This is a genomic window from Sphingobium sp. CFD-2 (genome assembly GCF_024611135.1).
Classification (GTDB): Bacteria; Pseudomonadota; Alphaproteobacteria; order Sphingomonadales; family Sphingomonadaceae; genus Sphingobium; species Sphingobium fuliginis.
The window spans coordinates 3,994,567-4,050,956 of the sequence record NZ_CP084405.1 but is presented as its reverse complement, the minus strand read 5'-3'; the positions used below and the strand labels follow the sequence as shown (position 1 = coordinate 4,050,956).

Sequence of the window (56,390 nt, the reverse complement as noted above, 5' to 3'; positions counted from 1 at the left end):
TGAACGTGTGGAACGGGCAGATCACCTATCGGGCCGTGGCGGAGGCGCTGGGACTGCCCTACATCCCGGCGGAACAGGCGATCGGATAGGGGCTGAGGCGGCGCTCTGTTCGACAGTGGCTGCATTAAGCACAAAGCGCTCCTGCGAAGGCACTCATGAGAGCCCGGTTCAGGCGATGCGGCGTTCCACTGACGGCAGGACTCGGCTCCTGCCCTGGCGGCAGCATGTCGTGGTCAAAGGAAAGGGAGGGAGGCGACCACCCCCCCCCTGCCCTGTCAGTAAATCCCGCCCTGGTCCTGCAGGAAGTCGCTGTCGGTGCGCTGGCGGCGCTGGACAGTCGCTTCGATGCGGGCGGCGGCCTTGTCCTGGGCGGCGACCTCTTCCTTGCGGATCGAGCGGCGGGGTTCGGATTCGGGCTTGAACGCTTCCCAGATCACGGCGGGCTTGGGTTCGTCGGTCGGCCAGACGCCATAGACGCGCTTGCCCGAGCGGCGGTCGATCGTGACCATGCGGATGCCGGCCGGCGCGATGAAGGGCGTTTTGGGCATGGTTTCGAGGACCGGCGTCATCGCCGCCTTCCAGATCGGGGCGGCGACGCGGCCGCCCTGCGCCCAGCCGCCCAGGCTGCGCGGCTGGTCATAGCCGATATAGACGCCCGCGACGATGTCCGGCGATCCGCCGACGAACCAGACATTGGTCGGGCCGTTGGTGGTGCCGGTCTTGCCGAACAGCGGGCGCTTGAGGTCCGCCAGCACGGTGGCGGTGCCGCGCTGGATCACGCCTTCGGCGATGTGCACGACCTGATAGGCGGTCATGGGATTCATCACCTGCCGCCCTTCGAAGCCGAAGCGGGGCATGGGCTTGCCATCCCAATTGGCCATGTTGCAGCCGTCGCAGGCGCGCCAGCGCAGCGGCCAGATCACCTTGCCGCGCCGGTCCTGCACATAGTCCATCAGCTTGGGGCTGAGCTGCCGTCCCTGATTGGCGAGCATGGCATAGGCGTTCACCATCCGCTCCACCGTGGTTTCGCCCGCGCCCAGCGCGAAGGAGAGATAGGGCTGGTAGTCCCCGATCCCCATCGCCTTGATGGTGCGCACGACACGGTCCATGCCGGTCTGGCTGGCGGCGCGCACGGTCATCAGGTTGCGCGACTGTTCGACGCCCCAGCGCATGGTCTGCGGCCCGGCGCTGCCCCCGGTGAAGTTGCGGAAGCATTTCTGGCCGAGGCCCGCGCCCTGATAGACGCAGAGCGGCCCATCGACGATGATCGAGGCCGGGGTCATGCCATTGTCCAGCGCGGCGGCATAGACGAAGGGCTTGATAGTCGATCCCGGCTGGCGCATCGCCTGCGTGGCTCGGTTGTAGGAGGAGAGACGGTTGTCGAAGCCGCCCTGCATGGCGCGGACGCGGCCCGAATGGGTTTCCTCCACCACCATGCCGCCGGAGACTTCGGGCACGTTGCGCAGCGCCCAGCTTGATCCGTTGCGCGCCACCACGATCAGGTCGCCGGGCTTCATCGCGGCGAAGGCCGGGCCGCCCGTCTTGCGATAGGGCAGTTGCGCAGCGCCCGCGGGCAGCGTGCCGGTCGATCCATCGGAAAAGCCGATCTGCGCCGCGGAGGAATCCCGGCTGACGATCACGGCGACGCGCCATCCGGCATAGTCCACGTCGATATAGCTCGCCGCCAGCTCGCGCTTCCAGCCGCGATCCATGTCGATCCTGGCGACCGGCCCGGACCATCCCTTGCCCGCGTCGAAGCGCAACAGCCCGTTGCGCAACGCCGTCGTCGCCAGATCCTGTATCTTCGGATCATAGGGGCTGCGGACCCAAAGGCCGCCAGCATAGACGCTGTTGGGGCCATCCTCCGCCTTCTCCCCGAAAAGCTGAATCAGGCGGCGGCGCACCTCCTCCATATAATAGCCGCCGGCGCGGGCGTCGAAGCTGGAGCCGTGCGCGGCCACGGTGCCGAGCGGCTGGGCCTGCGCCTCGTTCCGCTGCGCCTCCGTGATCCAGCCATTTTTGTACATTTCGCCCAGCGCCCAGTCGCGGCGTTCGAGTGCGCGTTCGTGGCCGGTCGGGCTTTCCGGGCGATAATTGGCGGGCCCCTTGGGCAGGATCGCCAGATAGGCCATCTCATGCAGCTTGAGGTCGGCCACATCCTTGTCGAAATAGGCGCGCGCCGCCGCCTGCACGCCATAGGCGTTGCGGCCGAGGAATATCTGGTTGAGGTAGAGTTCCAGTATCTGCTGCTTCGAAAGCACCCCCTCCATGCGATAGGCGAGGATCATTTCCTTCACCTTGCGGGTGGGGGAATATTCGTCGCCGATCAGCAGGTTCTTCGCCACCTGCTGGGTGATGGTGGAGCCGCCGCGGGCGCGCTGGCCCGACCCGATCTTGGTCGCATAATCGAAAACCGCGCCGATGAAGCCGGGGATGTCGACGCCATGATGCTCGAAGAAGGTCTTGTCCTCCGCCGAAAGATAGGCGCGGATGAGGAGCGGCGGATAGTCGCTATACTGGAGCTGCACGCGCCGTTCGCGGGCATAGCTGTGGACCGGCTGTCCGTTGGTGTCGCGCACGATGGTCGGCAGGGGCGGTTCATATTCCAGCAGCGTCGCCGCATCGGGCAGCCCGCGCGCGAAGACCAGCCAGAACAGCGCATAGGCGAGGAGGAGACCGCCGAAACCGATCGCGATCCAGCGGAACCAGCGCTTGTCCCAATGGGGCCGGAGGCGTTCCCCAAAGCCGCTCGCGCCGCGGCGCAGGCGCTGAGCAAAGGACGATGCGGCGTATTTGGGGCGTGCCTCTTCCATGATGGTCGAGGCTGTAAGGTCAAAATGGGGGAAGCGCCAGAGTGGAATGCCCATGTGAGGCCGGACTGCGTTGGCGGCCCGGTCCTGATTGCCCAAGCGTCTTGCCGAACCTGTTTCAGCATGACGGCAAGACGGCAAGGACGGGCCTAACCGCCGTTGCCAACCGCCAGCCTGCGGGCGAAATGCACTTCGATCGCGCGGGCGACGCCTTTGGCGATGTTGGCCTGGCCTGCCTTCGACGCCAGGAAAGCCGCGTCGACGCTGTTGGAGAGATAGCCGGCCTCGAACAGCACCGACGGCGTGTCGGGCGCCTTCAGCACCATCAGCGAGGCGAAGCGGTGCGCCGTGCCGCGAAACGGGACATAGGGCGCCGCCTCGCGCTGGAGCAACCGGGCGAAGGCCACCGAAAGGTTCATCGATTCCCGCTGCGTCAGGTCGATGAGGATCGAAGAGACATCGCTGGGCTGGCCACCCAGATTGACGCCGTTCAACACATCCGCCTTGTTTTCACGCGCCGCCAGCCGGGCCGCTTCGCGGTCGGATGCGGTTTCGGACAAGGTGTAGACGGTCGCGCCGCGCGCCTGGTCGTCGTCGGCCGAATCGGCGTGGATGGAGATGAACAGGTCCGCATTGAGCTGGCGCGCGATGCCGTAGCGCTCCTGCAGCACCAGGAACCGGTCGTCATTGCGGGTCAGCGCGACGCGGACGCGGCCCGAGCGCGCCAGTTGGTCGCGGATCGCCAGCGCGATGGCGAGCGTCACGTCCTTCTCGCGCTCGCCATTGTCGCGGTTCACGGCGCCTGGGTCATGGCCCCCATGGCCGGCATCGATCACGACCAGCGGGCGGGATGCGTCGCGCGTTCCCTCCACCGGGGGCAAGGAAACGCCACGCGCCACCGGCGGGATGGGAACGGTGATGCTGTGCAGGCGCTTCGCCGGACGGGGCGCCATATGCGCGGGCGCGTCGAAGCGCATGCTCGCCCGGTCGCCATGGAGCGGGTCGGCGGAAGTGGGGACGGCCGAAAGGATCATGCTTGCGAGCGCAAGACTTTGGAGCATGCGCCGCTTGTGCACCGCGCGGCCCGTCGCCGTCCAGCGCAATTTCGCGCGCGCAGGCGAACGACAACCGAATGATGCGTCAAGCATTGCCGAACGGCAGGCTTAACACCATCTTCAGATAAGGGGCGATAAACCGCCTGGCGCCATTCGGGTCAAAGTGGCGCGACGCGAAACAATATTTCCAGGAGCCGTTGCTCCTTGCCATTTTGACTGCTACCCATTCACATTCCTTGGAAACGCGCCTTTTCGGGCGACGTTCTTTCGGGGATATTCACGATGGCACCGGCGGGCGACAACGCCCGGAACCGATGCACGAACAGGTTGACGCTGCATGAGGCATGATTTCCAATCCACGCTGAACCCGATCCCGGGCGATGCGGCGTGGTTGGTGGTGTCCGGCACATGGTCCGGCCCTGCCCCGGCAGCAGACACGCAATTTTCCATGCCAAACCGGGCGATGCAGCAACTCGCGCCGCCCCCTTACTATCGCGCGGCAGCCCGGCCCAGTGCCGTCGGCCGCCAGCGCCGGAGAACAATAAATGACAATGCGTATGCTGATCGATGCGCGCCACCGGGAAGAAACCCGGGTCGCGGTCGTCAAAGGTAACCGGATCGAGGAGTTCGACTTCGAATCGGCCGAGCACAAGCAGCTCAAGGGCAATATCTACCTCGCCAAGGTCACTCGCGTAGAACCGTCGTTGCAGGCGGCCTTCGTCGATTATGGCGGCAATCGGCACGGTTTCCTGGCTTTCAGCGAAATCCACCCCGACTATTATCAGATCCCCCGCGAGGACCGCGAAGCGCTGCTGCGCGAGGAACGCGCCCATGCGGAGGAAGAGGCCGCGCTGCGCGCCGAGGTCGAGGATGACGAGGATGTCGCCGCCGACGGCGGGCTGGAAGTTGTCGAGGCCACCCATCATCATGACGATGAGGATCATGGCGAGGAAACGGCCGAGAACGGCAATGGCGGCGATAACGGCAGGGGCCGCGGCCGCCGCGGCAAGGGCGACGATGCCGCCGACGAACTGCGCCGCAAGCGCATGGCGCTGCGCCGCCGCTACAAGATCCAGGACGTCATCAAGCGCCGCCAGGTGCTGCTGGTGCAGGTCGTCAAGGAGGAGCGCGGCAACAAGGGCGCGGCGCTGACCACTTACCTGTCGCTTGCCGGCCGTTATTGCGTGCTGATGCCCAACACCAGCCATGGCGGCGGCATTTCGCGCAAGATCAGCAACGCCGCCGACCGCAAGCGGCTGAAGTCGATCATCGCGGAGATGAACCTGCCCTCCACCATGGGCTGCATCGTCCGCACCGCGGGCCTCCAGCGCACCAAGCCGGAGATCAAGCGCGACTTCGACTATCTGGCGCGCCTGTGGGACGAAATCCGCGAGAAAACGCTGAAGTCGGACGCGCCCGCGCTGATCCACAATGACAGCGACCTCATCAAGCGGGCGATCCGCGACATCTACAACAAGGATATTGAAGAGGTCATCGTCGAAGGCGAATATGGCTATAAGGCGGCCAAGGACTTCATGAAGCTGCTGATGCCCAGCCATGCGCGCCGGGTGAAGCAATATGCCGACGCCGTGTCGCTGTTCCAGCGGGCCAGCGTCGAGGACCAGCTCGCGGCGATGTACAATCCTGTCGTGCAGCTCAAGTCCGGCGGCTATCTGGTCATCAATCCGACCGAGGCGCTGGTTTCGATCGACATCAACTCCGGCCGGTCGACCCGCGAGCATGGCATCGAGCAGACCGCTGTCGCCACCAATCTGGAAGCGGCGCGGGAGATTGCGCGCCAGCTGCGCCTGCGCGACATGGCGGGCCTGGTCGTCATCGACTTCATCGACATGGAGATGAACTCCAACATCCGCAAGGTCGAGAAGGCGATGAAGGAGGCGCTGAAGGACGATCGCGCCCGCATCCAGGTCGGCCGGATCTCCGGCTTCGGCCTCATGGAAATGAGCCGCCAGCGGCTGCGCACCGGCGTGCTGGAAGCATCGACCCGCCAGTGCCCGCATTGCGAAGGCACGGGGCTGGTCCGCACCGCTTCGTCGGCGGGCCTCAGCGCGCTGCGCATGCTGGAAGAGGAGGCGGCGCGTGGTCGCGGCAGCCTGATCACGCTGCGGGCGAGCCAGGAAGCGGCCTTCTACGTGCTCAACAACAAGCGCCGGGAGCTGGACGAGATCGAGCAGCGCTATGGCGTGCGCATCGCGATCCTGCCCGATGGCGAGGTCGAAGGCGCGCGTATGTCGGTCGAGGCCAGCGGGCCGCGTCCGGAGCGGGTGGTCGACTATACGCCGATCGCGGAAGAGGATGACGATCTCGACGTCATCGAGGAACTGGACGAGGAAGAGATCGAGGAAGTCGACGCCGCGCAGGAGGAACGCGCCGAGCGGGGCGAGGATCGCGGCGATGATCGGGAAGGAGGCGGCCGTCGCCGTCGCCGCCGTCGTCGCCGTCGCGGCGGTCAGCGCGACGAGCATCGCGCCGAGTCGGAGACCCAAGGCGAGGCTGGCGAGGACGCCGACAGCGCCGAAGAGGAAGCCGAGATCGAGGGCGAGACCGAGGCTGTTCCGGCCGAAGCCGCTGCCGAAGCGGAGGGCGAAGGCCGTCGCCGTGGCCGTCGGGGCCGCCGGGGCGGACGCCGCCGCCGCGAAGCGGGCGAGGAAGCGGTGAGCGAAGGCTCGGTTGCAAGCGAGGAAGCGGTCGAAGCCGTCGAGGCCGAAGTCGTTCAGGAACCTGTGGCGGAAGCAACGCCCGAAGCCCCTGCCGAGGAAGAAGCGCCCAAGACCCGCCGCCGCCCCCGTGCACGCAAGGCGAAGGAAAGCGCCGCGCCTGCCGCCGAAGCGGTGGAAGCCGTTGAGGTCGAAGCTCCCGTGGAAACGCCCGTCGAAGCCGTGCCGGAAGCCGCCGCCGCCGAAGAGGCGCCGGCCAAGCCCAAGCGCACGCGCCGCAAAAAGGCCGATCCGGTAGCGGAGGAAGCACCTGCTGCCGACGCTGCACCGGAAGCGGCCGCCGCCGAAGAGGCGCCGGCCAAGCCCAAGCGCACGCGTCGCAAGAAGGCCGATCCGGTGGTCGAGGAAGCCGTTGCCGCCGAGACCGCGCCATCCGTTGAAACGCCCGTCGAGGCCGTTCCATCCGATGAGGCTGCGGAGACGGTCATCGTGAACGGAGAAGCCGAAGCGGCAGACGAAGGTGACGATGGCGCGCCGCGCCGCGGCTGGTGGCAGCGCACCTTCGGCCAGTAAGCCGACAGGCGATGGAAAGACGCCGCTGTCTTGCCGCTTCGGGCGGCCGGACGGCGGCGTTTTCATTTTCGGAAGGCTGAAGTCCCCGGTGGGATTTTGCAGCTATTTCAGGACCTTCCTTATCCGTGGAGGGAGAAGGATGGGAAGCTTTGGCGACGAAGGAGCCGGGGCTGATCTGGATGAGAGGGGAGCGGGCCTGCGGCCCACGCGATCCTTTGGGTCGCACCCCCCTCACCCAGCTACGACTAGGCAGCAAGCTGCCAAGTCTGCGCAGCCCTCTCCCTCCAGGAAGAGGGATAAGCGGGTGTCCGCTTCCCGTCCAAAGCCCCTATTGGACCTGCCGCTTTATGGGCTACATAACGCCTTTCAGTTGCCGTTCATCCCCTAGACGGCATTGACAGTCAGCGATGGAGCCTCTTCCCCTGCCCCGCACCGCCCCTGCACGCCGAACCTTCCTCGCATGACCGCGCGCTGGCTTCGTTTCGCGGCCATTGCCGTCGCATCGCTCGCCCTCTTGTCGCGCCCAGCCGCGGCGCAGCAGATCCTGCGGGACGCGGAGACAGAGGCGTTCATGGCCGACATGTCCGCACCGCTGGTCCAGGCGGCCGGCATGGAGCCGCGCAATGTCCAGGTGCTGGTCATCAACGATCCCAATATCAACGCCTTCGTGGCGGGCGGCCAATATGTCTGGGTGCATAGCGGGCTGATCGCGGCCGCCGACAATGTAAACCAGGTGCAGGGCGTGGTCGCGCATGAACTCGGCCATATCGAGGGCGGCCATGTCATCCGTTACGGGGAAGGGATGAAGGAGGCGACCGGCATCACCCTGCTCAGCCTGGTGCTGGGCGCGGCGGCGATCGCGGCGGGCGGCGCGGAAGCGGGCATGGGCATATTGGGCATGGGGCAGCAGGCGGCGATGGGCAAGTTCCTGGCCTTTTCGCGGGCGCAGGAAAGCTCCGCCGACCTTGCCGGCGCGCGCTATCTCAGCAAGGCGGGGGTTTCGGGCAAGGGCAGCCTGGAATTCTTCAAGAAGCTGCAGAACCAGGAATATCGCCTCGCCATTCCGCAGGACGACAGTTACGGCCGCACCCACCCCCTTTCAGGCGAGCGCATCAATGTGCTGCGGGAAGTCTATACGGTCGATCCCGCCTGGGACAAGCCGATAGACCCGAAGCTGGAGGCGCGGTTCGAACGGATCAAGGCAAAGCTTGTCGGCTTCGTGTCGGAACCGAACCAAACCCTGCTCAAATATCCCGAAAGCGACCAGTCGCTGCCGGCGCATTATGCCCGCGCCTATGCCTGGCACAAGAGCGCCTATCCGGACAAGGCTCTGGCGGAGGTCGACGCCCTGCTGGCCGCCGCGCCGCACGATCCCTATTTTCTGGAACTGAAGGGGCAGGTGCTGCTGGAAAGCGGCAAGCCCGCCGACGCCATCCCGCCGCTGCGGGAGGCCGTGCAGCTCACCAACCAGCCGCTGATCGCCACGCTGCTGGGCCATGCGTTGATCGCGACGGAAAATGACGCGAATTTCGCGGAGGCGGAAAAGGTGCTGCGCAACGCCATTGCACGGGACCGGGAAAATCCCTTCGCCTGGTACCAGTTGGGCGTGGTCTATGAACATCGCGGCGACCTACCCCGCGCCGCGCTGGCGACGGCGGAACGCTATTCGATGATGGGCGAGGATCAGATGGCGCTGCGCAGCGCCGACGCCGCAATGCAGGGATTGAAGCCAGGCACGGTTGACTATCTGCGCGCGCAGGATATCGCCATGGTTTCCCGCGCAGCCGTCGAGCAGAAGCGAAAGAAACGATGACAGATCAAAGGCGGCCCAGCTTTCGCGCAGCGCTTTCCAACAGGACCATCATGATGACCCTTGGCGTTTTCGCCTTCATCGCCGCCACCGCGACGGGCGCGGCGCTCGGCACCCAGAGCACGGGCCGCGTCGACGCCGGGGACAAGGCCGCCATCGAGCAGATCGTGCACGACTATATCCTGGAACATCCCGAGATCATCCCGCAAGCCGTCGAGAAGCTGCAGGCGAAGCGGATGTCGGGCATGATCGACGCCAGTCGCAAGACGATCGAGACCCCCTATGCCGGCGCGTGGGAAGGGGCCGCCAATGGCGATGTGACCGTGGTCGAATTTTTCGACTATGCCTGCGGCTATTGCCGGGCGTCGCTGCCCGATCTCGCCAGGCTGGTGGGTGAGGACAAGAGGGTGAAGGTCGTCTATCGCGAACTGCCGATCCTGTCCGACGAGAGCATCGATGCCGCGAAGGTGTCGCTGCTGGCGGCGGAGAAGAACCAGTATATGCCCTTCCACCGGGCGCTCTATGCAGCGGGCAAGGTAACGCATGAGACGATCCTCGCGGCGGCGGCGAAGGTCGGGATCGACGCGAAGGCGGCGCAGGCGGCGATCGCGGGGGGCAAATATGATGCGGAGATCCAGTCCAATATCGGGCTGGCGCAGAAACTGCAGGCAAGCGGCACGCCGACCTTCGTCATCGGGGGTCAGGTGCTGAACGGGGCCGTGGGCTATGACGCCCTGAAGGCCGCGGTGGCGTCGGCGCGGGGGAAGTAAGCGGCGGCTTCCGCGCGGTTTGCTGACCTTCCGCTTTCCTTGAAGTGCATCCCTTAAAGCGCACCCCATGAAGCGCACCGTGCTCCTGTGAAGCACTTGAATGAGACAGGCGGCTCATGAGAGCCAGGTTCCCACGGTATGATGATCCACGGACGGCAGCGCTTGACCGGAATCCGACATCGCGCTCAACCGTCCTCGAAACCATCACGACCTTCTCCTCCGCCATTGACTCGCCTCTCCCTTTTGCCTATCGGACGCCCCCTGACATGCGGCCGCCCGCCCGGCGGCCCTTTTTTGTCACGCCCGATTCTTTTAGTTTTTTGAGGAATGAACGATGAAGCGCACCTATCAGCCGAGCAATCTGGTTCGGAAGCGCCGTCACGGTTTCCGCGCTCGCATGGCGACCCCCGGCGGCCGCAACGTGCTGCGCGCTCGTCGTGCACGCGGCCGCAAGAGCCTGAGCGCCTGAACGACGCGCCGCTTGAGCGCGCGCCTGCGGTCATGACCCGGCGCGCTGATTTTCTGGCGGCGAATCGCGGGCGGCGCACGCCCATGCCAGGCTTTGTCCTGCTGGTGCGCGAACGCGGCGACGGCGATCCGGCGATGCGGTACGGCATCACGGTCACGAAAAAGATTGGCGGCGCTGTCATCCGCAACCGGATGAAGCGCCGCTTTCGCGTTCTGGCGCGGGATCTGTTGCCCGCGCATGGCATAGCCGGAGCGGATCATGTGCTGATCGGGCGCGCCGAGGGTATCGAGCGCGACTTCGGCCTGCTTCGCCGGGAGCTGGAAAAGGCGCTGGGCAAGGTGATGAGCCGGCCTGTTGATGAGGCGCCGCGCAGGAAGGGGCGGCCTTCCCCTCCGAAAGACACGGCGCCCCTGCGCAGGCAGGAACCCGGATTCGAGGTGGCGACGGAAGGCAGCGGCGGAACGGGCTTCCCGCCTTCGCAAGAACATGGCAGGGGCAGACATGGCAGGGACAGGCCGTGATCGCCCGCCTTTTCATCCTGATCGCGCGCTTCTGGCAGCTTGGGCCTTCGCGCATTTTGCCTCCTTCCTGCCGCTATGCGCCCTCCTGTTCCGAATATGCGATTCAGGCGATCGGCAAATATGGTGCGGTGAAGGGTAGCTGGCTGGCCACGAAGCGGCTAATGCGATGCCACCCATGGGGCGGTTCGGGTTACGATCCGGTCCCCTGATACGAATTTTCGAGATACGGCGGAGCCGACAAGCGTGGACGACAAGAAGAATATCATCCTGGCGGTGCTGCTGACCGCGGCGATCCTGTTCGGCTGGCCCTATGTCGCCAAATATTTCTTCCCCGCCGCCAATCCGCCGGCCACGAAGATCGAGGGCGGCAAGACCACGCCGCTCACCCCGTCCGGCGCCGCCCCCGCGGCGGAAGGGTCCGCTGCGGTCCGCGACCTGGCGCTGGCGCTGAAGGACAGCCCGCGCGTGCCCATCCGCACGCCCAAGATCACCGGATCGATCAACCTGAAGGGCGCGCGCATCGACGACATCGTGCTGCCGACCTACAAGGAAACGATCGCCAAGGCGTCGCCGGCCATTCGCCTCTACAGCCCCAGCGGCACCCGGCACGCCTATTTCGCCGGCTTCGGCTGGCAGGGCGAAGGGGTGAAGACCCCGGACGGCAGCACGCTGTGGACGGCGTCGGCCAAGGAACTGACCCCGTCCAGCCCGGTCACGCTGACCTGGAACAATGGCGCGGGCCAGACCTTCGAGATCCGCTATTCCATCGACGAAAATTACATGATCACCGCGCAGCAGAAGGTGTCGAACAGCGGCGCCGGCGCGGTGGGCGTCAAGAGCTACGGCTATGTCAGCCGGGCGACTCCCTCGGCCGATCCCGACACCTGGACGATCCATGTCGGCCCGATGGGGGTGTTCAACGGCGCGGCCAATTATGACGTGAACTACAAGGATCTGGAAAAGGGTCCGGCGACGCAGAGCTTCCAGTCGACCGGCGGCTGGATCGGCTTCACCGACAAATATTGGCTCTCCGCCCTGATTCCCGACCAGAAGGCCGCCTTCACCGGCCAGATGCGTAAAGGTGCCGGCACGCAGTTCCAGACCGACGTGTCGCTGGCCCCCATCATGGTCGCGCCGGGCAAAGCAGTGACGCAGACCAACCGGCTGTTCGTCGGCGCCAAGGAGGTGAAGACGCTGGAAGCCTATCAGGACGCCGGCGTTCCGCTGTTCGACCGGGCGATCGACTGGGGCTGGTTCTACTGGTTCGAAAAGCCGATCTTCGCCCTGCTCCACTGGCTGTTCGAGCATATCGGCAATTTCGGCGTGGCGATCATCTGCCTGACCTTCGTGGTGCGCGGCCTGATGTTCCCCGTCGCCCAGCGCCAGTTCGCCAGCATGGCGGCGATGCGCGCGGTGCAGCCCAAGATGAAGGCGCTGCAGGAGAAATATAAGGACGACAAGCCCAAGCTCCAGCAGGAGATGATGGAGCTCTACAAGCGCGAGAAGGTGAATCCGCTCGCGGGCTGCCTGCCGATCTTCATCCAGATCCCGATCTTCTTCGCGCTGTACAAGGTGTTGCAGCTCACCATCGAAATGCGCCACCAGCCCTTCGTGCTGTGGATCAAGGATCTGAGCGCGCCCGATCCGCTGCACATCGTCAACCTGTTCGGCCTGTTGCCCTTCACCCCGCCCGCCTTCCTGGGGATCGGCGTGCTGGCGCTGCTGCTGGGCATCAGCATGTACTTCCAGTTCAAGCTGAACCCGGCGCAGATGGACCCGATGCAGCAGCAGGTGTTCGCGATCATGCCGTGGATGATGATGTTCATCATGGCGCCCTTCGCGGCGGGCCTGCTGGTCTACTGGATCACCAACAACTGCCTGTCGATGTTGCAGCAATGGTGGCTCTACAAGCGCCACCCGCAACTCAGCGCCGCGACCGCGAAATAAGGCCGGGGCGTTGACCGAACAGGAACAGGCTGAATTGATCGAGGAAGCGCGCAAGGTCTTTGCCGGCCCCATCGCCTTCCTCAAATCCGCGCCCGACCTCAAATTCCTGCCCGACATGGCGGTGAACGAGGTGGCATTTGCGGGCCGGTCCAATGTCGGCAAATCATCGTTGCTGAATGCGCTGACGAACCGCAACGGCCTTGCCCGCACGTCCAATACGCCGGGACGGACGCAGGAGCTGAATTTCTTCGACGTGGGCGATCCGTTGCGCTTCCGGCTGGTCGACATGCCGGGCTATGGCTACGCCCGCGCGCCCAAGGACATGGTGCGCAAATGGCGGTTCCTGGTGAACGACTATCTGCGCGGGCGGGCGAAGCTGAAGCGCACGCTGGTGCTGATCGACAGCCGCCACGGCATCAAGGATGTCGATACCGACATCCTCGACATGCTGGACGCTGCGGCGGTCAGCTATCGCATCGTCCTGACCAAGGCGGACAAGGTGAAGGCCAGCCATCTTGCGGAGGTCCACGAGGCCGTGGCCGAGGCGATCCGCAAACGGCCCGCCGCGCATCCGGACATCATCGCGACGTCGAGCGAAAAGGGCATGGGACTTCCAGAATTGCGCGCCGCCGTGCTGGAAAGCGTGACCCAAGGGTGAGGCCCGGCCAATGGTGAGGATCACCTGCCTCTGCGGTCGGATCGGCCTGACGATCGAGAAACGCCCGGCGTTCATCAATGCATGCAACTGCACGCTGTGCAGCAAAACGGGCGCGCACTGGGCCTATCTCGACCCCCGCGAAGTGCGTGTCGAGGGCGCCACGCAAAGCTATTGCCGGGAGGACAAGGACGATCCGGCAGCGGAGGTCCAGTTTTGCGGTCGATGCGGATCGACCACCCATTTCACCCTATCCGCCAGCGCGGTATCCCGGTTCGGAAACGGCATGATGGGCGTCAACATGCGCCTGGCCGACGAACGCGATCTGGCGGGAATCGAACTGCGCTATCCTGACGGGCGGTCCTGGTCGGGCACGGGCGACTTCGGCTATGTGCGGGCGCCCCGGATCATCGGCCAGGACGCAAGTTCCGGCTGATCCCCGGCAGGCTTTCCTCGCGGGAGCCGAAGCGGTTAGAAAAGGCTGTACTGCCCACTTCCTTTCAGAGTCCAGGTGGCCAGGGTCTCATGATGCGTGCGCCCGACATGGCTGCATATCAGCATGAACCGGTCGACATGCCAGCCAAAGCCATCGACCCGACGCTGTTCCGGCAGGCCGTCGCGGTAGAACAGCGTCTGGTGCGGGCTGAAGCTCCAGCCGGGACGCAGCATCACCCCCGCGCCTTTCATGCCCGCCGCGATCTGCTTCTGAAGCGTGCCGAGCAACGGCACGCTATGGGACGGACGCAGGGCGGCGTACCGGTTGCCGATGCTGAGCCGGTCCAGCCGCAGGTCGAACGGTTCCGCCATCACGCCTGTCCCGGCGCGCATCAGCGCCTTGATCACCGCATAGGGATATTCGACATAATCGCAGGTGATCGCCAGCGTCACATGCTGGTGATCCACGGCGATGCGCCGGGCGCCGCCGGCGATGGCCTCCGCGAAATGATCCGTCTGGCGGGCGATCAGCAATGTGGGCTTCAGGGCGAAGAACAGGCGGAAGAGGGTCTTGCCGGGCTGGTTTTCCATGACATTTCGCTCCATGCGAATCGGTCGATCATGTTCATGATATGTTCTTTTCTTTCCCAAGGCGAATCCGGTGGAGCCGCCCCTGATTTCATGCGTTTGCGCGATAGGGGACAAGGAGAGTGACGATGATGCAATTGACGCTCGACAGTCTGGCGGAGAAGATGAAGGACATCGATTTCGCGATGCTGTCGACCCATGCCGACGGCGGCCAGATCGGCGCAAGGCCGATGAGCAACAACCAGGATGTCGCCTATGGCGGCGACAGCTTTTATTTCACCACTGAAGACACGCTGATGGTGAAGGACATCGAACGCGATCCGCGCGTCGGCCTGTCCTTTCAGGGGCGTACCGGGTTGCTCAAGCAGAACCCGCTGTTCATCGCCGTGGAGGGCCGCGCCGACCTGATCCGCGATCGCGATGCGTTCCGCGCGCATTGGAACAGCCAGTTGCAGGACTGGTTCGAGGAAGGGCCGGACACGCCCGGCCTTGTCATGATAAAGGTCCATGCGCAGCGCGCCCATGTCTGGGACGGCGAGAATGAGGCTGAACTGGAGCTTGGATGATTCGCGACGGCGCGAGGCCGCACGGCAGAGGGAGACGGGTCGCGCAAATGGTCCTGGCCTTGGCTTTTGGCCTGGCCGGAACCCTGCACCTGACCCGGCCCGGCGGCTTCGTCGCGATCACGCCTGACTGGGTTCCCGCACCCCATATGACGATCGCGCTGACCGGCGTGGCCGAGATCGCCGGCGCCATCGGCCTGATGCTGACGCCGCTGCGCAGGGCGGCAGGCATGGCTCTCGCGCTCTACGCCCTGTGCGTGTGGCCAGCCAATTTCCACCATGCCCTGAACGACATTCCGTTTGGCGGCGTGCATCTGAGCTGGTGGTATCACGGGCCGCGCCTGGCTGCGCAGCCGGTGATCATATGGTGGGCGCTCTGGGCAGGCGGAGCAACGGACTGGCCGTTCAAACGGCAGCGGGCACGCAGTCTGGTTTCCGGACAAGATGATTGTCTTTGAAGATTGCGGCTCTACTGTGCGCACTTTCCAACGAACAAGCGATCAGAGAGCGATGACCCGGCATATTCCCTGGATAATGATAGCGATTATGGGCGCGGTGGCGCTGTCGGTGGTGGCTGTATCCCGCGGCGAGGCGGTCAATGCGCTGTGGATCGTGGTGGCGGCGGTCAGCAGCTTCCTCGTCGCCTATCGCTATTATGGGCTCTACATCGCGCGAAATGTGATGCGGCTGGACCCGTCGCGGCCCACGCCCGCGATCCGGCGGGCCGATGGCCTCGACTATGTGGCGACCGACCGGACGGTGCTGTTCGGGCATCATTTCGCCGCCATTGCGGGCGCGGGCCCGCTGGTGGGACCGGTGCTGGCGGCGCAGATGGGCTATCTGCCCGGAACGCTCTGGATCATTGCGGGCGTGGTGCTGGCGGGCGCGGTGCAGGACTTCATGGTCCTCTTCATCTCCATGCGCCGCGACGGCAAGTCGCTGGGCGAGCTGATCCGCATGGAAATGGGGCAGGTTGCCGGGACCATCGCGCTGTTCGGCGCCTTCATGATCATGGTCATCATCCTCGCCGTGCTGGCGCTGATCGTGGTGAAGGCGCTGGCGGAAAGCCCCTGGGGCATGTTCACCGTGGCGGCGACGGTGCCGCTGGCGATGGCCATGGGCGCCTATACGCGCTGGATCAGGCCGGGGCGCATCGGTGAAGTGTCGCTGCTGGGACTGGTCGGGCTGCTCGCCGCCATCGTCTATGGGCAGAACATCGCCGCTTCGCCGGTCTGGGGGCCGGCCTTCACCTTCACGCCGGTGCAGCTTTGCTGGATCTTGATCGGCTATGGCGCGGTAGCGTCGGTATTGCCGGTTTGGCTGTTGCTGGCGCCGCGCGATTATCTGTCGACCTTCCTCAAGATCGGGGCGATCGCGGCGCTGGCGATCGGCATCGTCATCATGGCGCCGCCGCTCAAAATGCATGCCGTGACCCAGTTCGTGAACGGCAACGGGCCGGTCTGGTCGGGCGGATTGTTCCCCTTCCTGTTCATCACCATCGCCTGCGGGGCGGTTTCGGGCTTCCATGCCCTGATCGCCAGCGGCACCACGCCCAAGCTGATCGCCAGCGAAGCCCATGCGCCGATGATCGGCTATGGCGCGATGCTGATGGAGGCGTTCGTGGCGATCATGGCGCTGGTGGGCGCGTCGATCCTCGATCCGGGCATCTATTTCACGATGAACAGCCCTGCGGCGGTGATCGGCAAGGACGCGGGCAGCGCGGCGGCGGCGGTGACGGCCATGGGCTTCCCCATCTCGCCCGATCTGATCCTGCAGACCGCGAAGGATGTGGGCGAGCACAGCATCATCTCCCGCGCGGGTGGGGCGCCGACGCTGGCGGTGGCGATGGCGGAGATATTCTCCCATATCATGGGCGGGCCGGCGATGAAGGCCTTCTGGTATCATTTCGCGATCCTGTTCGAGGCATTGTTCATCCTGACAGCCGTGGATGCGGGGACGCGCGCCGGACGCTTCATGTTGCAGGATCTGATCGCGCTGGCGGTGCCCGCCTTCAAGGACAGCAAGAGCATGGCTCCCGGGGTCGTCGCAACGGCGCTGACCGTCGCGGCCTGGGGCTTCTTCCTCTATCAGGGCGTGACCGATCCGCTGGGCGGGGTGAACACGCTCTGGCCGGTGTTCGGCATTTCCAACCAGATGCTGGCGGCCATCGCACTGATGCTGGGAACGGCGGTGCTGTTCCGGATGAAGCGGGACCGCTTCGCCTGGGTGACGCTGATCCCGACCGCCTGGCTGCTGATCTGCACCCTGTCGGCGGGCTTCCTCAAGCTGTTTTCGGCCGATGCGAAGGTCGGTTTCCTGGCGCATGCCGCCCGGTTCAGCGCCGCGGCAGGCGATGGCGAGGTGCTGGCCCCGGCCAAGTCGATGGCGGAGATGCGGCAGATCATCTTCAACGACCGGATCGACGCGGCGCTGGTCGCGGTCTTCCTGTTCGTGGTGTTGGCGGTGCTGCTGTTCACCATCCGCACCTGCCTCGCCGCGCGGAAGGTGGCGGCGCCGACCGCACGGGAAATTCCGGCGCAACTGGTCCCGGCGGAATGAGCATCTTCCTCCACCGGCTGCGGCAGATGGCGCATATGATGGTCGGGGTGCCGGATTATGAGGCCTATCTGCGCCATATGCGGGCGCATCATCCCGAGCGTGCGCCGATGGACCGGACAGTCTTCTTCCGGGAGCGGCAGGAGGCGCGTTATGGGGGCAGAAATGGGGGGAAGTGCTGCTAGAGCCACTCGACATTCAGATGATGACGAGCCGAAAATGATGGTTTTCCGTGACCCGGAGCGCAGCCTACTCAAAGTAGGTGAGCACCGGAGGCGCGGAAAAGCGTCATTTGCAGGCCGTCAGGGCTGAATGTCGAGTGGCTCTAGGGCTGGCCGTCCTCCCCTTCGTTGATGGGGAGGCTTGGCTTAGCGCTTGGCGTTGAAGCCCGCGACCATGCCGGCTGCGATGGAGAGGGCGATTTCCGCCGCGCCTATCGCCCCTATGTCGAGGCCGGCGGGGCCGTCTATGCGCGCAAGTTCTTCCGCCGAAAAGCCCAGAGCAGCCAGCCGTTCCAACCGCGCCGCATGGCTTTTGCGCGATCCCAGCGCGGCGATGTAGCCCGTCGGCCCACGCAGCGCCGCCGCCAGGGCGGGATCATCGATCTTGATGTCGTGGCTGAGCGTCACGACCGCGGTGGATCCGCCGGGAAAACGGGCCGCAACCGCTTCGTCCGGCCAGCGGTCGTCCAGTTCGACGCCAGGGAAGCGCTCCTCCGTCAGGAAACGGCCGCGGGGATCGATGACGACGGGAGTGACGCCGATTGCCCGCGCCAGTGCGCTAAGCGACTGGGCGATCTGCACAGCACCGACGATCAGCAATCTGCGGGGCGGATCGTAGCGGTTGTGAAACTGCCCCTCCCCCGCCCCTTCCCGCGTGAGGCCGGTCGCAAGATCCGTCGACAGGGTGAGCGCCCTGCCCTTCTCGCTTTCCGCCGCGATCCGCTCGAACAATGCGGGGTCGAAGCCTTCCGGGCTGACCGGCTGGACCAGCACGCTGATTTCCCCGCCACAAGGCAGGCCGACCGCCCAGGCGTCGCCATCGGCCACGCCATAGGTTTCCAGATTAGCCGGCCGCCCCCCGATCACCTCCGCCGCGCGCTGGAGCACGTCGGTCTCGACGCATCCGCCGGATATGCTGCCTTCGAACCGGCCGTCCTCATGCACGATCATATGGCTGCCGCGCGGTCGGGGCGCGGAGCCCCAGGTCGACACCACCGTCGCCAGCGCCAGCCGCGCCCCACGCCATTCGGTGGCCTTGCGGATGACCGCGCCATTGTCGTTCAAAAGCCTGCCTCCCAGAGCGATTTCCAGCAATCGAACCGATCGCTGGTCAAGAAATCGCGGACAATAAAGAGATTATAGCGGCGATCTGATTCAATCACATCGAAACCCGCCCTAAACCAGCCGTCTTCCTGTCCATACCACCCGGCCCACGATCACGACCAGCGCCGGATCGATGTCGATCCAGTCGGGATAATGGGGATTGTCGCTGAGCACGGAGAAAAAACCCCTGCGCGGCCCCATGGCCACGCGCTTCACCATGAGCACCCCGTCGAGCCGCAGCACATAGACGCCGTCGCGCAGCCGCCCCGCATCGTCGTCATGATTGACCATGATCTCATCGCCATCGCTGAGCGTGGGAGCCATGGATTCGCCATCGACGCGGATGATCGATATTTTCTGCGGCCGAACGCCCAGATGACGAAGCCAGTTGGCGTCGAAGGCCATCAGGCCGGCCGCCCGCTCATCCTCGTCCAGCGAACCCGGCCCAGCCGAAGCGCCCAGCGAAAGCCGCGGCACGCTGACCACCGAAGGCAACGACCGCACCCTGACCGGCGGGGTTCCGCGCGGGACCGACCCGCCCAGCATTTCCTCCGCCACGCCGAAATAGCGGGCCAATATGCGCCGGTCCTCCTCATCCAGCTTCCGCGGCGTGCCCCTTTTTATGAACTGCTGGATATAGGCGGGATTGCGGTTCAGCAGGCGCGAAAGATCGGAATAGCTGTCGCCCCGCTCGGCAATCAGCCGCTCCAGCACCACGCGCGGATCTTCTCCAATACCGACCATATCTCATCCATTACTGATAGGAATTTTCCTAGACAAGTAGGAAATTAGGCAACATGAAAATCACCTGAGGGATTCGCGCAGGCGGATCGAATCGACAGAGGAGAAGCGGGACTATGCTGTTGCGAGAGGTCGAAAAATTTCTGCGGGAAAACGGCATTCCCGCGACCCGGTTCGGCCGCGAGAGCGTGCGCGATCCCCGGCTGGTCTTCGACCTGCGCAGGGGCCGCGAACCCGGCATGAGAATGAAGAGGCGAGTAGAACATTTCATGAACACATATCGCAGGAGCATGGGCGAATGACAAGCATCCACGTGAACGCTCCCATCCGGAATCTGCTCCAAAATGAAGGTGCGGCGAAAGCGCGCGACCCCCTGCCCCGTCTGCTGTCGCAACTGATCGCGCGGGCGGGTGGAACCGTCATGGTGGAACGCGCCGTCAGCCGTCCCTGGGCGAGCGCGCTGTTCCAGGGGCGGCGCCATGTCGTCGCGCTGACCCTCTCCGGGCCCGATGCGGCCGAGCGGCGTGCAGCCTTTGTCCAGGGAATCGAGGAAGCGGAATGGAGCCTGTCCGGCCATTTCGTCGCGGACATCAGCATCGACTGCCGCCGTCCGGTGCCGGCCGGCGAGTGGGTCGAATTGTCGGCGCTCACCATAGAGGACTGGTGAGAGCCATCAAGGGAGAGCGCCCGTCAGCGCGCTCTCGCCTGCCGGTTCAGCGGGCGCGGCCGGCCATGGTCCGCAAAGTCCCCAGAGCGGCGCGCAGGGCCTCATCGACGCCCTGCTCGACCTTATCGCGCACGGGCACGGCGGCTTCGACCGGCATGTCGGCCAGAACGGAGGCGGGCCGGCCCATGCGCTTGCGCTGGGCAAGACCCTGTTCCAGCCTTTGGGTCAGCTCCGCCAATGAAAGATGCGCGATGGGCGCAGGCGCGGGAGCGGTCTCGGGCTGCGCCGGCTGCGCGATCTCCTGAGGGTCGGCATCGACAGTCTCCGGCGAAAACGCGCGCTGCAGGCGTGCGAAGGCCGTTTCCTCCGTCATCTTGTCCGGCATGCCGGGAAGGGAAAGGCTGCCCGGCGCGGTGATGGGCGCCTCGACAGCGGCTTCCGCCTCCCCATCTTCGCGTCCGGGCGCGGTGCGGGCGAAAATGTCGAGGCCGCCAAAGTCGCGGCTGGCGAAGATCGGCGGACGCGCGGGGGCATCGGGATGGGCGTCGGCACGGCGCAGCGCCGGACCCGACCTGCTCCGGTCACGCGACAGCCAGTTCAGCTTCGACAATGCAAAACCCATTTCACTCACTCCTGCGGCGCCGTTCCCGCGCCCTTGCTTGTCATGCGTCAGCAGAGCGACGCGCTTTTCTCTTTGTCCCGCCCAGATCAGGCCCAGGACCATCGCCGCGCCGAAACCCGCCAGCAGCAGACGGGCCTTCAGCCCCAGCGGCGGCGCGGCGGCCGGGATGGCTTCGCTAAGGCCACTCGACGCCACGACCGTTTCGACCAGCCCTGTGGGCAGCGAGAAGAGGAGCAGCCCGGCCCCGAGCGCGCCCGAAAGCGCCTTCAGCAGCCCACGCATTCTTCTCACGCCGCCGCCCGCGCCCCTTGAGGGCGCGCCAGCAATTGCCGATAGACGGGTTCGTAGCGAAGAATGTTTGACGACCAGTTACGCTCCCGCTCCACAAAGGCGCGCGCCGCCGCGCGCCGCTCTTCCCAGAAGCCGCGATCCGCGAACATCCCCGCCAGCGCGGCGGCAAGGGCGGGCGGATCGTCAGGCGCGAACAGCGTGCCGGTGACGCCATGTTCGATCAGTTCGCGATGGCCGCCGACGCTTGACGCGGCGACCAGCCGGCCCTGCGCCATCGCCTCCAGCGGCTTCAACGGCGTCACCAGATCGGTGAGGCGCATCGACTTGCGCGGATAGGCGAGGATGTCGACCTGCGCATAATAATCCTCGACCTGATCGTGCGGCACGCGACCGACGAAGACGATATGGTCGGCAAAGGGCGAGGCCATGGCCCGGTCGCGCAACGCCTGCTCGCACGGGCCGCCGCCGACCAGCAGCAGCTTCGCCTTCGGGCGGGCGCGCACGAGTTTCGGCAGGGCGGCGATCAGGTCGTCCAGCCCCTCATAATCGTAGAAGCTGCCGATGAAGCCGACGACGTCGGCGCCCTCCAGCTCCAGTTTCGCGGTCAGCGCGGGGTCGCGGGGAACGGGCGTGCCGAACTGGTCCATGTCGACGCCGTTGGGCGAGACGATGATCTTGGCCGCGTCGATTCCCCGCGCCACCAGATCGCCGCGCAGGCCTTCGCAGATCACGGCAACCGCATCGGCGGCGCGGACGGCATGGGTTTCCAGTTGCCGTGTCAGCCAGTAGCGCGGACTGCCCTCCGTCCCGGTGCCGTTGCCGACCGCCGCATCCTCCCAGAAAGCGCGGATCTCGTAGATCATGGGGATAGCGTGACGCTTCGCCACCTTCTGCGCGGCGATCGCGTTCAGCACCGGCGAATGGGCGTGGATGATGTCGGGCCGCCACTGGCGCACCAGCATATCGATGGCGTCGGCATGGGCGGAAATGTCGCGCCATTCGCGCAGCAGCGGATGGCCGCCGGTCGATTCGCCGGGCGTGCGGTGGAAATGCAGGCCGTCGACCACCTCCTCCAGCGGCCCCGGCGCGGCATGGCGATGACCGGTGATGCCGCGCACCTCCCAGCCCTTCGCCAATTGCGCCCGCAGGATCGCGCGGGTGCGGAAAGTGTATCCGCTGTGCATCGGCAGGCTGTGGTCCAGCACATGGAGAATCCGTGTCATGGCGACGAGTCTTGCCGAAAAAGGTTTAACGGGCCGTCAACTCTGTTGGGTTAGGGGTGGGAGGGTTCGGGCTTCAGTACAACATGCTCCTGCGAAGGCAGGAGCCTAAGTCCTGCCGTCCGGACTGGGCTTCTGCCTTCGCAGGAGCATGTTGGAAGTGACGGATAGCTCAAGCACGCGATGATCGACGCCCTTTCCCTTCTCATCAGCCATGGCGTCATTCTGCTGGCGGCTTGGCGCCTGCTGTCGCGGCCCGACCTGGATCGCGATCCCCCCTCCGGCCTGGAGGCGGAGAGCGGCGATGCGTGACCTGTTCTTCGTTGCCTTCCTTGGCGCCTTCTTCCTTACAGGCTTGCGACGACCGTTCCTGCTGATAGCCGTCTATGCCTATATCGACATCGTATCGCCCCAGCGCCTCTCCTATTTCCTGCTGAACAGCGTCCCCATCTCCTTCATCGCCTTCGTGGCAGCGGTGGGATCGTGGATATTGGTCGACGACAAGAAGGATTGCCGACTGTCTGCGCGGCAGGCGATCCTGCTGCTGTTGTTAGTCTGGTGCGGCTATACCACGGCGACGGCAGACTTTCCGATCAACGCCGCGACCAAATGGGGCTGGGTATGGAAGGCGATGCTGTTCGCCATTTTCCTGCCCGTCACGCTGCGCACGCGCCTGCGGATCGAGGCCTTGGCCCTGTTCATGGTGCTTTGCGCCAGCACGATCATCATCAACGGCGGCATGAAGACGGCGCTGTCGGGCGGCGGCTATGGCGTGCTGAACCTGATGGTGGACAATAACAGCGGCCTCTATGAAGGCAGCATCATTTCGACCGTCGCCATTTCGCTGATCCCGCTGATCCTCTGGCTGGCCCGGCATGGCACCGTCTTTCCGCCCGACTGGCGGGTCAGGCTGTTCGCCTATGCGCTCTGCTTTGCCTGCCTGCTGATGCCGATCGGGACGGAGGCGCGGACGGGCCTGGTGTGCATCGCCATCCTGGCGGGGCTGATGCTGATGCGGTCGAAGCGGCGGTTCCTCTACGGCCCGTTGATGGCGGTGGCGGCGCTGGCGGCGATTCCCTTCCTGCCCGCCAGCTTCACCCAGCGCATGTCGACCATCGAGAATCACAGCCAGGACGAAAGCGCCTCCACCCGCCTCGCCGTGTGGAAATGGACGCTGGACTATGTGAAGGAGCATCCGGGCGGCGGCGGCTTCGACAATTATCTGCAGAACAGGTTCACCTATGTAATGCAGGAACGGGTGATCGACGCCGCCGGATCGCGCATGGAAAAGCGCATCGTCACCGACCATGGCCGCGCCTATCACAGCGCCTATTTCGAGATGCTGGGCGAGCAGGGCTATTTCGGCTTCTTCCTCTGGGCGCTGCTGCACCTCGTCTGCTTCATCCGGACGGAGGCGATCCGGCGCATGTACCGGAACCGGGAAGGCGATGAAGCCTGGGTGTCGCCCTTCGCGCTAGCCCTGCAACAGGGCCATGTCATCTATATGGTGGGATCGCTGTTCGTGGGCATCGCCTATCAGCCCTTCATCTTCATGATGCTGTCCTTGCAGATCGGCCTCGACACCTATTTGACCCGGAAGCGCAAGTTGGCCGCGCGCCAGCCGTTATTTCCCGCAACACCCGTCGCGCAAGGGAGCGCCGCATGAAGGGCGAACTGAAGATATTGGGCGCGGCCCACGGCCTGCTGCTGGGGCTGGTGCTCGCCGCGCCGCTGATTGCGCCGGCGCTGCTGCCATGGGGCGCCGAAGCGCTGTTCATCATCGCCGCCTTCCAGTTGCGGCTGGCCGACCGGCGCTGGGAGACCCGCGCGGGGTTGCAGGGGTGGATCAGCCACATCCGCATGGCGCCGTTGCGACTGGTGCCCTGGGCCGGGACGGCGGTCGTGGCGCTGATCGCGGGACCGGAGCAGGCCCGGCTCGCCACCGCAATCCTCATCGCCGTCGCCATGGGCGAATTGCTGATCTATCCGGTCATCGCCCATCTGCTCGGCCGCATGCCGCGCCTGGGTCTGGCGGGCGCGATCCTGCTGCTGCTGATCGGCTGCGGCCTGGCGGAACCGGCACAGGCGGCGCGTTTCGCCATGGCCTTCGCGCTGGGCGTCGGCGGATGCGTGTTCTGGATGCGCGGCCCGGATGGGGAACCGGGCGCGACCCTGATGGCGCTGGGCGGGACGATCGTCGCGACGGCGGTTGCCCTGCTGGCGCCAATGGCGCAGGCGGTGGCGATCCCCGCCGCCATCCTGTGCCTGACGCTGACCCTTGCCCATCTGTCGGTGATGCGCCGGCATCCGCAGCACTGGCAACTGTCCGGCGGCATGCGATTCAAGCGGCTTTAGCGGGCGGCGCCGGAAGGCGCGCCGGTAAGGGGGTGACGGATCGATTGGCGCCATTCAGCGAATCGTGGGCGGAGCGCCGCGATTGGACCGTTCGCCCTCCACCGGTTCCCTCTGGGCAGCCCGTCGCGGAACGAAGCGATTGGCGGCGGGTTGAGGAAAAACCATGCCGCCCGATTCCATCGTCCACGCCAATGACAGCCTGCCAGGCATCACGCGCCGGGCCATGAAAAGGGGATGGGCCTATTTCGACGCCAGCGGCGCGCGCATCACCGACCGGGAAGAGATCGACCGGCTGAACGCCATCGCCATGCCGCCCGCCTATCGCGACTGCTGGTTCTGTCCCCATCCGCACGGCCATATCCAGGCGACCGGCTATGACGACCAGGGCCGCAAGCAATATCGCTATCACCTCGATTTCCGCGCCGCGCGGGAGGCGGAGAAATATGCCGGCTGCCCCGCCTTCGGCCGCGCCCTGCCCAGGCTGCGCGCCCGGATCGAAGCCGACCTGTCCAGGCGCGGCCTGCGCAAGGAAAAGACGCTGGCCGCCGTCGTGCGCCTGCTCGACCTGGCGAAGGTGCGCGTCGGCAACGAGCAATATGCCGCCGCGAACAAGAGCTTCGGCGCGACCACGCTGCGCCGCCGCCATGTCGACCTGCGCGGACAGGCGCTGCGCCTGCGTTACCGGGCCAAGTCGGGGCGGGAGCATGAGCTGACCGTCACCGACCGCCGCCTCGTCCGCTTCGTTCGCGCCGTACAGGATCTGCCGGGACAGCATCTGTTCCAATATCTGGATGAGGAAGGCGTCGCCCGGCCCATCACCTCGGGCGACGTCAACGCCTATATAGCCGAAGCCATGGGCGGCGATTTCACCGCCAAGCATTTCCGCACCTGGGGCGCCTCCGTCATTGCCTTCGAAACGCTGGCGGCGGGCAGCGTGTCGCTCAAGCAGATGATCGAGCCGGTCGCCGCCGCGCTGGGCAACACCCCGGCGATCAGCCGCAAAAGCTATATCCACCCCGCGCTGATCGAGCTTTGCCGCAACGGACAGGATGCATGGCGACAGGGGCTTCGCCTGCCGCGCGCAACCCGCTATCTTTCCCGTTACGAACGCGGACTGATCGCTTTTCTGGAGGAGGCCGGCGGCTCGACCGCCCTTCCCCTGGCGGCCTGATCCGCATCCAGAACCGCAAGGATATTCATGGCCGCCAAGAAAGATACCGCCACCCTGCCGCAGATCGACGTCCGCCCGCCTAATCTGGCCGAGATGTGGCAGTCGACGGTCCACTGGTTCTCGCTCCACTATCTGCAGATCCTGATCGCCATCGGCGCGGCTGTGGCCATCTACAGCCTTTTGACGGCGCTGCGCAGCGTGGGCGGACGGTTGAAGGGGCATCCCGGCGACACTCTGGGCCTTGCCAACGTCGCCGGCCGCGCCTTTGCCCGCACCACCCATTTCTTCATGGCGATGGTCGCCGCGCGGCTGGTGGTGAGCTATGCCCGGCCGCCGGAGATGGTGCTGAAGACCGTCGTCTTCCTCTTCACCATCGCCGCCGTCTTCCAATGCGCCATCTGGGCGCGGGAGATCATATTGGGTCTGGTGGAACGGCGCACCTCGGCGGACGAGAGCCAGAGCCTGGCCAACGCCATGGGCCTGATCCGCGTGCTCGTGACCTTCGCCCTGTTCGCCATCGCGCTGATCGTCGTGCTGGACAATCTGGGGGTGAACGTCACCGGCCTCGTCGCGGGCCTGGGCATCGGCGGCATCGCCATCGGCCTTGCGGCGCAGGGCATCTTCTCCGACCTGTTCGCCGCCTTGTCGATCATCTTCGACAAACCCTTCCGGCAGGGCGAGGTCATCACCTATGACCAGACCACCGCCCGGGTGGAGCGCATCGGCCTTAAAAGCACGCATCTGCGCGCGATGAGCGGCGAGAAGAAGGTGATCTCCAACGCCAACCTCCTCCAGAAGGAGATCACCAGCCTGCAGACGCTGGCGCAGCGGCGCGTGACCTTCGCCATCGGCATCATCTACCAGACGCCGGAGGACAAGGCCGACGCCATCCCCGCCATGCTGAAGGAGATCGTGGAGGCAGAGGGGCATATCTTCGTCAATGCGGGGCTGGTCAGCTTCGGCGCCAGTTCGCTCGACTATCAGCTCAATTTCGACGTGCCCGACCCCGATACGCACGATTATTTCCAGTCCCGGCACAAGGTCGGCCTCGCCATCTGGAAGCGCTTCAACGCGGAGGGGATCGAATTCGCCTATCCGACGCAGACCAGCTTCACCGCCGCGCCGGACGGGCGGGCGATCATGCCCTATCCTGAGGTGCAGCCCGTGGTGCGCGTCGACCAGCCGGGGGGCAGCGCCCCCGCCTGACTCGCCTGATCGCATATCGGACTCGCCTTGCCTGCTCCCGCTTGCCCGGCGCATCGGCCGGAGTCAGGCGGGTGCAATGACGAACGGACATTTCGGAACAGCCATGAAAACCTGTTATTTGCTGGCCGCCGCTGCGCTCGCCTTCACCCCTGCCGCCCATGCCGAAGGGATCGGGGCCGAGGTAAATTACGGACGCGCGGACGGGCATTGGGGCACGGAAATCGGCGCCGGCTATGCGATGGATATTGCCGGCTTCAGCCTGACGCCGGGCGGCGGCGTCTATCTGCGCGACGGGGATACGAAGCTCTATGGGCGCGTCGAGGCGACCTACACCCTCCCCGCCTCCGCCACCATCGGCGCGGGCGTGCGCTTCAGCGGCGACAATACACGCCCCTATGCGACGCTTGCCATGCCGCTGATCCCCAAGCTGCGCGCCAAGGCCAATGTGGGGCCGAAATATTATGCGGTGGGATTGACGCTGGGATATTGATTGCCCGCGCCCTGCTCCTGTGAAGGCCGGATCGGGAAGTCTATGCCTCGCCCCATAACCCGCCAGGCCGCAGCAGCCCGTCGCGCAGTTCCAGCCCCCTTTCCCGGTCCTTCGCCAGCAGCAGCGCGCCATCCAGATCGATCCAGTCCGCCCCCTGCGCCACCAGCGCGGCCGGGGCGATCCCCAGCGACGTACCCAGCATACAGCCGACCATCACGCGGAATCCTCGCGCCCGCGCCTCCCGCGACAGGGCCAGCGCCTCGGTCAGCCCACCCGCCTTGTCGAGCTTGATGTTCACCGCGTCGAAATCCCCCAGCCGGTCGAGATCGGCCCGCGTATGACAGCTCTCGTCCGCGCAGAGCGGCAAGGGCGACCTGATTCCCGCCAACCGATCCTCCTTGCCGTGAAAGACCGGCTGTTCGACCATCTCCACGCCCAGTTCCGCCAGCGCCTGCGCCTCCGCCACAATGTCCAGATCATGCCAGCTTTCATTGGCGTCGACGATCAGCCGCACGTCCGGCGCGCCCGCCCGCACCGCCGCGATCCTCGCCCGGTCGCCATCGCCGGTCAGCTTGCATTTGAGCAGGCCGAAGCCGCGCCCCGCCGCGGCCCGCGCATCCGCCTCCATCTTCTCCGGATCGCCCAGGCTGATGGTGAAGGCGGTCGGCAGGGGCTTGGGCTCCTCCAGCCCCGCGAGCTTCCACACCGGCACCCCGGCGCGCTTCGCCTCCAGGTCCCAGAGCGCGCAGTCCAGCGCGTTGCGGGCGGCCCCGCGCGGCATGGCGCTCAGCAGCGCCTCCCGCTCCAGCGGTCCGGCATAGGCGTCGATCGCCGCCGCGCAGCCTTCCGCCGTCTCACCCTCATAATAGATCGCCGTGCCCTCGCCCCGGCCGACATGCGCGCCATCGCCCACCGTGCAGACCACGACATCCACCGACGTCTTCGCGCCCCGGCTGATGATGAAGGCCCCGGCGACCGGCCAACGTTCAACAGTCGCGGATATGATGCGTGTCATCGGCGTTCCCTGTGCTGGCGATATACGGGTCCAAGCGAACCGGCTATCCCGCCGCATAACCAGTCTCGACCCGCAGATAAAGGATAGGCGCACCCGTGACCTCCAGAGAATTGACCGGTTTCCTGTCCCTCAGCGAAGCCGATGCCGTGGCGGCCCGGCGCCGACTGTCCGACATGATCTGGCGCGTCGGCTTCGGCGCGATCACCTGGCCCTGGCTGCTGGCCAGCCTGTCGGGCGGGCGCAAGGCGGACAAGCGCGCGCTGCTCGACGAGCTTGGCCTGCCCCATGACGCCCTGCCGCATCTGGGGAGCTGGAAGGCCGATGTCGGTTTCCTGCGCCATATCGTGCGGGAAATCGCCCGGTTGCGGCCCGCCCATGTGGTGGAACTGGGGGCGGGCGCATCGACGCTGATCGCCGCGCGTGCGCTGGCGCTGCATGGCGGGGGACGGCTGACCAGCTTCGACCAGCATGACGGCTTCGTGCAGGCGACCCGCAACTGGCTGGCCGACCATGGGCTGACGGCCGATCTGCGCCACGCGCCGCTGGTTGCGGAAAGCGAGGACTGGCCGGGCCGCTGGTACGACATCGACAGCCTGCCCGACAGCATCGACCTGCTGATCATCGACGGTCCGCCCTGGGCGGTGCACCCGTTGGTGCGCGGCGCGGCGGACAGCCTGTTTGCCCGCCTGTCTCCGGGCGCGGTCGTGCTGCTGGACGACGCGGCCCGTCCCGGCGAGCGGCTCGTCGCCCGGCGCTGGCGCAAGCGCTGGCCGCATATCGACTTCCGCCTGAAGCATGACGGGACCAAGGGCACGCTGGTGGGCCGCCGCCGCGACACATCGATCCCCGTCGCCAATGACAATGATCATGGCCGGGCATGGCGTCATCTCGGCCGGGCGGCGGGCATCGCCGCGCTGGTCGCCACCGGCTGGATCGCGCGGGGCGAGCTGGGCGAATTTCCGCAGGCGGCGCAGGCCACCACCTTCCTGGACGAAGCCGCCGCATCGCACCGCACCGGGCTGCTGCGCCAGAGCATGGCGTCCCAGGTGGAGAGCGCCACGCTCAACCCCAGCGAGATACAGCGTTCGACCGGCATCGTCCTGCCGCCGCTGCCGGCCCGGTGGCGCATCCATGACGTGCAGCTTTACCCGACGCCGGACAGCCCCGCCGTCGCCGTGTCGATCACCACGCCGGAGGGGGAGCAGCTCTCCTTCTTCGCGGACCGGGCCGAAACCCCGGCGGAGGCGAGGCCGCTGCTCGCGCGGCGCGCCGATGACGTCATCGCCTATTGGGAAGCGGGCGACATGGCCTATGCCCTGACCGGCCGTGCCGGACCGCAGCGCATCATGGCGCTGGCGGCGCAGATCGCGCCCGCCGGTTAGCCCCCGGTCGGATTTCGGAACCGGGAAATGTTCCCTTTCACGCAAAATCCCTTTAGAGCGCGGCGCCATGGAGGATGTGGACCAACCATCGCCGCGCGACAAGGCGCGCCCCCCACTCGGCAGCCTGGCGATGATCTGGCGCTTCGCCAGCCGCTATCCGGGCCGCATCGCCGGGGCGCTCGCCGCGCTGCTGATCTCGTCCGCCGCGACGCTGGCGATTCCCAGCGGGTTCCGGCTGGTCATCGACCGCGGCTTCATGGGCGGCGGCGACATCAGCCGCTGGTTCGAATATCTGTTCCTGATCGTGGTGGTCCTGGCATTGGCGACGGCCGCCCGCTTCTATTTCGTGTCCTGGCTGGGGGAGCGCGTCGTCGCTGACATCCGGTCGGCCACCCAGGCCAATCTGCTGCGGCAGGAACCCCGCTTCTTCGAGGAAAACCGCCCCTCGGAAATCGCGTCGCGCATGACCGCCGACACGGCCATCATCGACCAGGTGGTGGGATCGACCGTGTCGATCGCGCTGCGCAATGTGGTGACGGGCACCGGCGGCCTCATCTATCTTTTCGCGCTGGCGCCCAAGCTTGCCGGGCTGCTGCTGCTGGGCATTCCGGTCATATTGGTGGCGATCATCGGCCTTGGCCGCCGCGTGCGCGCCCTGTCGCGGGCAAGCCAGGACCGGCTGGCCGATGTCGGCAGCGTCACGTCGGAAACGCTGGGCGCGATGAAGATCGTGCAGGCCTTCGGTCAGGAAGGACGGGAAGCGGCGCGATTCAACAGCACGGTCGAGGCGGGTTTCGCCACGGCGCGCCGCCGGATCGCCCTGCGCGCGGCGATGACCGCCATCGTCATCGCACTGGTCTTCGGGTCGATCACGGCGGTCATGTGGCAGGGCGCGCTGGATGTCGCCGCCGGACGCCTGTCGGGCGGCAGCATCGCCGCCTTCGTGCTGACCGGCGGGCTTGTCGCAGGCGCGTTCGGCGCGTTGTCGGAGACCTGGGGCGACCTGCTGCGCGGAGCGGGCGCCGCCGGACGGCTGCATGAACTGATGAGCGCCGTGCCGCAGATAACCCCGCCGCCCCGTCCCGTCCCGGTGCCGCGAACCGAGCATGGCGCGCATCTCCAGTTCGAGGACGTGCATTTCCGCTATCCCACACGGCCCGACCAGGCGGCCCTGCATGGCATTTCCGTCGACATCGCGCCGGGCGAAACGGTCGCCATCGTCGGCCCTTCCGGCGCGGGGAAGTCCACCCTGATCCAGCTGGCGCTGCGCTTCTACGATCCGGATTCGGGCGTGATCCGCCTGAACGACGTGCCTCTGCCCCAGGCCGATCCGGCCGAGGTGCGCGGCATGATGGCCATGGTGCCGCAGGAAAGCATCATCTTCGCCGCCTCCGCGCGCGACAATCTCCGCTACGGGCGATGGGACGCCAGCGACGAGCAGATCTGGGCCGCAGCCCGCGCCGCCAATGCGGAGGGTTTCCTGCGCGCCCTGCCGCAGGGCCTTGACAGCTTTCTGGGCGAAGGCGGCGCGCGCCTTTCGGGCGGCCAGCGCCAGCGCCTGTCCATCGCCCGCGCCCTTCTGCGCGATGCGCCGATCCTGCTGCTGGACGAAGCGACCTCCGCCCTCGACGCCGAATCGGAACGGCTGGTGCAGGATGCCCTCGGCCGGCTGATGCAGGGCCGCACCACCATCGTCATCGCCCACCGGCTGGCCACAGTCAGGGCCGCCGACCGCATCCTCGTGCTGGACGAAGGGCGGCTGGTCGAACAGGGCGACCATGCCACGCTGATGCGGCAGAAGGGCCTCTATGCGCGGCTGGCCAACCTCCAGTTTCAGGATGTCGCCGCAGGCTGACGGCATGGGCCGCCATGCCTCGCACGGGGACATGCGCCAAGCCGACGGTCAGTGGGTGCGGCTGGTGACGTTGGCGGTGCCGTCGGCCTGAATTTCGATCAGATGCGCCGTGCCGTCATTGCACGCGGCCTTCCAGCCCTTGACGCCGGGCCGCACCTCGGTCCGCTCCGACCGGATGACGGTCGGGCAAGCCGCTCCCGACGCCCGCACCGCGCGTTCCAGCACGCCGTTGCGCTGGGCCTCGTCGAGCTTCGCGACGGCGGCCGCGGCGCCGGTTTCGGGCGTATCCCGGCGGTCGACCGCGGTGATCCGGTCGCTGCTCTCGCCACAGCCCATCAGGGTGATGACCCCCGCCAGCACCATCCATATGCGCATGCTTATCCTTTCGCTTGGGCGGCAAACCCGTCCGTCGCCCGGATGAGCGCGTCCAATATGCCGGGTTCGTTGAACGCATGGCCCGCCCCTTCGATCATCTCGAAGCGCGCCCCGGGCCAGGCCCTGTGCAGCGCCCAGGCGGTTTCGGCGGGGCAGGCCATGTCATAGCGGCCCTGCACGATGACGCCGGGGATGCCCGCCAGTTTCCCGGCGTCGCGGATGAGCTGCCCCTCCTCCAGCCAGCCGCCATGGACGAAATAATGATTTTCGATCCGCGCGAAGGCGAGCGCGAAATCATCGGCCTCATGCGTGGCGGACAGCGCTTCGTCGGGCAGCAGGCGGATGGTCTCGCCCTCCCAGACGCTCCAGGCCTTGGCTGCGGCGATCTGCCGCGCGCGATCGTCGCCGGTCAGGATGCGGCGATAGGCGTGAAGCAGGTCGCCACGCTCCGCTTCCGGGATGGGCGCGACGAAACGTTCCCATTTGTCCGGATAGATGCGGCTGGCGCCTTGCTGATAATACCAGTCGATCTCCTGCTTGCGGATGGTGAAGATGCCGCGCAGCACCAGTTCGGTCACGCGGTCGGCATGGCTCTGGGCATAGGCCAGCGCCAGCGTGGACCCCCAGCTTCCGCCGAAGACCAGCCATCGGTCGACGCCCATCATCTGCCGCAGGCGTTCGATGTCCGCGACCAGGTGCCAGCTCGTGTTCGCCTCCAGCTCCGCATGGGGCGTCGAGCGACCGCAGCCGCGCTGGTCGAAGAGGAGGACGTCGTAGCGTTCCGGATCGAACAAGCGGCGGTGGTCGGGCGATATGCCGCCGCCCGGCCCGCCATGCAGGAAGACGGCCGGCTTGGCGCCCGGCGTCCCGGCCCGCTCCCAATAGACGCGGTGGCCATCCCCCATGTCGAGATGTCCGGAAGCGAAGGGTTCGATGGCGGGATAGAGCGTGCGCATGCGCAAAGGTGTAGAAAGTCTGGCGGGCAATGCAATCGGCAGACGCGCGATCCCCTTCCGGCATGGCAGGTCGCAGCCCCGCCAAGGCCTTTTGCGATGCGGCCCGGCCCGGGCGGCACGATGCCGGATTACATTTTGCGACAAATCTTTATGGGCATTGCCAGAGTCTTGCGACAACTTCCCCCTAGAGAGAGGGCATTCAGGGTTTGATCCTAAGGGGTAAACAGTGCGCCGTTCCTTTGCCTGTCTTCTGTTTCCGTTGATGATGAGTGCGGCGCCGGGCGCGCTGATGGCGCAGACCGAGGAGCCGAGGGGCCCGGCCGGGCAGATGGACGATGCCGATGAGATCGTCGTCACCGGCCAGCCCGAACGCGGCGCGGTGGTCGGCAATGTCAAGCCGGAGCAGCAGCTTTCCCCCGCCGATGTCCGCGCCCTAGGCGTCACGTCCATATCCGAAATGATCTCCGAACTGTCGCCTCAGACCAATGGGACGCCGGTGATCCTGCTGAACGGCAAGCGGATCTCCAGCTTTTCGGAAATTCAGGACATCCCGTCCGAAGCGGTGGCGCGGGTCGACATCCTGCCCGAACAGGTGGCGCTCAGCTATGGCTATGCGCCGACGCAGAAGGTGGTGAACATCGTGCTGCGCCAGCGTTTCCGCGCCGAAACGGTGGACCTGCGCGCAGGCACAACGACGCAGGGCGGGCGGGAGAATGGCTCGGCGGAAGGCGGGCTGCTGCGCATCCGGGGCGATAATCGCTTCACCCTTAACCTGCAGTACAAGACCGCCGCATCCCTGCTGGAGAGCGAGCGCGGCGTGGTGCCGACCGTGCAGGGTGAGCAGGCCAACCGGCAATCGGGCATCGACGCCTTTCTGGTGGGCGGGAATGGCATGACCGGCGGCGAGCTGGCCCATCATCGCACGCTCAGCCCGGCGACGGAGAGCTTCGCCGCCAATGCGACGCTGGCCCGCGCCCTGGGCAAGGTGTCCATGACCGTCAACGGGCGGCTGGAACTGTCCGACAATGACAGCCTGCAAGGGTTCCAGGCAGCCGCGTTCGACCTGCCCGCCGGCAACCCCTTCTCGCCCTTCGCCGCGCCGACGAGCTTCTATCGCTATCTGCGCCAGGCGGGCGAGTTGGGACAGCAGATCAAGGGCACGACCGGCCATGTCGGCGTGACGCTGAACGGCCTGCTGGGCGGCGGCTGGCAATGGTCGTTCACCGGCAATGGCGATTATTCGAACACCCGGACTTCGACCGACCGGGGGTTTGCGACCGGAGCGATCCAGAGCGCGATCGATGCAGGCGCGGACCCGTTCGGCGGCTTTTCGTCCGACCTGCTGTCGACGCGGGTGATCGACCGGGCGGAGGCGGAATCGAAGGCGGTGCAGGGCGACCTGCTGCTGTCGGGTCCGCTGTTCGACCTGCCGGCCGGGGCGGTGACGACCGCGGTGCGCGTGGGCGGATCGGCCAATGGCTTCGATAGCTGGTCGATCCGTTCAGGCGAGGAGCGCGACAACAGCTACAGCCGGGAAATCGGCAGCGGGCAGATCAGCGTCGACCTGCCGATCACCAGCCGGTCGAAGGGCGTGCTGGGCGCGGTGGGCGACATCGGCGTCAATGTAAACGCGGCGGCGCAGCATTATTCCGACTTCGGCACGCTTTCGACCCTGGGGTACGGCATGCGCTGGCGGCCGGTGCCCGCCGTGCAGTTGCTGATGTCGGCCAACCAGGATCGCGCCGCGCCCACGGGCACGCAGATCACCGATCCGCTGGTGTCCACGCCCAATGTGTCGGTGTTCGACTATGCGACCGGGCAGACCGTCTTCGTGACGCAACTGAGCGGAGGCAATGCCGCCCTCAAGGAGAGCGTGCGCGACCAGTTCCGCCTCAGCGCCAATATCAAGCCGTTCGACAAACCCAACCTTACGCTGACGGCGACCTACACCAACAGCCGGACGAGCAACCCGATCTCGGCCTTCCCGACGCCGAGCCCCGCCATTGAGGACGCCTTCCCCCAGCGCTTCCTGCGGGACGAAGACGGCAATCTGGTGCAGGTCGATGCGCGGCCGATCAATTATCTGCGATCGCGGAGCGAGCAGCTCCGCTGGGGCTTCGACCTTTCCATTCCGCTGAAATCGCACATCCAGAAGGTGGTGGAAGCCTGGCGTGCCGCCGGCGCCAGGCCCGAGGAGCGGCCCAAGGAGTTGCAGGACCTGCGCAGCCTGTTCGGCAATCGCGGGCCGGGCGGCGGCCAGGGCGGACAGCCCCCTCAAGGACAGGATGGCGGCGAGCGGCCACGCGGCGAAGGCAGTCGGGGCGGCCCGGACGGAGGCTTTGGCGGAGGTCCGCGCGGTCCCGGCGGCGGCTTTGGCGGGCCGGGAGGTTTCGGCGGCGGCCGTGGCGGCGGGGGCGGCGGCCGGCTCAGCTTCAGCCTCTATCACAGCTGGCATTTCACGGAGAGCATCCTGATCGCGCCCGGCGTGCCGGAACTGGACCTGCTGAACGGCGACGCCACGGGATCGTCGGGCGGCCAGCCGCGGCATGAGCTGAATGCACGGATGGGCTATACCAATAACGGCCTCGGCGCGCGGTTGAGCGTGGATTGGGAAAGCGGCACCCATGTCGACGGCGCCCTGAACGGCACGGCGGGCGGCGCGTCGCGGCTGGACTTCGGCAGCCTGGCGACGGTCGACCTGCGCCTGTTCGCCAATCTGGGGCAGATGCCTTCGCTGGTGAAGAACCATCCGTTCCTGCGCGGGGCGCGCATATCGATCGGCATCGACAATCTCTTCAACCAGCGGCGCAGCGTGACCGATGCGAACGGGACCACGCCGGTCCGGTACCAGCCGGGTTATCTGGACCCGCTGGGGCGCGCGGTGACGATCAGCTTCCGCAAGCTGTTCTTCTGACGGATTGATGGCGATGCGCGATGGATCGGAATGACGCTTCGGCAGGCACAGAACAGGCGGTCCAAGCACCATTCATGACGAGCAGGATATAGTGCCACCCGGCTGCGTCGGAGCGCCGCCAATACACTCGAAGCCGCCATGGACGGGAGGGTTGAGGCCGTGGACATGAAGGCTTGTCGCGTCATCATGCTCCAGTCCGATGCGACGCCGCGCCCATCACCGCCCGGCGTCGGCAAGGCTGCGGCCGCTGCTAAACAAGGCGAAGACCGCATGGACGGCAGCGAAGTTCACCGCGTCGGTCAAGGACGACGCGGATGGAGACGCGGATGGGATGGTCCGGAGCGGGCCAGCGGCACCGTCAGCGGGGAACCGCAGCCGTGGAGGAGACGATGGGTCGGCGTCCCCATGGGCGCCAATCATCGGCGTGATGGCGGCCTTTGAACTGAGCGCGCCAGCAAGCGAATCGCCGCCGGTTTATTGGCTGATCCGGATGATGTGATCGAGAATCGCCGGATGCAGCGGGCGTTCGAAGACGCAGCCCGATTCATGCGACCGGCTCCACAACACACGCGCCCGGCGGCCTTCGAAGCCCGGCAGCATGATCCACAGATCATCGTCCGCCGCCAGTTTCATGAAGCTTTTCAAGCGGAAACCGACTTCGGAGACATCGGTGATGTGGCTCTTGAACCAGGTCTCGCCCGGGCGTCGGACCCGAACGCCGATCACAGCCGTGCGGCGATCCGCCAGACGATTATTGCCGTGATACGGGTTTGTCTGAACTTTGGCGCCCATGATCCCATGCCGATTTGACCGGCCGCATCATCGCCCGTCGCGGTGAAGAAAGCATTAAGCCGAACCCGGCCGGGCAAAAATAAGGGGCCGCCGAAGCAGCCCCCATGCAGGTCCGCGCATCACGCGCCCGATTGCGTCACCCCAGCCCGCGCCCGGAAACGGGAAGTCGAACATTCCCGGCCAGACGGCGGCGGCGTATTCGTGCCCTGGGGGCGCACGGACGTCCGATGATCCAGCGAACGCCCGTCCTGCGCCCCTTTCGATGCGCAAATCCTACCGAACCGGTTCCGGCGTTGTGCCGGCTCCGGTTCCGACGGCCTTAGAAATTGCCGTACTGTTCGTTGCCGACGAAGCCCAGCTTCGTCACGCCAGCGCGCTTGATCTCCGCCAGCACTTCGTCGACGACGACGTAGCGGGTGGCGGCATTGGGCTGGAACTGCAATTCGGGTTCGACCGGCAACCGCAGCGACTGCTGCAGATACTGACGCAGGGTCAGCAGGTCGATGGCCGAACCGTTCCAGGTGATGACGCCGCTGGGATCGATCGCCACCTTGTTCTTGACAGGGTCGATGACGCTGTCGGTCGGCGGCGCGTTCTGCGGCAGGTCGATCTTGACCGCGTGGGTCTGGATCGGGATGGTGATGATGAACATGATGAGGAGAACGAGCATGACGTCGATCAACGGCGTCGTGTTCATTTCCACCATCGGTTCGCCATCGTCTCTTCCGGCACTCATTGCCATGGCGATACTCCTAGAGCATTTTCATCGATGGACGTGGACCGGCCACCAGGTCTGAAAATGCGGCACAAAGGGCTGTAACTTAAAGCCGCTGCGTATGCGAACCCGGCTCGGGCTCGGATATGAAGCCGACCTTCGGGAAACCGGCGCGCTGCATCGTGTAGATGGTACCGCCGATGCACCGATAGGGAACGTTGATGTCGCCGCGGATATGCACTTCGGGCAGATCCTCGGGCGTCAGATTCTCAACGCCGCCCGCCTTCTTGATGTCCGCCTCCAGCTTCGCGACCGCACGGTCGAGCAGCTCGTCGGAGGAGACGCGGGTCAGGTTCCAGTAGACCGCACAGCTACCGTCGGAGCCCTGCGTGATCGACAGGGAGACGTTTTCCGGTTTCGTCGTCGTCGGCTCGAACGCGACCTTGGGGAGCTGCAGCTGAACCGTCTGGACGACGACCGGGACCGCGATGAGGAAGATGATGAGCAACACCAGCATGACGTCGACGAGCGGCGTCGTGTTGATGTCGGACATCGGCTTGTCTTCACCGCCGTCAGAGCCAACACTCATTGCCATTGATTATTTCCTAACATGCTTGTCGATGGCGCCCCGGCATTCCGGGACCCACGTCCGATAAGGGGGACCGGGCGTCGCAGCCGCCGCCGGCCCCCTTGCCGGCATCTCAGCCTATCAGGCCTTGGTCGGCGCAGCGGCCGGCTTGGCGGCCGGAGCGGCCGGGGCAGCGGCGATCGTCGGCTTCACGGCGCCGTTCGACACCAGGTGAGCCAGCAGGTCGACGGTGAAGCCGTTGAGCTGTTCCGCGATCGACTTGTTGCGGCGCTGCAGGAAGTTGTAGGCCAGCACCGCGGGAACGGCCACGGCGAGACCCAGGGCGGTCATGATCAGAGCTTCACCGACCGGGCCGGCGACGGCGTCGATCGAGGCCTGACCGGCAGCACCGATCTTGATGAGCGCGCGGTAGATACCGATAACCGTACCGAACAGACCGATGAACGGCGAAGTCGAACCGACGGTGGCGAGGAACGCCAGGCCGCCGCCGAGCTTCGAATTGATCGAGGCTTCCGAACGGGCGAGCGAACCGTGCAGCCAGTCATGGGCTTCGACCGGGTCGGTCAGCTTGGTGTGTTCTTCCTGGGCCTTGATGCCGTCGTCCACGATCTGCTTGTAGGCCGAGTTCTTTTCCAGCTTGGCGGTGCCTTCCTTCAGGGTGGCGGCGCGCCAGAAGGTCGCACGAACCTTCTTGCCCTGGTTGATCACCTTCTGCTGTTCGATCAGCTTGGTGAACAGAATGTAGAAGGTGCCGATCGACATACCGCAAAGGATGATGAAGACGGTCCAGGCGATGGTGCCGCCCTGCTCAAGGGCCTCCATCAGGCCATACGGGTTCTCCGCCTTGGGCGCGGCAGCTGCTGCGAGATACATCAACATGTTCAAGACTTCCCTCTCAAAGGATCAATAAACAAGGGTAGGCGGCGTCCAGTCATCCGGAGGCGCTCGCCCGCCCTTTTCAAAATCATTCCGGCAGACGCCAGGTGATCCGGCCATTGTACGTGTCCGACATCGGACCACCTCCGGCTGCCGTCGCGGGCTTGAACCTCGCACGCTTCGGAAGCAGGCGGCACGTCGCCTCGTCGAGGTCGGCATGGCCGGTCGAAGAGGTGATGGTGCAGTTGGTCACGCGACCGTCCGGGCCGATTTCCAGCCGGAACCCGGCCGTACCCGAGCGTTCTTCACGCTGCGCGCGGCTCGGATAGTCGGCATCGCTGAGCCAGCTGCCCGGGCTGCTGCGCGGCGACGCACGGGATGCGGGCACCTCCGGCGGCGGGGGAGCCGGCGGCGGCGGCGGAGCGGCAACCGGAACCGGGTTGAAGACCGGCGGCGGAGTCCGGACCGTCTGGATCGGCGGTGCGGGGGCCGGGGTCTGAACGATCGGCGGCGGTGCGACGACCGGCGGCGGTTCGACCGGCTGGTCTGGCGGCGGCGGCGGCTCCTCGTCCGGTGGCGGCGGTTCCTCCTTGACGTCGATCACGTTCAGCTGTTCCGCCGCCTTTTTGACATATTTCATGCCAAGACCGGTGACGAAGGCATAACCCAGAACAGCGTGAATCAGGGCGACGATAATGATCGAGATCGTGCGACTCGATCCTTGCGAGTGGTCAGCATAGGCCATTCGGCAACGACACTCCTTAACTCAGCTTACCAGTTGATTATCGGCAAATAAGCCAAAAACGGCCCGAGCTGGCCGGGCTACCCCGGTCATCTTGGCCCCTATCCGTCCATTTGCTACCGTGCGAACTCCTATCGCGGCGCATCGTGGCACGCAAACGCTTTATCGATATGATCATTTGCGACCGCCATTACACACCGGAAAGACTTGCATGTGACAAACATGTCACGGACTGCCATCATTAGGACGAAGATGAAAAAGAAATCCACCATGCCCCTGCGGAAGCTCGCCCTGCTCTGCCTCATTTCCGCCGTACAATCGCAGATTTCCGTGGCTCAGACGGGTTCGGGCCGGATGGTAACGCAACCATCGGAACGCGTGGCGGGACTCTCCTATGCGGACATCGCGGACCTCGCGGACGCTGCGCCGCTGGTGGCACAGGCGCGGATTGGCAACATCATCAAATTGAAACCCGCGCAGGCCGGCACCGTCCCGGCAGGGTATCAAAGGGTCTATGTGGAGGCGAATGTCGCCAATCTGATTCGCGGCGAGGGGGGAATCAGCCCCATCGTCCGTTACCTCTACGACGCGCCGCTCGATGCGCGGGGCAAGATGCCCAAGCTGAAGAAAGCGCAGGTCATCCTGTTCGCGCGTCCCGGCGGGCGCCCCGGCGAAATCCAGCTCGTCGCACGCGATGCGCAGATCGTCGCATCCCCTGCGGAGACCGAGCGGGTGAAGGCGATCCTGTCCGAACTGGTCGCCGTCGATGCGCCGCCCCGCATCATCGGACTGGGCGATGCCTTCCATGTCGCGGGCACGATCGCCGGCGAAGGGGAGACGCAGATTTTCCTGCGCACGGAAAATGGCGACCCCGTCTCGCTGTCCATCCTGCGCCGGCCCGGGCAACAACCGCGCTGGGCCGTGGCGCTGGGCGAGATCGTGGATGAGGCTGCCCGGCCCCCGGCGCCGGGCAGCCTGCTCTGGTACCGCCTGGCCTGCGGCCTGCCCAACGCGCTGCCGGCCCGGTCCGTGCGGGCGCTCTCGCCCCAGGACGCCGAGTTGGCCCGTGCGGATTATCAGATGGTCCTGGACGCCCTGGGCCCCTGCGGGCGGACAAGGACGGCGCGCTGATTGCGCGATGGCGGCAGCCTTCCGGTTCCGCGGCCGGCTCCTTTTTCTTGGACAGAAGCGCAGAGGCCGCTATCAGCGCGGCGTCTCGTGATCAGGAAGGATGAACGGAAGCCATGACCAATCTGCACCGCCATGCCCCGCTGCGCGTCGCGCTGGTCGGCCTCGGCACGGTGGGCGGCGGGGTCATTCGGCTGCTCCAGACCAATGCCGACCTGATCGCCCGCCGCGCCGGTTGCCCGATCCAGATCGTCGCCATCTCGGCGCGCGACCGCAACAAGGATCGCGGCGTCGACCTCTCCCCCTATGAATGGGTGGACGACATGACCACGCTGGCGACCCGCGACGACATCGACGTGGTGGTGGAACTGATCGGCGGGGCGGACGGCCCTGCCCTCACCCTCGCCCGCCAGTGCCTGAGCGTCGGCAAGCCCTTCGTCACCGCGAACAAGGCGATGCTGGCCCATCATGGCCTCGACCTTGCCGGGCTGGCGGAGAAGGCGGGCGTCGCCCTCAAATATGAAGCGGCGGTCGCGGGCGGCATCCCTGTCATCAAGGGCATGCGCGAAGGCGCGGCCGCGAACGAGATTGCGCGTGTCTACGGCATCCTCAACGGCACCTGCAACTACATCCTGACCACGATGGAGAAAGAAGGGCGCGGCTTCGACGAGGTGCTGAAGGAAGCGCAGGAACTGGGCTATGCCGAGGCCGATCCCAGCTTCGACATCGACGGTGTCGACGCCGCGCACAAGCTGACCATCCTCGCCAGCCTCGCCTTCGGCACGGAACTGGATTTCGATGCGGTCGCGACCACCGGCATCCGCCATGTCATCGCCGCGGACATCGCGGAGGCGGCAGCGCTCGGCTATCGCATCCGACTGGTCGGCATGGCGGAGAATGGCCCCGACGGCCTGTTCCAGCGCGTCCACCCGATGCTGGTGCCGCTCGATCATCCGCTGGCCCATGTCGACGGGTCGCTGAACGCCGTGGTGGCGGAGGGCAATTTCGTCGGCCGCCTTTTCTTCCAGGGGCGCGGCGCGGGCGACGGGCCGACCGCATCGGCGGTGGTCGCCGACCTGATCGACGTGGCGCGCGACGAATATGGCGACGCGCTGGCCATGCCCGTGGCCGCCCTGGCCCAGCAGAAGCCGGCCGATGCGGGCAAGCGCGTGGGTCGCGCCTATCTGCGCTTCAAGGTGCAGGATCGGCCCGGCGTGCTGGCGGAGATCGCGGCGGCGACCCGCGACGCCGGCGTGTCCATCGAGAGCATGATCCAACGCGGCGCCAGCCAGACGGACGGCGTGCTGGTGGCGATCGTCACCCATGCGGGCGAGGAACGCTGCGTAAGGGAGACGCTGGACCGGCTGGCGGGGTCGGACAGCCTGCTGCAAACGCCGATGGTGATGCATATCCTGGATTGAGATGCAGGTGTAAGGCATGGCGCTGGGATTGGCCCATCCAGGACCTTCGACAGAGGGGTGGCTGGCGCGACATCGGCGGCGGTTTTCAACGGCCAGCTTGTAAGCTCGCCGCTTGCGCCCACCCTATCCCTTCCACAGGCGGGAGGGGCAGGGCTTCGAACGCCCCTCTTCGTTCCGCACGCTCAATCCAGCCCGAAACTCCGGGCCAGCGTCTGGCCGATGGGTTCGCCCAGCCGGAATATCTGCCGATTGGCGCGCTTGGGGCAGCCCATATTGCCCACGATCCGGCATGGCCGCGCATCGAAGCGGTAGGCGCTCATCTTCCCGTCGCCCGCTGAAGCCGCGCTTCGTCCCAGACGCGGTTCCTGCGCGACCGTTTCGGTCAGGCACAGCGCCGGCACGGCCTGGCATGGCGCTGGCCGAACCCTGGCGATCCGGCGCGGCGCGGCATCGGGCTGCGCGGCGAGGCTGGCGGCAATCAGCAGAAGGATCATCGGAGCGGCCCTTGGTCTTGTCCTGCTGCGAACGCCACAAACGCGCTTCCGTTGCATCCCCCTCGCGAAAAGCGCACCCTCGACAATGTTCGAGCGACATCCTATCGCGCTCTCCAAAATAGCGGCTGAAGAGGAAACGACATGGTGCAGGCAAGCTCGATACTCGATCGTGTGCTGGTGCTGGAGATGGTGCGCGTGACCGAAGCGGCCGCGATCGCCGCGTCGAAGCTGATCGGCCGCGGCGATGAGAAGGCCGCCGACGCCGCCGCGGTCGAAGCGATGCGCCTGGCCTTCAACGACCTCTATATGGACGGCACCGTCGTCATCGGTGAAGGCGAACGCGACGAAGCGCCGATGCTCTATATCGGGGAGAAGGTCGGCAACGCGATCGGCACCGGCCCGCGGATCGACATCGCGCTCGATCCGCTGGAGGGCACCACCATCACCGCCAAGGCCGGTCCCAACGCGCTGGCCGTGCTGGCGATTTCCGAAGAGGGCGGCCTGCTCAACGCGCCCGACGTCTATATGGAGAAGCTGGCGGTCGGCCCGGGCCTGCCGGACGGCGTCATCGACCTCAACAGGTCGGTGAAGGAGAATGTCGAGGCGGTCGCCCGCGCCAAGGGCGTCGACGCGCATGAGATCATCGTCTGCGTGCTGGACCGGCCGCGCCATGAGAAGCTGATCGCGGAGCTGCGCGCCATCGGCTGCGGCATCATGCTGATCCCGGACGGGGACGTGGCGGGCGTGATCGCCACCACCAATCCCGAAACCAATATCGACATGTACATGGGATCGGGCGGCGCGCCGGAGGGCGTTCTGGCCTGCGCGGCGCTGCGCTGCGTCGGCGGGCAGTTCAAGGGCAAGCTGCTGTTCCGCAACGATGACGAGCGTGCACGCGCCCGCAAATGGGGCATTGCCGACCTCGACAAGGTCTATGACCTCAACGAACTGGCCAAGGGCGACTGCATCTTCGCGGCGACCGGCGTCACCGACGGATCGTTGCTGGCCGGCGTCAAGCGGCTGCCGGGCGGCAAGCTCACCACCGACAGCGTCGTGATGCGCGCCAGCACCGGCACGGTGCGCTGGGTGAAGGGCGAACATCGGCTGGACCGTAAACCGATCTGAGCCGGAATCAGCGGCCAAGCAAAAGTGGGCTTGCCGGCCCCCTTTTTCATGCGCGATGCTGGAGCGGCTATCGCCCGGCGCGGTGATTGAGATCGTGGCCAAGCGCCAGGATCGCGACGCCCAGCAGCGTATAGGCGCTTTCCTGCCAGCCATGATCCATGGTGAGCGCACCGGCCATGATTCCCAGGCCCAGCGATCCGATCGCGGCCGGCATCATGAAGCCATGCGCCACGGCGCCATGGCCGAGCGCTACCGCGCCCAGCAGGATCGCCAGCACCAAGCCGGCCTCATGGAAGATCGGGCTTTCGAAAATCCCTCCGGCCGAGGCGAGCACGCCGAGCAGCACGGCCGTACCGAAGCAATGCGCCACGCACACGCCCGACAGAGCGATCGCGATGCGATCGATCCGGCCGTTGAGCAGATGCTGGCGAAGGCTGATCGGCATGGTGCGTGCTACATAAGCGAGGCCGAGCAAAGTTACAACATATCATCACGTGATTTTTGCGATATGTGCGGAAGATGTTTTTGGTCTAGCGTCGCCATCAGGCCGCGCCGCGCTCCTTCGGGAGAGGGCGGCGTTCAGACCGTCGGCCATCCCCTCTGCGTCACCCGCTTCCGAGCCGGCAAGCCGAAAATCTCAACCCACATCCGCCCCTGCCAGCCGTCCCGATGACTGGCCTCCCTCATCATCCAGGCCCGCCGCCGGCGGTGCATGCGTCCTACGCCGCCGCGTCCTTGTCGCTGCGCTGCCCGGTCCGCCGCCGACCAGCTTTTGCAGGTCGATCATCGCGCGGGACAGGGATATGCCGCTTGGCCCGGCGATGAAGCGCGGTTCCCAGCGCGGGGCATATTTGTCCTTATAGGCGCGCAGCCCCTCGAAACCGTAGAAGCTTTCGCCATGGCGGAAGAAGAAGGCGCCCGCCTTGGCCCAGAAGGGCGACAGACGGCGCGCCTCTATCCCCGACAGCGGCGCGAGTCCCAGGGTGAACCAGTCATAGCCCTGTTCGCGGCCCCATTGCATCAGGCGGATGAACAGGAAATCCATCGTGCCATAGGGCATCTCATCCGCGTGGCGCATCAGGTCGACCGACAGTTCGCGGCGATTGGCGGTGGCCCAGATATTGGCGAAGGCGACGATCCGTCCCTCCTGCCGGACGAGGGCGCAGTCGCAGGCGGCGATATAGGCGGGGTCGAAGCGGCCGACGCTGAACGCCTTTTCGCCATGGCCCTTGGCGGCGAGCCATTGGTCGGAGATCGCCTTCAATTCCGCCAGCAGCATCGGCACCCGGCCCGCCGGCACGATCTCGAACGTCGCCCCTTCGCGCATGGCGCGGCGTTCGGCATAGCGCAGCGGCTTGGCGTCCGGCCCGTCGAGCGTGAAATGATGCAGGTCGACGCGGGCTTCCTCGCCATATTTGACGATGGCGAGGCCAAGGTCGATCGCCAGCGGCAGGGCGTCGAGGCTCAGTTGGTAGAGCAGCAGGCGGCCCTGTTCTGCATCCGCCCTTTCGCGCAACTGCCACAACAGGTCGGGCCATTCCGACCGGTCGCCTACGGGGTCGCCCATCACGATCCAGCTATGTCCCTGCACCTGGTACATGACGAAGGCGCGGCCAGTGCCGGAGGTCAGGAACAGCTTGTCGCCGGTGGTGGCCAGCAGCGCGTCGGTCCGTTGGGCCAGCGCCAGCGCATCCGCGCTGGCCGTGATGGACGGGCGGTCGGCGAGGCGCGGCGCGGTCGCGGGGCGGAACATGCGCCAGAAGGCGGCGCTGACCGCCAGCACCGCGGTCGCAAGGCCTGCGCGCAGGAAGCGGGCGGCGTTGGCGTGCGGGCCGAAATGCCACCACAGGTCGTTCTGATAATCGACATGCTTATAGGCGAAGAAACCGATCCAAATCGACAGGCCGACCGCCACGGCCAGCGTCGCGATCCAGGCGGGGGTCAACGCTTCGGCGGTGAAGCTGGTGCGGCGGTAGAAGGCGCCCCGCGTCCATTGCAGCAGCGCGGCGATCAGCAGCAGCGCGCTCGCCTCCTCATAATCCAGCCCCTTGATCAGCGAGAAGAGCGCGCCCGCCAGCAGCAGCGCCCGCGTCATCCAGAAGGCGGCGTCCAGCCTGCGGTAGAGGCCCGATGCCAGCAGGATCAGCAGCGTGCCGATGACGCTGGCGGCGAAATGGGATGCTTCGATGAAGGTCAGCGGCAGCCAGCCGGTGACGATGCGCATGCGGTGCTGGATCGCAGGCAGCGCGCCGGAGATCAGCAGGATCACGCCGCCCACCGCCACCAGCAGCGACAGCATGACCGGCGCCATGCCGGACGCGGCGGCCTGCGCGCCGTCCAGCACCCGGCTCACCGGATGGCGCCAGCCATTGCCTTCATGCAGGGCGATGGCGATGACCCCCAGCAGCAGCGGGATCAGATAATAGATCAGGCGATAGGCGATCAGCGCGGCGAGCAGGCTGGGCCTGTCCACATCGGGCAGGGTGGCGACGATCACCGCCTCGAATATGCCCAGGCCGCCGGGCACATGGCTGACCAGAGTGACGATGACCGCCAGCCCATAGGCCAGGAACAAAGTGGGATAGAGCGCCGGGGCGATGCCGGGCACCAGGATGAACAGCGCGGCGCTGGCGGCGGCAAGGTCGATGCAGGCGACGCCGATCTGGGCGAGCGCCTGCCCCTGGGTCGGCAGGGCCAGCCGCCAGCCGAACAGACGCGGGGCGCGGGCGGGGCGGGCGAGGAGGAACAGGACCGCCGCCGCCGTCAGCAGGATCGCGCCCCCCGCCAGCCTTTGCCACGGCATGCCGATCGTCCATCCCATGATGCCGATGTCGGCCGGATGGACCAGCATCAGCGCGCCCGCCAGCACGAATACCCCGCCCCAGAAGGACAGGCCCGCCGAGGCGATGATGCGGGCGATGTCGCCGCCCTCCAGCCCGGCGGCGGTGTAGATGCGGTAGCGCGCCGACCCGCCGGTCAGCAGCGAGAGGCCGAGATTGTGGCTGAGCGTGTAGCTGCAGAAGGACGCCAGCGCCGCCGTCCGCCACGGCAGGGGCCGCCCGACGATCCGCAGCGCGACATAGTCGTAGAAGGTGAGCGCGATGTAGCTCGCCGCCGTCAGCGCCAGCGCCGCCGCCAGCCGCCAACCGGCGATCAGATGCACGGCATGGCGGATGTCCTTCAGCCGCACTTCCGCCAACAGGCCGTGCAGCGCCACCAGCCCCAGCGCCGCCACCGCCAGCGTGACGGCGACCGTCAGCGGCGCTTTCCAGGCCTTGATCCGCTCGACCAGGATCATATCGTCAGCCCCTTGAGCATATGAGTCACCAGCAGCGGGGCGTTGCGATCGAAATGATGGCCGCCGGGCACCACCACCATCTGCGCCAACCCTTGGGGAATGGAGGGGCAGGCGCTGTCATTCTCCAGCGTCCCGCGCACGCAGAGCATCGGCAGGCCGCGCAGCCGCTTTATGGCGGGAACGGTCGGATATTGACGGGTCGAATCCATGTCCAGCCAACTGCTCATGTGGAACTGGAAATCGGCGCCGGGGCTGAGGCCCAGCAGCGACAGGCGCTGCACCTGGGTGCGCTGGGGGGCGGGCAGGCCGCCGACGATATAGGAAAGCACGTCCGCGCCGAAGCTGTAGCCCACCAGCAGGACGCGGGGGCGATGCCAATGGCGCGAATAGCCGCGGATGATCGCGCTCAGGTCCCGGGCTGCGCCCTGGGGCGTGCGCTGGCTCCAGAAATAGGACAGGCTGTCCATGCCGACCACCGGGATGCCCGCATGAGCGAGCTGGCCCGCGACATCCTTGTCCAGTCCGACCCAGCCGCCGTCGCCCGAATAGAGGACCGCCATCATGCCGGTGCGCGGCGCGGCGGCGTCGGTGACGATGTTGAGCGGCAACCCGCTGGGCAAAGCGGCGTCGGCGGGTGGCGCGGCGAGGAAAGGCCTTAGCCGGGAGAGCAGCGCGACCTCTCCCTGCCCCTTGGCAGCCGTCACCAGCCTGCCGCTGCCGGTGCGGGCGACGAAGCGTTGCAGGGCCGGGCGGGGGCGGACGTCGGACAGCACGATCCACGGCGAAGGGAGCTTGCGGCTGGGAGCGAAGGCGAAGCCATGATGGACGGGTGCGGCCTTCAGGCTGCCTGACCGGCACCAAGGCCGCCCGCCGTCGAGAAATGGCGTGAAATCCTGCGACAGCACTGCCTTGTAGGCTCCATTGGGTCCGGCGGCGAGCGTCGCATAGGCCAGCGCGGCCCCCTCGCCCCGGCCGATCAGGACCGGCTTGTCGTACATGGGCAGCGCCAGCCGGTGCTGCAGGTCGCGGGCCAGCGCGATGATACCGTAATTGGGATTGATGCAGCGGCGCGAGGTGTGCAACGCCTGCAGGAAGACGGGCGTGGAGATGCCGGCCACCAGCGCGCCGCGCGCTGCCAACAGGCGCGCGGTGTCGGCGCTGTCCTCGTCCCAGCCATGGCTGTCGGACAGCGCCAGCACGACGCCGCTCGGCGCGCCGGCGGGCTGGTAGACGGCGATCCGGCCCAGCGACGGGAGGCTATATTGGCTCTCCGCGACCGGACCGGTCGCGCCGGGCACAGGATCGGCCGCCGCCCGGGCCGGATTGCTGGCGTTGGAGGTCGACAGCAGCAGCGCTGCCGCCGCGAGCAGGCCGGGTATCAGCCAGAGACGGGCGCGGCGGAACCGGATCATGACTGCCCCGGCAACCGGTCTATCCGGGTCCAGAGCTGCGACTTGCAGATAAGGCCGCCCAATATGCAGCCTTTGACCTTCAACTGGCCCGGTGAAAGCTGGCTGATCTGCGAACTGAAGCGGCGGCCCAGATCAGGGACGAAGACGGTGCCGCGCCACTGTCCTTTCCCCTCTGCGCGGTAATCCTCCAGCAATTCGGTGCCGACCAGCCGGGCCGTGCCGCCGTCGCGGGCGTCGGCCTGCGCCTCGCGGTCGGCCCAGACGATCCAGCCGCACAGCCGGTCGCCGCACGCTCCGGTGCGCACGGCGACATTATTGTGCGGGCTGAGCCACAATCCTTCGGGCTGCGCGACGGGCACCTTGGCCGCGAGGACGGCGGGGGCTGCAACCAGAAGCGCCAGCGCCGCCCAAAGCCTCCCTATCGCCATAAGACCCATCCTTTCGAGGAACGATCACGGCTTCTAGGCCCGTTCAGATTGCGGGAGGCTCTGCGCTGTCTGAATTTTTGGCAATGTTCGGGGCCAAGTCCGGCAAGGCGCGCAGCAGGGTCTTCGCCACCCGTTCCGAATCATCCTCCAGGAAATGGCCGCCGGGCAGGCCAACGACGCGGACATTGGGCTGGCGCCAGCCGGGGCAGAGGCTGCCGCTTTCCTTGACGCCATGGATGCATAGTACCGGCGCCCAGTCGAGCGCACGGGCTGCGGGCGCGGCCGGGCCGTCGTCCCCGAAGTCGAACACGCCGCCGGGCGTGGCGCGGAACAGCATGGTGTCGGCGGGCACGATCAGCGCGACCATGGCGACACGCGCGCGCAGCGAAGGCGGCAGGCGTTCCAGCCCGGCAAGCAGCATGTTCGCGCCGAAGGATTGCCCGGCCAGCACCAGCCTGCGCGCGCCGGGCAGGGCAAGGGCGCGCCGGGCCGCCGTCTCCACCAGCCTGCCGCTTTCCTCCGGCGACTGGCGGCGGGCGAAGGCGGCCAGCGAATTGACGCCCAGCACCGGGACGCCGCCTTGCGCCACATGACGGGCGATCACCGGTCCCATGCCTGCGTTGAACCCCATGTCGCCGGAAAAGAAGACCGCGACGGTCCCGTCTTCCCTGGGTGCGGCAGCGGGGACCGGGGTGAAGATTCGCCCGTTGGGATAGCCGAGATAATGGCAATAGCCGGCGGCGCCTGCGCTGATCGCCGCGAGGAAGGCTAGTATCAGGGTTGTGCGAAGTCGGCGTGAAGCCCGCCTCCTTCCGTCATGCTGAACTTGTTTCAGCATCCATCGCGCCTTCCGAGACCGCGGTTCGTGGGGACAAATGGATGCTGAAACAAGTTCAGCATGACGAGTGGTCGCGGCGATGGTTGGGGAGCGGGAGTCACCTCTTCAATCTAGCGCCGGCCCGCCTGCTGTAAACGGAGGGAATAGACCACCCTCCCCCCGCGTATACCGGGCATGAACCATGCCGCCGACCTTCGTGCCGACCCCATGCGCCTTTCCCAATCCCGCCTTGCGCTGGCGGCGGCGCTGGGCCGTCCGCTGCGGGTCGCGCTGTTTTCCGGCAATTATGATTGCGTGCGCGACGGCGCCAACCAGGCGCTCAACCGGCTGGTCGCCTATCTGCTGCATCGCGTGCGGGCGGAGGTGCGGATCTATTCCCCCACCGCGCCGCGCAAGGCGTTCGAGTCGGTGGGCGAGGTGCGCTCCGTCCGATCGATCAGCATTCCCGGCCGCCCGGAATATCGCATCGCCCTGGGCTTCACCCGCGCCGCCCGTCAGGATTTCGAGGATTTCGCGCCCGACATCGTCCACCTCTCCGCCCCGGACCTGCTGGGGCGGCAGGCGCAAAACCATGCCCGGGCGCTGGGCATTCCGGTAATCGCCAGCCTGCACACCCGCTTCGAAACCTATCTCGACTATTATCGCCTGTCCCTCCTGCGCGGGCCGGTGGAGCGCTATCTCGACCGCTTCTATGGCGATTGCGACCGCATCCTCTGCCCTACCCTGCCCATAGCGCGGGATATGGCGGCGCGGCTTGGTGGCGGGCGGATCGCCATCTGGGGGCGCGGCATCGACCCCGCCTGCTTCCGTCCGGCGCTGCGCGATCCGGCCTTCCGGTCCGGGCTTGGCTATGATGCGGCGGATATGGTGCCGCTGTTCTTCGGCCGGCTGGTGCTGGAAAAGGGGCTGCGCGTCTTTGCCGAGACCATCGGCGCCGTCCGCGCCCGGGGCCTGGCCGTCCGCCCGCTGATCGTGGGCGAAGGACCGGCGCGGAACTGGCTGGCCGAGCGGCTGCCCAACGCCACCTTCATGGGCCATTTGTCGGGAGAAATGCTGGGCCGCGCCGTCGCCAGCGCCGACATCCTCATCAACCCCTCCGTCACGGAGGCGTTCGGCAATGTCAATCTGGAGGCGATGGCATCGGGCCTCGCCATCGTCTCCGCCAATGTGCCCAGCGCGTCGGCCCTGATCGCTGACGGGCGCACCGGCCTGCTGGTGCCGCCCAAGGATGTCGGGGCCTATGCGGCGGCGGTGGCGGGGTTGATCCGCCAGCCCGCCCGCCGCGCCGCGCTGGGCGCTGCGGCGGCGGAGGCGGCGGCGCGCTTCGCCTGGGACGATGTGCTGGAGGATGTGGCGCGCAGCTATGCCGGGGCGCTGCACATCCCGCTTGCCACGCCCGCCGCGCAGGCGGCATGACATGGCGACGATGGACGAGGGTTCCGGCATCAGGGACGATCTGGTCGCGATGCGGCGCTATGCCCGGTCGCTGACCCGCGACGAGCAGGACGCCGACGATGTCGTGCAGGACGCGATCGTCCGCGCCATAGAGCGGCAGGAGACGTTCCAGCCCGACCGCGACCGCCGCCGCTGGCTGCTGGCGATCGTCCACAATGTCTTCTTCTCCGCCAAGCGGCGCGAGGCGTCGGAGGCGCGGCGCAACAGCCGCTTTGCCGAGACGCTGGTCGACCGGCTGGAGCCGGGGCAGGAGGAACATGCCCGGCTGGTCCAGATCGCGCGGCAATTCGCGGCCTTGCCGGAGCATCACCGCGCCGTGCTGCACCTGACGGCGATAGAGGGCTTCAGCTACCAGCAGGCGGCGGAGACATTGGGGGTGCCGGTGGGGACGGTCATGTCGCGGCTGGCGCGGGCGCGGGCTGCATTGAGGGAGCGGGAACAGGGGCAGCAGGGGGCAACGGGCCTCCGGCTGATAGGAGGAAGCGATGACTGATCGTCCGACCGATCCGGAAATTACCGATCTGGAGATTGACGCCTATATTGACGGCGAACTGGATGTGGAGCGGCGTTTCGTCGTCGAAACCCGCCTTTCGCGCCAGCCCGAGCTGGCCGCCCGCGTCATGGGCGACCTCAGCGTCCGCAGCGCGCTCCGCATGCTGACGCAGGACCGGCGGCCAGTGCCCGCCGGGCTGGCCGACAGGGCCGAACGATTGGCGCAACCGCAGAAAAGCCGCTGGCGCCGGTTGATGCCGGCGGGGTTGGCGACATCGGGACTGGCGGCGGCGCTGGCGGTCTGGATGGTGGGGTTCGAGCGGCCGCCCGCCTATGTCAGCTACGCGGTCGCCTCGCACCGGATCGCGATGCTGCGCGCCGACATGAATTCGCAGATCGAGGCGCCCCGCTTCGATGCGCGGGAAGTCGCGCTCAACACCCGCATCGCCATGCCGCAACTGCCCGACGACTGGCATGTCACCGACGTCCAGCTCTTCCCGACCGACAAGGCCCCCGCGCTGCTGATGGCGGTGCGCACCGATACGGGGCACAGGATGACGATCTTCGCCGTGCATGAGAAGACCGCCGCGCCCGAACATCCCGACGCGGTGCGCGAAGGGGAACAATCCGTGGCCTATTGGCGGCGCGGCGACATGTCCTATGCCCTGACCGGCGACCAGGAGCCGGGAACGATGGACGCCACGGCGGAGGCGCTGGCTCGGACCTGAATTCGGGGCGGACCGGCGGGCGTCATTCGGGAACCGTCATGCCCACCTGTTTCAGCATGACGGAACAGGAGAAGGCCGTTCCCTTCCCGCCTCAAGCCGGGAAATTGCCAGCCGTGACGAATTCCGAAATATCCTTGCGGCCGCTCGGCACCTCGCGCGCCTGGAGCGATTCGGACAGGATGGACTTGTCCGCGATGCGGCCGATGGCGACGGCGGCCTCGATGCGGAAACGGTCGGGCACGCCCAGTTCCACGCGCGCCTTGTCGAAATCCACGCCCGACATCGCATGGGCATGATAGCCCAGCCGCGTCGCCTGCAACGCCAGCAGCGCCCAGGCCGCGCCGGCATCGAAGCTGTGGCTGTGCGACGGCTTGAAATCTTCCGATCCGGGCGCGGCGATCAGCGTGTCCGACAGGATGTAGAGCAGCACCGATGCATTTTGCACCCAGCTCTGGTTGAAGGGCAGCAGCACGCCCAGGAAGCGGCTCCAATTGGCGCTGTCCCGCGTGGCGTACAGCAGGCGCCAGGGCTGATAGTTGAAGGCGGAGGGCGCCCAGCGCGCGCCTTCGAAGATCGTGTCCAGATCCTCCTGCGGGATGAGGGAGGAATCGAAGGCGCGCGGTGACCAGCGGTCGAGGAAAAGCGGTTCGACGGCACGGGTGGCGACGCGGGCGGTGGCTGACATATGATCTCCAGAACAAGAAGCGGCCGGAATATTGGAGGCAGGGACGGAAAGGGCAAGCCCCGCCCGGCATGTTCACCGCAGTTCGAGCGAGCGTTCCAGCCGTTCGGCCTGTTCCGCGGGCGGCGCGACCGCTTCAGGCCCACGGTCGATGAGGATGCGATCCGGCTCCCGCAGCAATTCGCGTTTCATGGCGTCGCTCCAGCGACCCCAGTGCCGGCCGATCGCCGATCGCCACTCCATATGTCCTCTCCCTGCCGAATCGAGACGGGCCGTTATCTAGTTTGCCGGTAGAGATTTGTCTTTCAAGCTTTGCTGATCGGCGGGGTAGAAAAGCTTGACCGAGGGGGAAGCCTGTTTGCCGCCCTGCTTCCCGGGAAGGCGGGATGACCGACCTGGCAGGAGCGGCGTGGAAGGCAGCGCGAGAGGCAGCGCGACGGGGCACCTCGTTTAGCCCGTTCAATCATGACCAATAGTTCATGCATGGCCCATCGGCCCGGCAAGGCCGGGCGCGTAAAGGCTGGCCCGAAACAGGGCGACAGCGCGAACGATGACCAGACCCATATTCTTCGATCCCACCGGCCGCAGGGGACTTTGGGCGCGGCGCCTGCTGGCGGGCGCGCTGCTGTTGATCCTGCTCGCCGCCATCGCCTTCGCCACCACATTGGTCGCCGTGCCGTCGGAAGGCGACCTCGCCCTGCCCCTGCCCCAGCCGCATGCGGCCCGCCTGTCGGGCATCTCCTCGCTGCGGCGCGACATCGCCAAATGGCTGCCGCATTGGGGCAAGCATCGCGTGCAGGCCCGTCCGCTGAACGTCGGTTTCTATATGCCGGGCGATGAAAGCAGCATCGCCTCCCTGCGCCGCCATGTCGGACAGCTCGACTGGGTGGTGCCGGCCTTGATCACCGTGCCCGGTCCCGGCAAGCCGATCCATGTCGCGACGGACGCGGCGTTCGACCGCATGATCGCCGCCATGCCCCGTCCACCCAGGGTGCTGCCCATGGTGCAGAATATCGGCAGCGAAAGCTGGGACGGAGCGGGCGCGGCGCGGCTGTTGCGCGATCCCGCAGCGGCGCTGGCGCTTGCCCGGCAGCTGAGCGGCTATGTCGCCCGCCGCCATGAGGCGGGGCTGGTCATGGACCTGGAATCCCTGCCGGACAGCGCCATGCCCGGCTATCTGCGCTTCCTCCGCATATTGCGCGCCACCCTGCCGCACGGCGCGAAGATCGCGCTCACCGTTCCCGCCGGGGAACAGGGCTGGCCGCTGGCCCGCTTCGCCGCCGTGGCGGACCGGGTGATCCTGATGGATTACGACCAGCATTGGCAGGGCGGCCAGCCCGGTCCCATCGCCGCCCAGGACTGGTTCGCGCGGCAGGCGGAGGTCGCGCTGCGCGCCATCGGCGCGGACCATATCATCGTCGCGCTCGGCAGCTATGCCTATGACTGGCATGGCGGGACCGCCGACGCGCTGTCGCTCGATGAAGCCTGGCTCGCCGCGCATGACAGCGCCGCGCGCCCGCTCTACGACGCGGCGAGCGGCAATGCGGGCTTCGCCTATGACGAGGCGGGGCAGCGGCATCAGGTCTGGATGCTGGATGCCGCCGCGAGCTGGAACGAGTTGCTGGTGCTGAAGCGCCTGGGCGTCCAGAGCGTCGCGCTGTGGCGGCTGGGCAGCGAGGACCCCGGCATCTGGGCGGATCTGACCGCCTGGCGCACCGGCGGCCGGCCCAGGCTCGGCACCGTGGCGAGCACGCTCAACACCGATGTCGAGGGGTCGGGCGAGATCCTGCGCATCACCGCCACGCCGACGCAGGGCCATCGCGCCGTCGCCTTCGGGCCGCTCGGGACGATTGAACAGGAAAGCTATGGCGCGCTGCCCACCCCCTATCAGGTGGAGCGCACCGGCGGGCAGAATCGCAAGATGCTGGCCCTGACCTTCGACGATGGGCCGGATGCGGAATGGACGCCGAAGATATTGAAGGTGCTGGAACGGACCCGCACTCCGGCGACCTTCTTCGTCATCGGGGAAAATGCGCTGGAGCATCCGGGGCTGCTGCAACGGATCGTCGCTGACGGGGACGAGATCGGCAATCACACCTACGACCATCCCAACCTCGCCACTTGGTCGGAGGAGCCGACGCGGTTGCAGCTCAACGCCACGCAGCGGCTGGTGCAGGCCTATACCGGGCGCAGCATGCGGCTGTTCCGCGCGCCCTATTTCGGGGATGCGGAGCCGACCACGGCGGACGAGCTGGGCCCCGCGCTGGCGGCGCAGAAGCTGGGCTATACGGTGGTCGGCCTGCACGTCGATCCCAATGACTGGCAGCAGCCGGGCACCGACGCCATAGTGCGGCAGGTGATCGATCAGGTGCATGCGGCCAGCACCGAGCGCTCCGGCAACATCATCCTGCTGCACGATGGCGGGGGCGACCGGTCGCAGACCGTGGCGGCGCTGCCCCGCATCATCGCGGGACTGAGGGCGGAGGGCTATCGCTTCGTGCCGGTGTCGCAGCTTGCCGGGCTGCCGCAGCAGGCCGCCATGCCGCCGGTCAAGGCCGGCGACCTGCTGGCGGTGCGCGTCGACGTCGCCGCCTTCGTGGCGCTGGCGACGCTTTCGGCGCTGCTCGGCTGGATATTCTATGTCGCGATTGCGCTGGGGCTAGCGCGGGCGGCGCTGATGACGCTGCTCGCCTGGTTCCAGGCGCGGCGGGGACGTCCCGCACCGCCGGACTATCGGCCCAGCGTGTCGGTCATCATCCCCGCCTATAACGAAGCCCGCGTGATCGAGGCGTCGGTGCGCCGCGTGCTGGCCAGCGACTATCCGGGCCTGCAACTGATCGTCGCGGACGATGGGTCTAAGGACGCGACCAGCGCCATCGTGGCGCGGGCCTTTGCCGACGATCCGCGCGTAACGCTGCTGACGCTTCGGAATGGCGGCAAGGCGGCGGCGCTGAACCGGGCGCTGCGCGATGCGACGGGGGAAGTCGTCATCGCGCTCGACGCCGACACCCAGTTCGAGCCGCAGACGATCCGCCGCCTCGCCCGCTGGTTCGCCGATCCCGCGCTCGGCGCGGTGGCGGGGGATGCGCGGGTGGGCAATCGCGTGAACCTCGTCACCCGCTGGCAGGCAGTCGAATATATCACCGCGCAGAATCTGGAG

General features: G+C 66.6%; 54 protein-coding genes and 1 pseudogene (2 of these 55 only partly in view). 32 read left to right on the top strand and 23 right to left on the bottom strand.

Going from position 1 to position 56,390, the window contains the following annotated elements; all coding sequences use genetic code 11:
• Positions 1-89, top strand: the final stretch of a protein-coding gene (gene ald, locus LDB29_RS20025; protein WP_025551745.1) for an alanine dehydrogenase. It extends 1,027 nt beyond the left edge of the window; 89 of the gene's 1,116 nt are visible here — the last part of the coding sequence; the start codon falls outside the window, past its left edge; the stop codon is at positions 87-89.
• Between the two features lie 186 nt (positions 90-275).
• Here ald and LDB29_RS20020 read toward each other — a convergent pair whose 3' ends face one another.
• Both LDB29_RS20020 and LDB29_RS20015 read right to left on the bottom strand, forming a co-directional pair.
• On the bottom strand, positions 276-2,813 hold the full coding sequence (locus tag LDB29_RS20020; RefSeq protein WP_025551747.1) for a penicillin-binding protein 1A: 2,538 nt from the start codon (positions 2,811-2,813) through the stop codon (positions 276-278).
• A 146-nt stretch (positions 2,814-2,959) separates the two neighbouring features.
• Positions 2,960-3,958, bottom strand: coding sequence for an N-acetylmuramoyl-L-alanine amidase (locus LDB29_RS20015; protein ID WP_025551749.1), 999 nt, complete (start codon positions 3,956-3,958; stop codon positions 2,960-2,962).
• Positions 3,959-4,410: 452 nt separating this feature from the next.
• Here LDB29_RS20015 and LDB29_RS20010 point away from each other — a divergent pair, with 452 nt between their 5' ends.
• From LDB29_RS20010 to LDB29_RS19970, 9 genes and pseudogenes are all read left to right on the top strand, one after another.
• Entirely contained in the window at positions 4,411-7,116 is a 2,706-nt protein-coding gene (locus LDB29_RS20010; RefSeq protein ID WP_037484023.1) for a ribonuclease E/G, read from the top strand.
• Positions 7,117-7,576: 460 nt separating this feature from the next.
• Positions 7,577-8,929: a M48 family metalloprotease gene (locus LDB29_RS20005; RefSeq protein ID WP_025551797.1), complete on the top strand. Its 1,353-nt coding sequence runs from the start codon at positions 7,577-7,579 to the stop codon at positions 8,927-8,929.
• On the top strand, positions 8,926-9,696 hold the full coding sequence (locus LDB29_RS20000; RefSeq protein WP_025551798.1) for a DsbA family protein: 771 nt from the start codon (positions 8,926-8,928) through the stop codon (positions 9,694-9,696). Before LDB29_RS20005 ends, LDB29_RS20000 begins: the two co-directional genes overlap by 4 nt.
• 334 nt (positions 9,697-10,030) lie before the next feature.
• Entirely contained in the window at positions 10,031-10,165 is a 135-nt protein-coding gene (gene rpmH, locus LDB29_RS19995; protein WP_007683189.1) for a 50S ribosomal protein L34, read from the top strand.
• A gap of 32 nt (positions 10,166-10,197) precedes the next feature.
• Positions 10,198-10,572, top strand: a pseudogene (rnpA, locus tag LDB29_RS19990) (ribonuclease P protein component); the annotation flags it as partial.
• Positions 10,573-10,682: 110 nt separating this feature from the next.
• Positions 10,683-10,895: a membrane protein insertion efficiency factor YidD gene (gene yidD / locus LDB29_RS19985; protein WP_025551802.1), complete on the top strand. Its 213-nt coding sequence runs from the start codon at positions 10,683-10,685 to the stop codon at positions 10,893-10,895.
• Positions 10,896-10,929: 34 nt separating this feature from the next.
• A complete protein-coding gene (gene yidC, locus LDB29_RS19980; RefSeq protein ID WP_044661518.1) occupies positions 10,930-12,633 on the top strand; it encodes a membrane protein insertase YidC in 1,704 nt (567 codons plus the stop codon).
• Positions 12,634-12,643: 10 nt separating this feature from the next.
• Complete coding sequence (gene yihA / locus LDB29_RS19975; RefSeq protein ID WP_025551804.1) at positions 12,644-13,291, top strand: ribosome biogenesis GTP-binding protein YihA/YsxC; 648 nt, start codon at positions 12,644-12,646, stop codon at positions 13,289-13,291.
• Between the two features lie 10 nt (positions 13,292-13,301).
• Positions 13,302-13,724, top strand: a complete 423-nt coding sequence (locus LDB29_RS19970) for a GFA family protein (protein ID WP_025551806.1) — start codon at positions 13,302-13,304, stop codon at positions 13,722-13,724.
• Between the two features lie 35 nt (positions 13,725-13,759).
• Here the strand turns inward: LDB29_RS19970 and LDB29_RS19965 are convergent, their stop codons facing one another.
• Positions 13,760-14,314: a 2'-5' RNA ligase family protein gene (locus LDB29_RS19965; RefSeq protein WP_257555555.1), complete on the bottom strand. Its 555-nt coding sequence runs from the start codon at positions 14,312-14,314 to the stop codon at positions 13,760-13,762.
• A 128-nt stretch (positions 14,315-14,442) separates the two neighbouring features.
• Between LDB29_RS19965 and LDB29_RS19960 the strand changes: the two genes are divergently transcribed.
• The 4 genes from LDB29_RS19960 to LDB29_RS19945 are packed head-to-tail and all read left to right on the top strand — an operon-like array spanning position 14,443 to position 17,615.
• Entirely contained in the window at positions 14,443-14,877 is a 435-nt protein-coding gene (locus LDB29_RS19960; RefSeq protein ID WP_373278268.1) for a pyridoxamine 5'-phosphate oxidase family protein, read from the top strand.
• 47 nt (positions 14,878-14,924) lie between these two features.
• The gene (locus LDB29_RS19955; RefSeq protein WP_025551812.1) at positions 14,925-15,332 is read left to right on the top strand and encodes a DoxX family protein; all 408 of its coding nucleotides are present in this window, start codon (positions 14,925-14,927) and stop codon (positions 15,330-15,332) included.
• A gap of 52 nt (positions 15,333-15,384) precedes the next feature.
• Complete coding sequence (locus tag LDB29_RS19950; RefSeq protein WP_025551814.1) at positions 15,385-17,433, top strand: carbon starvation CstA family protein; 2,049 nt, start codon at positions 15,385-15,387, stop codon at positions 17,431-17,433.
• Entirely contained in the window at positions 17,430-17,615 is a 186-nt protein-coding gene (locus tag LDB29_RS19945; protein WP_025551816.1) for a YbdD/YjiX family protein, read from the top strand. The genes LDB29_RS19950 and LDB29_RS19945 overlap by 4 nt, the downstream gene beginning before the upstream one ends.
• A 183-nt stretch (positions 17,616-17,798) precedes the next feature.
• Here LDB29_RS19945 and LDB29_RS19940 read toward each other — a convergent pair whose 3' ends face one another.
• Together LDB29_RS19940 and LDB29_RS19935 are read right to left on the bottom strand one after the other, a co-directional pair.
• Positions 17,799-18,716 (bottom strand): XdhC family protein, encoded by a 918-nt coding sequence (locus tag LDB29_RS19940; RefSeq protein ID WP_025549297.1) that lies wholly within the window; start codon positions 18,714-18,716, stop codon positions 17,799-17,801.
• Between the two features lie 111 nt (positions 18,717-18,827).
• Positions 18,828-19,499, bottom strand: a complete 672-nt coding sequence (locus LDB29_RS19935; RefSeq protein WP_025549298.1) for a S24 family peptidase — start codon at positions 19,497-19,499, stop codon at positions 18,828-18,830.
• A 113-nt stretch (positions 19,500-19,612) separates the two neighbouring features.
• Between LDB29_RS19935 and LDB29_RS19930 the strand changes: the two genes are divergently transcribed.
• Complete coding sequence (locus LDB29_RS19930; protein WP_025549299.1) at positions 19,613-19,798, top strand: hypothetical protein; 186 nt, start codon at positions 19,613-19,615, stop codon at positions 19,796-19,798.
• Complete coding sequence (locus tag LDB29_RS19925) at positions 19,795-20,163, top strand: hypothetical protein (protein WP_025549300.1); 369 nt, start codon at positions 19,795-19,797, stop codon at positions 20,161-20,163. The genes LDB29_RS19930 and LDB29_RS19925 overlap by 4 nt, the downstream gene beginning before the upstream one ends.
• 46 nt (positions 20,164-20,209) lie before the next feature.
• Here LDB29_RS19925 and LDB29_RS19920 read toward each other — a convergent pair whose 3' ends face one another.
• The gene (locus tag LDB29_RS19920) at positions 20,210-21,067 is read right to left on the bottom strand and encodes a hypothetical protein (RefSeq protein WP_037482604.1); all 858 of its coding nucleotides are present in this window, start codon (positions 21,065-21,067) and stop codon (positions 20,210-20,212) included.
• 5 nt (positions 21,068-21,072) lie between these two features.
• Positions 21,073-22,299 (bottom strand): TIGR04063 family PEP-CTERM/XrtA system glycosyltransferase, encoded by a 1,227-nt coding sequence (locus LDB29_RS19915; protein ID WP_037482606.1) that lies wholly within the window; start codon positions 22,297-22,299, stop codon positions 21,073-21,075.
• Positions 22,300-22,479: 180 nt separating this feature from the next.
• Between LDB29_RS19915 and LDB29_RS19910 the strand changes: the two genes are divergently transcribed.
• The 6 genes from LDB29_RS19910 (at position 22,480) to LDB29_RS19885 (ending at position 27,518) form a co-directional block, all read left to right on the top strand.
• Positions 22,480-22,608 (top strand): hypothetical protein, encoded by a 129-nt coding sequence (locus LDB29_RS19910; RefSeq protein ID WP_255308758.1) that lies wholly within the window; start codon positions 22,480-22,482, stop codon positions 22,606-22,608.
• The gene (locus LDB29_RS19905; protein WP_099185193.1) at positions 22,601-23,962 is read left to right on the top strand and encodes a putative O-glycosylation ligase, exosortase A system-associated; all 1,362 of its coding nucleotides are present in this window, start codon (positions 22,601-22,603) and stop codon (positions 23,960-23,962) included. The genes LDB29_RS19910 and LDB29_RS19905 overlap by 8 nt, the downstream gene beginning before the upstream one ends.
• A complete protein-coding gene (locus tag LDB29_RS19900) occupies positions 23,959-24,651 on the top strand; it encodes a hypothetical protein (protein WP_025549301.1) in 693 nt (230 codons plus the stop codon). The genes LDB29_RS19905 and LDB29_RS19900 overlap by 4 nt, the downstream gene beginning before the upstream one ends.
• Positions 24,652-24,814: 163 nt before the next feature.
• Positions 24,815-25,822, top strand: coding sequence for a DNA topoisomerase IB (locus LDB29_RS19895; protein WP_257555548.1), 1,008 nt, complete (start codon positions 24,815-24,817; stop codon positions 25,820-25,822).
• Positions 25,823-25,849: 27 nt separating this feature from the next.
• Positions 25,850-27,028: a mechanosensitive ion channel family protein gene (locus LDB29_RS19890; protein ID WP_025549304.1), complete on the top strand. Its 1,179-nt coding sequence runs from the start codon at positions 25,850-25,852 to the stop codon at positions 27,026-27,028.
• Positions 27,029-27,131: 103 nt separating this feature from the next.
• The gene (locus LDB29_RS19885; protein ID WP_025549305.1) at positions 27,132-27,518 is read left to right on the top strand and encodes a hypothetical protein; all 387 of its coding nucleotides are present in this window, start codon (positions 27,132-27,134) and stop codon (positions 27,516-27,518) included.
• A 40-nt stretch (positions 27,519-27,558) separates the two neighbouring features.
• On the opposite strand, the gene dgcA is transcribed toward LDB29_RS19885, so the two are convergent.
• Entirely contained in the window at positions 27,559-28,533 is a 975-nt protein-coding gene (gene dgcA / locus LDB29_RS19880; protein WP_025549306.1) for an N-acetyl-D-Glu racemase DgcA, read from the bottom strand.
• Between the two features lie 95 nt (positions 28,534-28,628).
• Between dgcA and LDB29_RS19875 the strand changes: the two genes are divergently transcribed.
• Together LDB29_RS19875 and LDB29_RS19870 are read left to right on the top strand one after the other, a co-directional pair.
• Positions 28,629-29,915: a class I SAM-dependent methyltransferase gene (locus tag LDB29_RS19875; RefSeq protein WP_025549307.1), complete on the top strand. Its 1,287-nt coding sequence runs from the start codon at positions 28,629-28,631 to the stop codon at positions 29,913-29,915.
• A 67-nt stretch (positions 29,916-29,982) separates the two neighbouring features.
• Positions 29,983-31,770, top strand: a complete 1,788-nt coding sequence (locus LDB29_RS19870; protein WP_025549308.1) for an ABC transporter transmembrane domain-containing protein — start codon at positions 29,983-29,985, stop codon at positions 31,768-31,770.
• A 48-nt stretch (positions 31,771-31,818) separates the two neighbouring features.
• Here the strand turns inward: LDB29_RS19870 and LDB29_RS19865 are convergent, their stop codons facing one another.
• Positions 31,819-32,145, bottom strand: coding sequence for a hypothetical protein (locus tag LDB29_RS19865; protein WP_037482609.1), 327 nt, complete (start codon positions 32,143-32,145; stop codon positions 31,819-31,821).
• Between the two features lie 2 nt (positions 32,146-32,147).
• Positions 32,148-33,101 carry a prolyl aminopeptidase gene (gene pip / locus LDB29_RS19860; protein ID WP_025549311.1) on the bottom strand — a complete coding sequence of 318 codons (954 nt, stop codon included), beginning with the start codon at positions 33,099-33,101 and terminating at the stop codon, positions 32,148-32,150.
• Positions 33,102-33,327: 226 nt separating this feature from the next.
• On the opposite strand from pip, the gene LDB29_RS19855 reads away from it, so the two are divergent.
• Entirely contained in the window at positions 33,328-36,015 is a 2,688-nt protein-coding gene (locus LDB29_RS19855) for a TonB-dependent receptor (protein ID WP_025549312.1), read from the top strand.
• A gap of 474 nt (positions 36,016-36,489) precedes the next feature.
• Here the strand turns inward: LDB29_RS19855 and LDB29_RS19850 are convergent, their stop codons facing one another.
• From LDB29_RS19850 to LDB29_RS19830, 5 genes are all read right to left on the bottom strand, one after another.
• Positions 36,490-36,807 (bottom strand): PilZ domain-containing protein, encoded by a 318-nt coding sequence (locus LDB29_RS19850; RefSeq protein WP_025549314.1) that lies wholly within the window; start codon positions 36,805-36,807, stop codon positions 36,490-36,492.
• Positions 36,808-37,126: 319 nt separating this feature from the next.
• Positions 37,127-37,549, bottom strand: coding sequence for a biopolymer transporter ExbD (locus tag LDB29_RS19845; protein ID WP_025549315.1), 423 nt, complete (start codon positions 37,547-37,549; stop codon positions 37,127-37,129).
• A 79-nt stretch (positions 37,550-37,628) separates the two neighbouring features.
• The gene (locus LDB29_RS19840; protein WP_025549316.1) at positions 37,629-38,117 is read right to left on the bottom strand and encodes a biopolymer transporter ExbD; all 489 of its coding nucleotides are present in this window, start codon (positions 38,115-38,117) and stop codon (positions 37,629-37,631) included.
• A gap of 114 nt (positions 38,118-38,231) precedes the next feature.
• Entirely contained in the window at positions 38,232-38,990 is a 759-nt protein-coding gene (locus tag LDB29_RS19835) for a MotA/TolQ/ExbB proton channel family protein (RefSeq protein WP_025549317.1), read from the bottom strand.
• Positions 38,991-39,075: 85 nt separating this feature from the next.
• A complete protein-coding gene (locus LDB29_RS19830) occupies positions 39,076-39,732 on the bottom strand; it encodes an energy transducer TonB (RefSeq protein ID WP_257555541.1) in 657 nt (218 codons plus the stop codon).
• Between the two features lie 267 nt (positions 39,733-39,999).
• Between LDB29_RS19830 and LDB29_RS19825 the strand changes: the two genes are divergently transcribed.
• A complete protein-coding gene (locus LDB29_RS19825; RefSeq protein WP_099185566.1) occupies positions 40,000-40,860 on the top strand; it encodes a hypothetical protein in 861 nt (286 codons plus the stop codon).
• A 113-nt stretch (positions 40,861-40,973) separates the two neighbouring features.
• Complete coding sequence (locus LDB29_RS19820) at positions 40,974-42,278, top strand: homoserine dehydrogenase (protein WP_025549321.1); 1,305 nt, start codon at positions 40,974-40,976, stop codon at positions 42,276-42,278.
• Positions 42,279-42,460: 182 nt separating this feature from the next.
• Here the strand turns inward: LDB29_RS19820 and LDB29_RS19815 are convergent, their stop codons facing one another.
• The gene (locus LDB29_RS19815) at positions 42,461-42,772 is read right to left on the bottom strand and encodes a hypothetical protein (protein WP_025549322.1); all 312 of its coding nucleotides are present in this window, start codon (positions 42,770-42,772) and stop codon (positions 42,461-42,463) included.
• Positions 42,773-42,913: 141 nt separating this feature from the next.
• Here LDB29_RS19815 and glpX point away from each other — a divergent pair, with 141 nt between their 5' ends.
• Positions 42,914-43,897 carry a class II fructose-bisphosphatase gene (gene glpX / locus LDB29_RS19810; protein ID WP_025549323.1) on the top strand — a complete coding sequence of 328 codons (984 nt, stop codon included), beginning with the start codon at positions 42,914-42,916 and terminating at the stop codon, positions 43,895-43,897.
• A gap of 67 nt (positions 43,898-43,964) precedes the next feature.
• Here glpX and LDB29_RS19805 read toward each other — a convergent pair whose 3' ends face one another.
• The 5 genes from LDB29_RS19805 to LDB29_RS19785 form a co-directional block, all read right to left on the bottom strand.
• Positions 43,965-44,342: a MerC domain-containing protein gene (locus tag LDB29_RS19805; protein ID WP_025549324.1), complete on the bottom strand. Its 378-nt coding sequence runs from the start codon at positions 44,340-44,342 to the stop codon at positions 43,965-43,967.
• Positions 44,343-44,534: 192 nt separating this feature from the next.
• Positions 44,535-47,195 carry a bifunctional lysylphosphatidylglycerol flippase/synthetase MprF gene (mprF, locus tag LDB29_RS19800; protein WP_025549326.1) on the bottom strand — a complete coding sequence of 887 codons (2,661 nt, stop codon included), beginning with the start codon at positions 47,193-47,195 and terminating at the stop codon, positions 44,535-44,537.
• Complete coding sequence (locus tag LDB29_RS19795; RefSeq protein ID WP_257555537.1) at positions 47,192-48,607, bottom strand: AcvB/VirJ family lysyl-phosphatidylglycerol hydrolase; 1,416 nt, start codon at positions 48,605-48,607, stop codon at positions 47,192-47,194. The genes mprF and LDB29_RS19795 overlap by 4 nt, the downstream gene beginning before the upstream one ends.
• Positions 48,604-49,035 carry a DUF2147 domain-containing protein gene (locus tag LDB29_RS19790; protein ID WP_025549329.1) on the bottom strand — a complete coding sequence of 144 codons (432 nt, stop codon included), beginning with the start codon at positions 49,033-49,035 and terminating at the stop codon, positions 48,604-48,606. The genes LDB29_RS19795 and LDB29_RS19790 overlap by 4 nt, the downstream gene beginning before the upstream one ends.
• 43 nt (positions 49,036-49,078) lie before the next feature.
• Positions 49,079-49,873 (bottom strand): AcvB/VirJ family lysyl-phosphatidylglycerol hydrolase, encoded by a 795-nt coding sequence (locus LDB29_RS19785; protein WP_025549330.1) that lies wholly within the window; start codon positions 49,871-49,873, stop codon positions 49,079-49,081.
• Between the two features lie 174 nt (positions 49,874-50,047).
• On the opposite strand from LDB29_RS19785, the gene LDB29_RS19780 reads away from it, so the two are divergent.
• From LDB29_RS19780 to LDB29_RS19770, 3 genes are read left to right on the top strand one after another with little or no spacing between them, the layout of a single operon-like run.
• A complete protein-coding gene (locus LDB29_RS19780; RefSeq protein WP_099185196.1) occupies positions 50,048-51,289 on the top strand; it encodes a glycosyltransferase family 1 protein in 1,242 nt (413 codons plus the stop codon).
• Between the two features lies 1 nt (position 51,290).
• Entirely contained in the window at positions 51,291-51,821 is a 531-nt protein-coding gene (locus LDB29_RS19775; protein WP_257555533.1) for a sigma-70 family RNA polymerase sigma factor, read from the top strand.
• Entirely contained in the window at positions 51,814-52,548 is a 735-nt protein-coding gene (locus LDB29_RS19770; protein WP_025549333.1) for an anti-sigma factor, read from the top strand. Before LDB29_RS19775 ends, LDB29_RS19770 begins: the two co-directional genes overlap by 8 nt.
• A gap of 91 nt (positions 52,549-52,639) precedes the next feature.
• On the opposite strand, the gene LDB29_RS19765 is transcribed toward LDB29_RS19770, so the two are convergent.
• On the bottom strand, positions 52,640-53,233 hold the full coding sequence (locus LDB29_RS19765) for a nitroreductase family protein (RefSeq protein ID WP_025549334.1): 594 nt from the start codon (positions 53,231-53,233) through the stop codon (positions 52,640-52,642).
• A gap of 72 nt (positions 53,234-53,305) precedes the next feature.
• Entirely contained in the window at positions 53,306-53,473 is a 168-nt protein-coding gene (locus tag LDB29_RS19760) for a hypothetical protein (protein WP_157846853.1), read from the bottom strand.
• A 307-nt stretch (positions 53,474-53,780) separates the two neighbouring features.
• Between LDB29_RS19760 and LDB29_RS19755 the strand changes: the two genes are divergently transcribed.
• Positions 53,781-56,390, top strand: partial view of a glycosyltransferase gene (locus LDB29_RS19755; protein ID WP_099185197.1) — the 5' portion only. It continues 708 nt past the right edge of the window; 2,610 of the gene's 3,318 nt are visible here — the first part of the coding sequence; the start codon lies at positions 53,781-53,783; its stop codon lies off the right edge, out of view.

Coding starts and splice junctions, on each gene's coding strand:
- LDB29_RS20020 (WP_025551747.1), bottom strand. CDS start 2,813: ATGGAAGAGGCACGCCCCAAATACGCCGCATCGTCCTTTGCTCAGCGC.
- LDB29_RS20015 (WP_025551749.1), bottom strand. CDS start 3,958: ATGCTTGACGCATCATTCGGTTGTCGTTCGCCTGCGCGCGCGAAATTG.
- LDB29_RS20010 (WP_037484023.1), top strand. CDS start 4,411: ATGACAATGCGTATGCTGATCGATGCGCGCCACCGGGAAGAAACCCGG.
- LDB29_RS20005 (WP_025551797.1), top strand. CDS start 7,577: ATGACCGCGCGCTGGCTTCGTTTCGCGGCCATTGCCGTCGCATCGCTC.
- LDB29_RS20000 (WP_025551798.1), top strand. CDS start 8,926: ATGACAGATCAAAGGCGGCCCAGCTTTCGCGCAGCGCTTTCCAACAGG.
- rpmH (WP_007683189.1), top strand. CDS start 10,031: ATGAAGCGCACCTATCAGCCGAGCAATCTGGTTCGGAAGCGCCGTCAC.
- LDB29_RS19970 (WP_025551806.1), top strand. CDS start 13,302: ATGGTGAGGATCACCTGCCTCTGCGGTCGGATCGGCCTGACGATCGAG.
- LDB29_RS19965 (WP_257555555.1), bottom strand. CDS start 14,314: ATGGAAAACCAGCCCGGCAAGACCCTCTTCCGCCTGTTCTTCGCCCTG.
- LDB29_RS19960 (WP_373278268.1), top strand. CDS start 14,443: ATGCAATTGACGCTCGACAGTCTGGCGGAGAAGATGAAGGACATCGAT.
- LDB29_RS19955 (WP_025551812.1), top strand. CDS start 14,925: ATGGTCCTGGCCTTGGCTTTTGGCCTGGCCGGAACCCTGCACCTGACC.
- LDB29_RS19950 (WP_025551814.1), top strand. CDS start 15,385: ATGACCCGGCATATTCCCTGGATAATGATAGCGATTATGGGCGCGGTG.
- LDB29_RS19945 (WP_025551816.1), top strand. CDS start 17,430: ATGAGCATCTTCCTCCACCGGCTGCGGCAGATGGCGCATATGATGGTC.
- LDB29_RS19935 (WP_025549298.1), bottom strand. CDS start 19,499: ATGGTCGGTATTGGAGAAGATCCGCGCGTGGTGCTGGAGCGGCTGATT.
- LDB29_RS19930 (WP_025549299.1), top strand. CDS start 19,613: ATGCTGTTGCGAGAGGTCGAAAAATTTCTGCGGGAAAACGGCATTCCC.
- LDB29_RS19925 (WP_025549300.1), top strand. CDS start 19,795: ATGACAAGCATCCACGTGAACGCTCCCATCCGGAATCTGCTCCAAAAT.
- LDB29_RS19920 (WP_037482604.1), bottom strand. CDS start 21,067: ATGCGTGGGCTGCTGAAGGCGCTTTCGGGCGCGCTCGGGGCCGGGCTG.
- LDB29_RS19915 (WP_037482606.1), bottom strand. CDS start 22,299: ATGACACGGATTCTCCATGTGCTGGACCACAGCCTGCCGATGCACAGC.
- LDB29_RS19910 (WP_255308758.1), top strand. CDS start 22,480: ATGATCGACGCCCTTTCCCTTCTCATCAGCCATGGCGTCATTCTGCTG.
- LDB29_RS19905 (WP_099185193.1), top strand. CDS start 22,601: ATGCGTGACCTGTTCTTCGTTGCCTTCCTTGGCGCCTTCTTCCTTACA.
- LDB29_RS19900 (WP_025549301.1), top strand. CDS start 23,959: ATGAAGGGCGAACTGAAGATATTGGGCGCGGCCCACGGCCTGCTGCTG.
- LDB29_RS19895 (WP_257555548.1), top strand. CDS start 24,815: ATGCCGCCCGATTCCATCGTCCACGCCAATGACAGCCTGCCAGGCATC.
- LDB29_RS19890 (WP_025549304.1), top strand. CDS start 25,850: ATGGCCGCCAAGAAAGATACCGCCACCCTGCCGCAGATCGACGTCCGC.
- LDB29_RS19885 (WP_025549305.1), top strand. CDS start 27,132: ATGAAAACCTGTTATTTGCTGGCCGCCGCTGCGCTCGCCTTCACCCCT.
- dgcA (WP_025549306.1), bottom strand. CDS start 28,533: ATGACACGCATCATATCCGCGACTGTTGAACGTTGGCCGGTCGCCGGG.
- LDB29_RS19870 (WP_025549308.1), top strand. CDS start 29,983: ATGGAGGATGTGGACCAACCATCGCCGCGCGACAAGGCGCGCCCCCCA.
- LDB29_RS19865 (WP_037482609.1), bottom strand. CDS start 32,145: ATGCGCATATGGATGGTGCTGGCGGGGGTCATCACCCTGATGGGCTGT.
- pip (WP_025549311.1), bottom strand. CDS start 33,101: ATGCGCACGCTCTATCCCGCCATCGAACCCTTCGCTTCCGGACATCTC.
- LDB29_RS19850 (WP_025549314.1), bottom strand. CDS start 36,807: ATGGGCGCCAAAGTTCAGACAAACCCGTATCACGGCAATAATCGTCTG.
- LDB29_RS19845 (WP_025549315.1), bottom strand. CDS start 37,549: ATGGCAATGAGTGCCGGAAGAGACGATGGCGAACCGATGGTGGAAATG.
- LDB29_RS19840 (WP_025549316.1), bottom strand. CDS start 38,117: ATGGCAATGAGTGTTGGCTCTGACGGCGGTGAAGACAAGCCGATGTCC.
- LDB29_RS19835 (WP_025549317.1), bottom strand. CDS start 38,990: ATGTTGATGTATCTCGCAGCAGCTGCCGCGCCCAAGGCGGAGAACCCG.
- LDB29_RS19830 (WP_257555541.1), bottom strand. CDS start 39,732: ATGGCCTATGCTGACCACTCGCAAGGATCGAGTCGCACGATCTCGATC.
- LDB29_RS19825 (WP_099185566.1), top strand. CDS start 40,000: ATGCCCCTGCGGAAGCTCGCCCTGCTCTGCCTCATTTCCGCCGTACAA.
- LDB29_RS19820 (WP_025549321.1), top strand. CDS start 40,974: ATGACCAATCTGCACCGCCATGCCCCGCTGCGCGTCGCGCTGGTCGGC.
- LDB29_RS19815 (WP_025549322.1), bottom strand. CDS start 42,772: ATGATCCTTCTGCTGATTGCCGCCAGCCTCGCCGCGCAGCCCGATGCC.
- glpX (WP_025549323.1), top strand. CDS start 42,914: ATGGTGCAGGCAAGCTCGATACTCGATCGTGTGCTGGTGCTGGAGATG.
- LDB29_RS19805 (WP_025549324.1), bottom strand. CDS start 44,342: ATGCCGATCAGCCTTCGCCAGCATCTGCTCAACGGCCGGATCGATCGC.
- mprF (WP_025549326.1), bottom strand. CDS start 47,195: ATGATCCTGGTCGAGCGGATCAAGGCCTGGAAAGCGCCGCTGACGGTC.
- LDB29_RS19795 (WP_257555537.1), bottom strand. CDS start 48,607: ATGATCCGGTTCCGCCGCGCCCGTCTCTGGCTGATACCCGGCCTGCTC.
- LDB29_RS19790 (WP_025549329.1), bottom strand. CDS start 49,035: ATGGCGATAGGGAGGCTTTGGGCGGCGCTGGCGCTTCTGGTTGCAGCC.
- LDB29_RS19785 (WP_025549330.1), bottom strand. CDS start 49,873: ATGCTGAAACAAGTTCAGCATGACGGAAGGAGGCGGGCTTCACGCCGA.
- LDB29_RS19780 (WP_099185196.1), top strand. CDS start 50,048: ATGAACCATGCCGCCGACCTTCGTGCCGACCCCATGCGCCTTTCCCAA.
- LDB29_RS19775 (WP_257555533.1), top strand. CDS start 51,291: ATGGCGACGATGGACGAGGGTTCCGGCATCAGGGACGATCTGGTCGCG.
- LDB29_RS19770 (WP_025549333.1), top strand. CDS start 51,814: ATGACTGATCGTCCGACCGATCCGGAAATTACCGATCTGGAGATTGAC.
- LDB29_RS19765 (WP_025549334.1), bottom strand. CDS start 53,233: ATGTCAGCCACCGCCCGCGTCGCCACCCGTGCCGTCGAACCGCTTTTC.
- LDB29_RS19760 (WP_157846853.1), bottom strand. CDS start 53,473: ATGGAGTGGCGATCGGCGATCGGCCGGCACTGGGGTCGCTGGAGCGAC.